The sequence below is a fragment of the Burkholderia sp. 4NA327C6 genome (assembly GCF_005502655.1).
GTDB lineage: Bacteria > Pseudomonadota > Gammaproteobacteria > Burkholderiales > Burkholderiaceae > Burkholderia > Burkholderia contaminans.
Genome location: NZ_SCNZ01000046.1, coordinates 1 through 53,328, shown reverse-complemented (window position 1 = coordinate 53,328; position 53,328 = coordinate 1). Strand labels below are relative to the sequence as shown.

The window sequence follows — 53,328 nt, the reverse complement described above, 5'->3', positions numbered from 1 at the left end:
CTGTCTGAACCGGGGCATCGCGCTTGGAACGCTTGTGTTCTAGATACGCGTCACCAAAGCGCTTCGCAAAAATCGCGACGCTAACCGCGATCACGATCACGATCACAACGATCACGAAGATGATCCCGACGCCGCGCACGCTCGTGTTTCGCTTGCCTCGTGCCAGCCCCGGAATGCCGCGTGGGTCCATACCGGCCGGCGGCACGACTTCTGGCTCCGGCCTCTTCCGGGTGCTGGCCGTCTCCGGCGCCGATGACGTGCTCACGTCGCTCATCGCATTGACATCCGGGTCCATGCCAGAGTCTTCGTGCGCGTCAACCATGATTGCCATCCTTCGTAATACGCACCCAGCCGGGCACCGTCGTGCCTGTCCGGTTGAACGACCCATCAGGCGAATACGCGTTGTTGCGGACAGCCATCACCGTCTTGCCCAGACGCAGCACGAACCCGGTCGCCATACCCTCGATCACGATCGTGTCGCCATCAACATGCCGCTTGGGTGCCGCTTCCGTGCCGTCTGCCTGGATCTCGTAGATCTCCGGCACCCTGCGCGACGTGTCGTACTGGAAATACGTAAATCGGCCGTCGTCCCAAACCGCTGTTGGCGCGATGGCCACATCGCCCTTCATGTCGTAATCGTCGTTGCGCCGTTCGGATGTGTCCGCACCCGCCTGCTCGATCGCCAGCGCCTTATCGGCCTTTGCCTTCGCGGCCTGCTCCGCCTTCGCGCGCGTGTCCGGGTAATCGAATGACAACGACCAGATCGCCGCCTCGTTGCGGGCAGCGGCATCGAACTGGAATACGTAGCGCCGCTTGTTGGTTACGATCAGCACGTTCGTGTTCGGCTTCTTCTTGCTCGGCTTGAACATGAACCAATTCGCCTTACCGCCAACCGACCACCCCTCCGATTCCCCGGAACCGAGCCCTCCGCTCTTGTCGTCGACGATCTCGTCCGCCTCGAACTGGACCACAAAGGCCTCACCAATCCGGTAAGGAATCCGGTACGCGGTCGTCGCGTCGTACTCGGCGCAGCGCACGTGTTCGTCCGATGCACAAGGGCCCGGCGTGATGGCGGACCAGGCCGACGAGCTCACGAATGCAGCCGCGAGCGTCGCCACCACAAGCAGGGGGCTGCGCGCCGACCGACATGCGGCATGTCTCCCGCCGAGAATTTGGCCGCTCATCATGCACCTCCCTTCTGACCCGGCAGCGGCGGTATCGCCGGCGTCGAGTCCGTGCGCGTCCAGTCCCGATCGACCGTGTAGCTCGTGACGCGAAAGCCGGTCGGATCCCGCTCGAGCTCCTCGCCCGATTCAGGCAAGTTGTCGTGGCGGTATGAAATCGTCGCCACCCAGTACTCGCTCTTCGGCTCGTTCAACGCGTTCCTCGGGTTCTGAACGGTCGCCAGCGGGATTAGCGTTTTCGAGAAAAACACCTGAGCAGTCGACCCGACGAACGTGATCGCCCCCACCTTCGCGACGATCCGAAACTGGTTCTTCAGCACTTTCTGTGGTGAGTCGGGGCGGTCGTAGAAAGCGACGTAGATCTCCTTTTCCTTGTCCGCCGACATCAACTTGACGGTGTCGTACATATCCTGAAGCGTTTCCCAGTCGTAACCCTCGCGCATCGTCACGTACCGGCGCAGATCCGCACGGTCCTGGATTTGCCCGAACGGCATTTCGCCGTCGCGCACGACTCCGATCACGTTCGTCGTTCCGTTCGTGTCATTGGTACGGATCAACGCCGGTGGACTTGGCCTCTTTAGTTGTACTAAGGTGGCACCACCTAAAAAACCCGCCAAACCGAGCACACCTCCACCAATCGCAACCCGAATCGCGAACTGCGTCAGCTTCGCGCGTTCTTCCTGTTTCGATTGCTCGAATTCCAGCGCTCGATCCAGATACCAGCGCGCCTCGGCCGACAAGCTGGATTGCGCCTGCTTAGCCTCTTCTTCGCTAGTACGCGCCGGCGCGCCGACAGGCGCGGTTGCCTGTCGCGCCGGCGACGGCTTGCGCACCCCGCCACCCACGATTCGCGCGAGTCCGCGAGGTGTCGCACCGGTGCCAGCCGATGAACGTTTCAATCCAAACATTAACTTTCTCCTTCCACGGCCGGCACGCAGTTCACCGGCTCCCACGCACCTTTTGGCGACGGCAGCTCGTGCGACGACGCACAGCCACCCAGTACGCCGGCAGACACGACAATCAGCAGACGGGCTATCCATTGACGCATGACCGACTCCGTATCACTTAGCTTCCACCCGAACGTTCTCGTCACGCCGGAATTGCACATGCTGCGTTTTCGGGTCATAGCTGATACTGATAGCGCCAATACCCATATTGATCTGCAGCATGCCGCTCACGAGCGTCGCCGGAACGCGACTCGAAGCAGCAGTCAAGTCACACTGATTTTTTGTGTCGAACCGGCAGCTGGTGACGATGAATCCATCTTGACCGCGTTCGATCACGAGATCGGCGCCGTATCGTTCATCCGGATGCAACTGCTTCCACCGACCGACGAATTCCTCTCCCTGTCGGGGCTGACAGCCCGTCACCGCGGCCGCTGCGGCCAACACCACGACCAATCCGAAAACGTGTTGTTTCATCTTGCCCTCCAGTTGTTCTATGCTTTTGCCGCGCCGATTGAGCCACCCGAGCGGCCACCGCCACCCAGGCCGCCCAATTTCTTCGCCGCAGCCGCCACGCCGCGCGCGGCGCCACTCAAATTCCCGACCATCGATGAGATGCCGACGCCCCCAGCCAGCTGCGAGGCAAGCGACGGCAGATTCAGCGACACGATGATGAACACGATGCCGCTCGCCCAGATCTTCGCGATCGTCACCCAAGTCAGCATGTAATCGCTCGCGGTGAAGCTCTTGGGAAGATGGCTTGTCGCGTAGTTGACCTCGACGGCGCCGGCCGCAGCGAACAACGCAACCAAAATGCCGTAGTTCACACACTGCCCGACCCACGCATCAAAGAATCGACGCGTCGGCGGAAACAGTGCGCACGCGATGAACATCGGCCCAAGCGCGAGCAGCAGGCCCAGCGCAAACTTCGCGAGAATGATGAACGCGCACGCGATACCCAGGAAAATCGTTCCAACAAACAACAGCGCGAACGAAAGCGAGATGAGTTCGATCCACACCCCGACCTCGAAGATGCCCGGATTCATCTGCTTGAAGCCGTTCTGTATCGCCGTTACATATAGATTCAACAGGTTGTCGAGTGCCGACATGCCGGAGTTACCGTGCGTGATAGCCTTCGCGATATCGTCCCCGAATCCATTGAAGAACGGCACGACATACTGGCTGTAGTACTGGATGTTCATCCCACATACGAGCACGACCAGCCAGCCGCAGGCTTTCAGGAGGAAATCGACGATCGGCATCTCCTCCTGCCCGCGCATGTACGAAACCATCACAAGCAGCACGTAGATGCCAAAGCCGGCCGAGACAAGAGGCGAGATCATCGAGATGATCTGCGACGAGCCGCTGTTGATGGTTTGCAGGATGGATTCGTCGAACCCCTGCTCCATCGTAGTAAAAACGTCGATTGCCATGATCGCCACCTATAGAAGTTAGCCGCCGCTCATTCGTCCGCGGTCATCTTGCTCATGACCGCCTGATTCGCCTGACGTGCAGCAAGCTTCTCTTCGACAGCCTGCAGCTGCTGAACGAGATTCAAGCGCGTCTGTTCGGACTGGATCTGCGCGTTCTCGGCGGCAAATCGGTTCGCGAGATCGGCCTTCGCCGCGGGATCCTGCGTCGTATCCGACTGCTGCATCAGGGACTGAATGTTCTGCAGGCGCTCGATCACAGCGTCGTACGCCTTCTGCGTAATCGCCTTGTTGGTCGCAAGCGTCGTGATGTAGCGCGAGACGCCCGGCGCCATCGATGCGTTCACCGTCATACCTTCCTGCCGCATGATTTCGTCGGCCACGCCCGAAATGCCGTTCAGCCGCCCGGCGTTCGCCAGGTCGTAAATCGACTTCCAGTTATCAGGCAAATAGTTGCGCAGCGCCGGGTTGTTGAAAATCAGCCCGAGGCCGCGATTGCCCTTGATCATGTTGATCTGATTCACAACCTGGTCATACTGCATTTTCAGTTGTTTGACGGTGGCGATCGCCTGCGCGACGCCCGCTAGGTCAAACGTCGGAATTCCGGGCCCTGTCTGCGCCAGCGCAATCGACGGCGCAGCGCCGAGCAATGCACCGACCATCACAACCGCCCTGGCTACCTTCGTAATTCGCATCGTGTTCATGCTGGTTCTCCTCGCCGACCCCGTGTCGGCCTATCCCGCATCATCAAAAGCCCGGCATCGACAGCCGATCGATCTGTTGAATCCATTGTTGAACCCGTCGAAGTGCATCCTCGCACCTCAACCGGCGCAGCGATCCGACGACTTGCATACACGACTGATGATCAACGCCGGTCGGTGAAGCGGCCGTACAAGACACGGCCAATCTCACCTCGTGTGACGTTCGAACACGTTCCCGCTCCAGCGAAATAAGGTTCAACAGATGGTTGTCAGCAAGGACCTGCCGTGCGTAGATATCCACCAGTGTCGGAACAGAAACATGCCGACAGCTTTTCAGACCAGTCGCCCCAATGATCGACGACGAAGTCGTCGAATCAATCCCGCTCCCGTGCGCTGCGCCCACCCAACATGCGCCGATAACCGGCAACATCCACACAGCCGCACGAAAGGGTCGAATACGATCGATTTTCATACCGTGACTCCTGCCGGAGACGTTCGCCCGATATCCGCTGACATGGGTTTGCGATCACGCTTACCCTTCCGGCGTGCTTGGAAGAGCTCCATTCGCAGTTCGGGATCGCCGTCAGCCTCCAGGCTCGCCTCCTCCCAGATGGCGACGTTCTCGAGGTTCGCCGACAGCACGGACAGTTCGTCGGAGAAACCGCGCAGATCGAGCGTCGCGAACGCCGACTGGTTGCCCTGCTTGATCAGGAAGGTATGCGAGCCCTTCGTGCAGATACGCTTGAATTCGGTGAATTCACGGTCGGTCATAAGTTCACCGTAGCTCGCACGCGTCGCGCTCGGGTTCGGCAGGAAGATTTTCGTCGCCGTGAGCTGCATGATGGCGCCGCAAATCGGGCTCTTGAGCACTTCGTCAGGCGTCTGCGATACGAGAATCACGAACTCGTCGGCGCGCCGGCCGACGCGCAGGCTGCGCTCGATCATCTTCTGGGTCGTCGGGTACGACAGCGGCAACCAAAACTCCTCGATGATCGTCGCAAGCAAGCCGCCGCGCACCTGCATCAGGCTCTTCAAATACAGCAGGAACGCAAGCACCGGCTCGGTCGGGGCGTAATCCTTCCTCAGGAAGTCCGTGACGTCGAACCCGATCCGATGGAACTGCGCCATGTCGATCTCAGTGTCCGACGCGTTGTCGAGTGCCCAGGCAAAGCGCCCGCCTTCCGATTCGCACCAGATACCGAGCCGACGACGCAGACAACCCTCGCCCATGTCCGGAATGCTTTCGAGCAGGCGCGAGAAGCGGCGATCGCGAACGTTCGTGAGCGAATAGACTGCGTCGACGCCCAGCTTGATCGCGCGGGTGTCCTCGACACTCAGCCGACCGTGTTCGTCGCGACCGCACGCGCCAACCAGGTCGTACAGGAATTCGAGGTTGCGTGCCGTCTTCGGCAACGCGAACGGGGCAAGGCCAGTACGCTCGCCCGCACGCAGCGGGAAATAAACACCACCGAGCTCCTCGATAAAGATCTGCATGCTGCGATCCATGTCGAGGGCAAACATCTTCGTGTTGAAGCGCTCCAGGAAGCCAACCAGCATCTCCTGCAGCGTGGTCTTGCCTTCCCCGGTGTCGCCAATTGCCACCGTGTGGCCAGCGATCTTTTCGCCGGTGTTGTTCTCGTCGTTTTTCGTGACGTGGAAGTTGAAGCTATACAGCCCCTTCGATTCGGTCTGCAGCGGAATCACGGCCGTTCCGTCGCCGATCGGATTGCCGCGCGCCTTGCCCGTCGAATAGTTGTGCAGGCTGAACGTCGATGCGAGATTGCGTGTCGATTTCGGCATCGGCCGCGGCTTGTGCTTCGCGCCCGGCAGCTGGCTCATGAACGTAATCGGCGCCGACAGCGTCGCCTTGATCCAACGCAGGCCACACTCGTTCAACGACTTGCTGGACGCGAACGCGCCGTTGTCGATTGCCTTCTTGGCGGTGTCCCCATACACGACGAGTGCTGCATGGTATTCACCAAACGCAAGATCGCGCCCGGCGATCAACGCCTGCGCATGCTCCAGCTCCTCACGCTGGTGCACTGCCTTGTCCTCCACCGAACTGAGTTTGTTCGCCTGGTCGGCAATTTTTGACAGCGCTTCGTAGTTCCCCATCCCGATAAACGAGATCGTGAGCGTGAATTCAACCGGAAGCGTCAACATCGGGTTCAGATGGCCCCATCCCATCTGCGGCAGATCCTTCAGGTCGTAGCACATGCAATATCGCGTCTTGTGCGCGGCCCGAATCTCCAGCACGTCGTAGTGGAAGTGGTGCATCGCCGACGGGATGATTTCGCGTCCTGTCGACGCCGTCACCGGAATCGGCTCCTCGACACCGTTCATCAGTTCGGCAAAGAACGCGAGCGGTTCGCTGAACATAACGCCGTGCCGCTCGACCACGCGCAGGAAGGTCGGATCGTAGATCGCCAACGCCTTGTCGATCGTCTCGGCCATCTCGTGCATTTCCGGGATCAGCTCGTGCAGGTCTTCGCCCTTCAGGATGAAGGTGATATAGAACGCGTTCTCGAAATAGTTGCCGTTCTGAAATCGCTTCAGATATTTGTCGGAGAGGCGCTGCATGAAGCGCGACGTGAATCCGTATTCGTCGTCGAACGTCACGCGTCGGCGCGTGAACGTGCACCACATGCCCAGACGATTTCCCTTGTCCATCACCAGCGCCGCCAGAAAGCGGTTCAGCGCTTCGAAATGCGATTCGATCTCGGCGGTCGGCACCGACTCGAACGGGATACCCGGCAGGCGCACGACGATCGCCGCGCGATCGTCTTCGTAGCTCGTGACAATCTCCGAGATCGGCCGGCCGATCTTCGGCATCAGATCCTCGATAGCCGGCTGATTTTTCATCAGTTCGCTCGTCAGCACGATTCCCCCTCTGGTCTTATGCTCAAGCCGCCCCAATTCATCGACGTTTTCATCACAGCACACCCTCCGCTTCCGTCGCCAGACGTTCTTCCTCGAGCTCGGCCTTGAAGCGCGCGATGAATCGCTCTTGCAACTCAAGCGAAAGCGGTCGCGCTAGCTGCTCGCGGATCTGCCGGTACGAACGCCCGTAACGCATCGGCGCGAGCGTGTACGTCTTGCCAAACAGCGACGCATTCTTGCGACGTAGCACACACATGAGTTCGAACCACGTGATCCGCAGTGCCTGGTCATCAGTCGCGCAGACGTGCTTGAAATACATGATGATCGGCACGCCCGGCAGACCGAGCACGAATCCGCCCGGCCCCATGAAGGCCGCGCCCGCGAGCGAAAAGAACATGCTCGCGACGAACACGGCCAGTCCGGGCAGCAGCGGGATACCCCACTGCATCGCGGTCCGGTTCAACCCCGCGTAAGACGGATACAAGGTCTTCTCGGTGCTCATCGCCGATCAGCTCCCACCGGCCGAGAAGAGCCAACCAGCCAGCACCACGGCTCCGCCGCAGACAAACACCTTGACACACGACATCCCGAAATCGTGCACCCAGTCGCCGCCTGCTTTAAACGCTGCGATCCCTTCCTTGATCAGGTAGAGGGCAGCGACGATCGCAGCGCACGCGTACAACCAGATCTGCAAGGTCGACAGCCCCTGCTTCCCCGTGTCGAGGCCACCCGCCTGGGCGCTGACAGCAACGCCGGTCAAAGCGATCGCAACCAGCGTTTCGCGCACGCACCGCTGGTCGAGCGGCGCAAACAATTTCTTCAGATAGTTCATTCCCGGTTCTCCTTTGTCGCTCCAAAATCCCCAAATACATCCCAACCTGAACCTTTCGAAGGTGCGCCGGCTGCCGCATCGCCCTTCGTCACACGCTTTACGCGCCGCGCGGGCGCCCCGTCCGGTACAACCGCGATCGCCGGCACCGCAGCGGCCGGCGCATCGGCCGACGTTGCCGTGTTACCCGATGTAGGTTCCCGCGTCAGCTTCCCGGCGTCGCTCTGCTGCGTCTGCGGCGACGCCTGCGCGACCACGCGCTGCACGTAGCTCGTGCCATCCTTCTCGATCTTGAATCCGCGCTGAATGTTGCCGCTGTAGTAGCAGGACAACGCGTGGCGCAACGCCCGTTGCCCGGGACCTGCCGCGATCGACGCGCGCCGGTAACAGTCGGCCAGGATCTCGCTGCCTGCACGCAGGTTTGCGCATGGATCGAATGCAGCGCCGCCAACCAGCCCATAGCGAGCAAAGTTCGCGCGATTCACCTGCGCCAGGCCGACGCTGTAATTCCAGCCAGCTCGCTCGAGTGCTGCGGCCGTCGCTTCGGCTTCGGCCTGCGTGCGCGGCTGGCGCACGAGACGTCCGCCAACCACACCGATCGCAAACGGATTCGCGCCGGATTCGTTGCGTACGACAGCTGAGAGCGTCACCGGGTGAACGGCTGGCGCACACGTCGACGCGAGTACAGGAAGATCGATCGCAATCATCGTCAGTGCCTCCCACCGCCGCCAAAAAATCCCTGGTCGTTGCGTTGCTGGTATTCCTTCAGGAACTCGGCACCGGCCTTTGTCGGGTCATACGCCGGATACGGCGTCGGGCCCACGTAGTTTTCCGTGATGGTGTGCGGGCCGCCCTGGATGTTCCCGATCAGCCCACCGCCATTTACGCCCCACCACACTCGCGTATGCAGCTGGCCGTTGATCATCACGTTGATCGCACCAGAAGCCTTACATACGAGTTCGCTCTGCTCGTGGCCCCCCCAACCCACCAGATCCTTTCGGCAATAGCCACCGCTTGCCCACGTATTCGACGCCGACGACCCTTTGCCATAGCTTTCGAGTGTTCCCGGTTCAAACGCGTCGACGAGTTCCGCCGGCAGGCTCGCGAGTGACGCCACCAGGTCGCAGGTCGGAAACGGGTTGCCATGGCGCAGTGCGTCCCACAGCTTCTCGATCGGCGGCACGCACTCTTTCTCCGATTCCGGCCCGCGCGGATCCGACAGGCAAATCAACACCTGACACCCCCAGCCATCTGCGAGCGCCACGCGCGCTGGCACCAGCGTGACGACCGCGATCGCAGCAAGCAGGACCACACGCTTCAGTCGAAATTTCTTCATGTCCGCGCTCCGGCGTCCGAGGCATCAGGCCATGCATGGAAGAAACCTCGCGCCGATGCCGGCACCTGCATGAGCGGCACCACATGACGGCGAGTCGAGATCATGTCCCGGTACAGTTCCTCGAGCTGCTTGCGCTGATGCTCATGCAGGTCGAAGGCGTGACCGGCTGTGCTGACCTCGAGCGGGCGTCGACGCAGCCGATTGATCGCAGCTTCGACTTGCAGCAGCGTAATCGGGGTATCGGCCGATGCTTCTTTGGCATGAGCCGGAGCTCGTGCCTGATCGGATCGAGAGGGCCGTGGCATCACATCGCTCCTTATTGCGCGCCGGTAGTGAACGACCAGGACGTCGAGATCGGCGAGCCGTCGCGTGCGCCGGCAAACGTCACCGTGTACTTCGTATTGGCCTTCAGCTGCGCAAGCGGCAGCAGAAAAGCAACGCCGGGCGAAAGTCCATTGTTCGGGTCAGCCGTAACAGAAGCGGTCGACCCCGCCACCGCGCCTTGCGGAACGAGGATGCGAGCAGACACTGCTGCGCCGGTGTTGTCGACAAGCTGGAAGTTCGAAACCGTCAGCGTGTTCCCGGCGGCCGCGTTCACGCGGACCATGATGGGTCGGCCAGGCGCCCCCAGATCCGGTGCCGGATTCGGGACTTCCCCAAGCGTCAGTGCCGTCGCCACACCGGCCTCGTCAATGTACGGCGCGTGAACGATCAGGTTCGTCGCGAATTGCTGTCCACCGCTCGAAGGAATCGAGTTCGTTTGCGTCGGCACACTGAGATTCGGTGCGGCCGGAACACCCGTCGTCGTCCCCATGTCGAGAACGCAAAATGACCACATCGCCGGTTGCTGCCCGGCCGGCGGCGTCGTTACCGTCGTAGCGACACCGACACCCATGCTTTCCGAGTTTGCGGTCACGCCTTGCAGGTGATAGACGCTGTTAAGCCAGGTATTCGCGCAATCTGCGCCAGTCGTTTGCACGACCGGCCCATAGCCGCTGAAGGCCACTTCGCCGACCCATTCAGTCGACGGCGCGCCGGCCACCTGCGCACGCTGAACCGGCGACGCACCGGTATAGCCCGGAAGCGACGCGTTTTCGTCGTGACCCAGCGCAGAAATCGCGCGGCTCGGAACGTTTTGCAAACCATAGTTGGCGTGAGCGATCGCCGCCTTATCCAGATCCGCGTCCTGTTTCATCAAGCCAACACCCAATGCCTGACGATAGGCGTTCAACTTCGAAAAAATCGTCGCGCTGGGCGAATCGCTGGCATACGTCGGGGCAGGCACGCTGGTTTGAGGCGGCACGGACGTCGAGCTTCCAGGTGTCGGCGGCACTGCCGGCGTCGACGGTTGCGTGGCTCCTGCGTTCGAACCATTGCTTCCACCGTCACCACCACCGCCCCCGCATGCGGACAACGCAATGGCTACAGCAACAGAGATCACGGCCAGCTTGATGACGTTCTTTTCGGTATTCATGAATGCCCCTCGGATAAATGTTTTACACAACGATTAAGATGCTCTGCCTTGCCTTAAACGCGTCGAGCGCGCTGCACTTCCCATTCGCTTAATGCCCCCCACTACACGGGCCGGACCAGCTCTCGGGTGTTTTCCCGCCACACCGTGCAAAACCTATCGCCTCGTGGACGCCGATGACAGCCCCTGTATTCGGATCGGCTTCGCAGACAGCAGCCACAAAGTTCTGCACTTCCATACCGGAACCCGAGTCGAGCCCATAATCGAGACGTGCCCCCTTCACCACGACGAACTGTCCGTTCGTCGTGAACGAGAACAGATTCCCGTTTTGCTTCGGCGGCGCATACACGCCGTTCCATGTGATTTTCCAATCGCTGTAGTTATTGGCAGTCCAGTAATGCCAGCGAAGGGTGTTGTTTGCCTCGAGCACCGGTGCGTCCGTCGCAGCGTTCGCATCAGTGATGCCGTACCCACCTTGCCGCTGCGCGATGGCTTGCGCGCATTGGGCGATCGGATCGACAGCAGGCGGCGGAACAGACTGGCAACCGGGCTGCGTCCATTGCGACCCCGTCCAGGTCGGCGCTGCCGTCTGCAACATGCCAGCCGGACAGCTCGGCGGCGCCTGATAGCTGCACTGCGGCTGACTCCAGTGCGAACCCTGCCAAACCGCACTCCCCGTTGTGACCCATCCAGGTCCCTGCGCACATTGCGGCGCAGGGATCGGATCGTGATAGATCGGTGTCAGGCACGTGTTGTCCTGGTAGCCGGGCGAGCAGGTTACGGGCGTAGCACGAGCGTTTTGAATCGACAGCGTCGCTGCGATCGAGATCGTGAACAGCGCGAGCAACGGCCATCCGAACCGCCCAAATCCGCGATTCACTTCGCGGCAAGCTGCGTTGCTGTTGTTGCGTGACATGGTTCAATTCCTCGATCGTCAGTACGCGCAGTACGTTGCGGCAATCCCCTGCGCTCCGGGAATCCCATTTCCGACACCATCAGTCAGGTGAACCTGCCACCCATTGCCTGTCCACGTCGCAGGTCCTGCATTCACGACGCTGGTCTCATTCACCCTGAAGTTTTGCGGGGTGACTTGAATCTGCATTGATCCGCCGTTCGGACACGTCGGTTGGGGCACCCACGTGGCATCCCACACCGTGTAATACCCATACCGCAGCCAGCGGCCGCCGATCGGCATCCACGTTCCGAACTGGCAAGAGAGAATCTGCCCCGACCCATCGCTATTCGCGGCGATCGCTCCGTTCGGAGAGCACGCTGTCGACGCGACGGCGATATTTCCGGCCTGCAACGTGCCCTGCACGCCCAGCGACCCTTTACCGTTGGCGCCACTGACCATCAAGTGGTTGTCGCCGTCATTCATCAGGCGCATGTTGAAATCCTGCGCACCCTTACCGCCGTAATGGAAATCGACATAGGGCACCTGACCTGGATGGGTGCCGCTCATGTCACCCAGCTCGAGCGAACCGCCTTGGTCCCCGTTCATCCCTGCGCCATTTGCGAGCCGAAATGTGTTTGCGTTGACGACGTCGGCACCATTGATGCTGTGCTGCGCTCCGGTCGTATCTGTCATGCTCAGGTCCGTCTGCATCGCATTGAGATCCGGCCGACCCGGCTTCATGTCGACCCGATACAGGTAGCCGTTGTCGCTCGGCGCATCGCCCACTCCGACCATCATCGCGAGATGGCCACTGCCCGGATTCGCGTACCCCGTGAGCGACTGGCGGAATGACCCGCCTGCGCCGATCGCAACGGTTGGCTGCATCGTCGCGTCGCCGGCCTGATTCGCGTACGGCACAAAGCCACCGAGATTGCCGCGACCGCTCGATTGCGACGCGAGCGGCACCAGCTTCTGCGGCGGGATCGCCGTGCCACCCGTCGTGAACAGCATCGTCTGCAGCTTGCCCGGTTGCGGCTGCAGCACCTGCGCCGCCCACTGCTGTCGAAACACGTTCGCCGTGCTCATGCCGGACGGCAGATAGCCGCCAGCCTGCAGGTCGGAAACCGTCACGTTGGCCGGCTGCGTCGGCGTCGCGACCGCAGCCAAGTCCGCACCGTGATCCTTCACGTAGCGGCCCAGCGCCGCACCCATGACCTGCGCCTGGTTCGCCGCGCCGGCGACCTGAATTGAATCCGCAGACCGCTGCAGCCACGCGAACAGCACCGAAGCCATCATGAGCCACATCAACGTACCGGCCAGACTGCCGAGCATTTCGCCCATCGCTTACTCCTGTTGCCCGCCGCGCGCGCGAAGCGCGGCGTAGCACTCGAATGCACCGTAGATCAGCCATCCAATCACCTCGAACAGCTGAACCGCACCAAACACGGCCACCATCGCCAGGCCGAGCGCAGCGGCGATGCGCGACCCGACCGCATCGGCGGGCATCTTCAGAATCTCCGCTATCGCCGGTTCAAACGCCCATTGATAGACGAAGATCATCACGATCACGCCAACCACCAGCCGCGCAATGACCATGACAACCTGTTCGACCCGCGTCGGTACCGGTTCGGCAGACTCCCTATCCAGATTCCCGGTCACGGCGTCACCCTCCCTTGATAGAGCAGCGTGCCGGCCACGAACGTCGTCGGTACGTTGATCGTCTGCCCACCGATCAGCGCCTTCGCTGTACCGCTCGCCGGCACCGCATACCAGAACGCCGGATTGTTGAGGCGCTCCATTAGCACGCCCGCCGCACCCGGCAACGTCGGTACGCCCGCGAACACCAACCGCCCCGCACCGTCCGCGCGCGTCACGCAGTTCGCGCCAGGCAGCGCGGTCAATCCGGACGGCCATGTCACGACCAGCGCGTCGCTCACCAAACCAGGCTGCGCCTGCGCGCTTGCTACACACGCTGCCGCAAATACTTCTGCCTGCAGCGCACGCGTCTCGGCCCTGCTGTCCGCGCGCGCGTCCGCTCCGGCAACACGCCCGACCGCGCGCTGCTCGCCTGCGATCAGGCTCAACGCCAACATCAACACCACGAGCGGGAGCAGCGCGTAGCCCATTTAGAACTCCACATCCAGCGATGCGTTATTCAACAGGCGCGTATGCCGATCAATCTCCGTTGACAGCTGACGGAAATCCGTTCCGTGCAGTTGCGATCGAATGCCCTTTTCGTTGCGCGACCCTGCCACGATCAGCGGCGTCACATGCAACTTCCGCTGCATTGCGCCGTCGCGCTCCGTCAAAAGCAGGCTCTGGTGAATCACCGCGCCAATCCCTTGCGCAAACAAACCCGCATCTGCGCCGGCGTCGCGCACCATGCTCGCGAGACGCTGCAGCCCGGTAATCTGATCGGCAGCGTGATACGTCGCAATCACCAGCACGCCGGACGCCGCCGCGAGCAATGCCTGTACAACGGCATCGGCCGTACGTAGCTCGCCAACCATGATCAAGTTCGGCGCGCCACGCTGACGCCTACGGATTTCCGGACCGAACTCAGTGTCCTCATCCACTTCCTTCTGATACAGCGTGCCGGTTGCGTCTTCACCGCGGTACACGCCCTCGATTTCCACTTCGATCGGGTTCTCGATCGTGTAGCCCACCCCGCCGTACCGTTTCATCCATTCGACGGTCAGCGACGTCGCACCAACCGTCTTGCCACTCGACGTACCGCCCGAGATCAGGACGACACGACCGCGCATCGAGGGCGACAACAACGCGCGTTCAATTCGATCACCGTAGCCAAGCGTGTCGAACGCGAGTGCAGCCGGCGCATGGCGGCGCAGCACGTACAGCGGTCCTGCGATCGTCTCGAACCGCGCGCCTCGCATCGACAGCCCGTCCCACTTCAGACGGAAATCGTTCTTCGTGACCGTCGTCTCGATGTGCTGTTTCAGCACTGCGATCGCATCGCGTTGCTCGAAGCCGATTTCATGCCGAACCGGGTCATTTGCGTAGGTCTTGAACCACGCGCTGTCGCCCGCTTCGAGATACAGGTCCGAAAAACTCAGCGCCGCGAGCGAGCCGTCTCCAGCCCCTTCGGTCCACTCGCGCGGCTCAGCTTTCCCAAACGCATATTCATTCGACAGCATCGTTACTCTCCTATGACATCTATCGACAGGCCTTGCGCCGCTCGCACCGCGCAAGGCCGCCGTGCTTCCATCAGCTGAACGTGATCTGGATCGTGGTGTTGTTGCTGCACACCTGAGCAGCATTAACGCCATCCGGCAAAGCATTTCGTGTAAACGTCGTCCCGCCGATCACGAGCGTGTCGTAGTCGCGCAACGTCGTCACCAGTTGCGAGCAGTCCTTCTGATTGTTGATGCCTGCCAAGGTGATCACGCCTTGACCGTTGTTGTTCGTAGGTGCCAGCGTGATGGCGCCGGCCCATTTGTTAACCAGGTTCCCGTTGCGTACCATCCCAGGCGGCACGATGCTGTTCTGAATCAGGTACGCGGCATTCCCCGTAGTGAAATTCGCGTATCCATTGGGCGTTTCGCCCAGCTGCTGCCTTGCCGCCCCTTGCAGCAACGTGATGTCGCTCACCTGCGACGAAACCTTGTTGCCACCCGACGCGGCATAGATCACGCCAGCGGCGGCCGCCATACTCAACAGCACCAACAGCTTGCCGTACCAGGTTGCCAGTAAGTCACCCATGTCCTTTCTCCTACGCTACGCTTGCGATACCCAAAATTGATGACCGCCGTGCCTACATTCCGATCGAGCCGGCCATGTTCCCGATCAAACCGTTACTGGCGAGCTGCACAAGGCCGATCACCACGAAAATCACGAACAAACAAATTCCACCGATCGTCTTCGAGATCCGGCGCATGCGCTTTTCCAGGACCTCAGCATGCGTATGCGCGAGGCTCTCCAATGCGTCGGCGCCACCTTCCGCGCCGTCCAGCGTCGCGATCCGCTCGATCAAATCGAGGGATGGAAAGCCGAGTCCCGAGCGCCGCAGGGAATCGCCCAACGGATGCCCTTCGACCAGCGCCCGGTACACCGGCCGCAGCCGTGATGCAAGCCAGGGCGACGCACGACGAATCTGCTGCGCGATCGCATCGGCCTGCGGCACGCCACCCTTGACCTGCGTGACCAAATTCAGCAACCACCGCGTGCCCTCGAACTCGCGGTACACCGTAAAAACAAAGTACGCTTCCTCGACCCAAACACGCATGCGTGCAATCCAGCGTGGCAACGCCTGGACGGTCGCCGTGGCGAACACCGTCGCCAGCACTGCCGCGATCACCGGCGCGTAGCCTTGTCCGAGATCACCAAACCAGCCGAGCAAGGCCGTCCATCCCGTCCACTTCTCTCGCGGCAAAATCAGTTCGATCGACGGCATCACTTGCTCACCGACGACATAGAAAAATCCGTACATACAAACCATGTACACAATCGGATCGATGATGCTCGACCACGCGACCGACTGAATTCGGAGAATCCGCGCGCGCGTGTCGATGATTTGCTGCATGGCCTTCGGGAGGCCGCCCGCGCTCGACCGCTCACCGATCTCCAATACGCTGCGCTCCATATCAGGCAAACCATGGCCCAGCGCCTGCGCGAACGACGCCCCGTCCTCGAGCGCCAGATACACGCGGTGGATCTGCTGGGCCGCTGCCCGCTTCTTGCGACGCAAAAGGCTCTGGCGAATCAACATCAGCACCTGTGTGGGCGTCCGTCCTTGTGGCAGCAACTGGATCGCGTCCTCATAAATCCGAAGCCGCAGCGCCCACGACAGTGCCTTTTCACGCTGACGGCGGCGGTTGAACAACGAGCCGAACAACGGCAGCGAAAATCCGTTCACGGTGCAAGCTCCTCGAAGGTCGGCAGGCGTTCGTCGTTTCGGGCATCAACGCTAAGCTGAGACTGCGCCGCATTCGGATCGACGCGACCGGCCAGCACGTTCGCGACCGCATACGCCAGCATCGAGTAATCCGTATCCGGTCGAGCGCGGTGCCGGCGCTTCACCTCATCGAGCGGCAACGTCCGCAGGTCCGACATCAACGCGACATCCGTTTCGATGATTTCAGCGGCGACCACCCGCCCGACTGTCCCCAGTCCATCGCAGTGCTCGCAACCGGGCCCGCGCACATGGACGTTCAGCGTGTCGCCCCAGGTATTGAGCGCGCGCAGCACTTCGTCGGGCACGGCATCGTCCGCGGCGTCGACGAGCGGCACGCGGCAGTGTTCGCACAGCCGCGGCAGCAGCCGCATGCCGATCACGGCGATCACCTTCTCCGGGTTGCACGTATTGCGGCGCGACAACCGTTCCGGGTCCATGTCCTCGAGGCGCTCGAAGAAGTAGTACGGGTCGATGACGTGCAGCGTGGTCAGCACAAGACGGCCTGTCAGCGCTGCCTCAAGTGCCGTATGTGCTTCCTCCGGCGCACGCAGCTCGCTAACCAGCAGCATGTTCGGATCCATGCGCAGCGTCTCGCGCAGCAGATCCATGAAGGAGTGCACCCCAACGACCAACTGAACGTCCCATTCCTTCTCGAACTCGGGCGGATCTTCCATCGCGATCTGACGACGTTCCGGAAAGCGCTGGGCGATATAGCGCTCCATATGGAAAATCGCCTGCGTCTTGCCGCTACCCACCGGCCCCGTCAATCCCACCAGTCCGTTAGGGCGGTGCGAGATGCGCCGCATCCGTTCGACCTGCGCGGGCGCGAACCCTTTCCACGCGGGATCGTTCTCCGGTTGTTCGGGACGAGTCGGCGCTCTGAGCCGCAACTCCCGGATCGCATCCCGACGCGACTTGTTCGGCACCGCGTCCGGACGACGTTGCAACCGGGCCACGAGGAATCCGCCGCCGTGTGTAATCGGCACGGACGGCCCGCGAATAATCCGAACTGTCGACAGCGCCGTACCCACGAGCGTCTCACCATCGATCTGTGCGTCCTGGAAGTCCAGCGGCTTCAGCTCGGGCGGCTTGTTCGTCGCGAGCCCCTGATAAATCGCGCCGATCAGCCGCCGACCTTCGTCAGCGTGCATCGAGAACGCGTCTGACGTGTGCAGATCGCCGTGGATCCGCACCTGCACGTCCGTATGCCGACGACGCACCAAAATATGTATGTCGCTGGCGCCAGCGGCTGCGGCCAGTGACAACAGCAACAGCGCCCTAGCCTGCGTGGCCTGCATCGGATCGTCGCGCCGCGCAATCGCATGCTGACCACGCAGCCGCTCAAGTGCATCGACCGTGACCGAGTCGACGGCGTAACCGATCTTCAGCTCATCGAGGCGCTTCAACCACGTCCTCACGGCCGCCGAACTCTTGACGCGATGGTCGATGTAGATCATCGCCTTGACGTCAGCATCACCTGCGTTGTCCGACATCGCAACAACGACACTCGACTGCAGATGCTCCGGCACGTCGATTCGATCGGGGCGCGCGCCGATCACCGGCACCATGCTTACTGGAGACGACGCAGAGGCGTCAGGCGCAACCAGCGCCATCGCATCCGAAACGATCAGCGTCCGCGGCGACTTCATGCCTTCGCTCCCGCCGGTACCGGCAATGGTCGCGCGACTGCGGGAGCGGCCGGCAACTTCGTCCACGCATACAGCGTGCCCTGTGCACTCCACTCGCCCTTGATAACGTCGTACACGACCGCGGCAAGCCGCAAGCCGGGTGTCGCATCGAGATCTGCGCTGTATCGCATCCAAGGCGGTGCCACGAAAGTAAAAGCGACACCACGTGTTTGCCACGGCAGCACATCGACGTCGCGCGTGTTGCCATTCGCGTCGGGCTTCGGCGGCGGATCCAGCGTGAGCGGGACGGCACGCGTTTGCGAAAACGTCAGAATCGTGCGGCGTGCGAGATCGGCAAGTACGGCTGGCGCCGACGACGGCGACCAGGTCATCGCTTGCGTCAGCGACTCCTGCGAATGATCGGGATCCGTCAGCACACCTGGCGCGTCAAGTGCAGTACCGCCAGCACGCGTCCAGCTCACCGTCAGCGCGAGCATCTCGCCCTGCTGCTCGCAGCGCCAGTTCGCGATCGTCCACCCGTCGCGTGCGAGTGCTTGAGCATGCCACGCGCTCGCGCAGGCACTCAGCAGTGCCGAAGGCGCCGGCAGCTTCGTCCACGGCGGAATCGCCGCGTCGGCCTCGCGCTTCGCACGTCGGGCGTCTGCTTGCCGCTGCAATTCGGCGAGACGCTGCTCCTCCTGTTGATGCGCCAACCACAAAGCGCCCCCGACGCCAACCACTGCGATTGCCAACACCGCAGATAGCACCCAGACGATCTGCGGCACCGATGCCTGCAGGTCGCGTAATCCGCGCTCAGGCGTCGCGAGCCCGACGATTTCCGCGAGGTGCGCGACCGTCCCATCGTGTTCGTGCCAGCTTTCTTGCGCCCGCAGCGCATCGCGCGCGGCGATTACATCGCCGCGATCGCCGAAATGATCGCCACCAGGAACGATTTCGCCGTCGCGAACGGCAATCAACCAGTAGGCGTCGTCGGTCAGCTTGAACACACCCATCCACGGCGACGGATACTGCTCGGCCGCAAGGCTTGCGAGTGCCCGGATGCGGCCCACTCCCTTTGTGCCTGGCGGCAGTTCGCCGTAGCCGGCCTGGTAGACGCCGGTCGCCGTGTGACGCACGACGCCAAAGCGGCCGAGCCGTCGAGCGCGTTCACGCAGCGCGGCAGGTTTCGGTTTGACAGGCTCGTGCTCCCATGTGAGGCCGAGCGCGTAGCGCGCGGTCGATTCGGGGAGCGTCACGATCGTGAGCATGGTCAGAACCTCACCCACCGCACACGGCCACCGCGCGCCAGCTGAACGCCGTTGCCCTCGATGCGTGCAACTTTCCAGCCATCATCGAGCGTGTCGCCGACTCGCACATCACGCGCAACACCACTGATCACCAGCGTCGCCATCGAGCGGCCGTCATACGAACCCGTGCCGGCCAACGTCATGTCGCTGATTGCCGACGTCCGAATGCCGATCGGCGGCGTACCAGGAATGGGCGAGGCCGTGGCCGGTAGCGGGTTGTTCAGCGCGAGAGGCATGCCGCTCGACGCCGGATTTTTCGCCTTGTCGATCGCCGCCTCGACCTCGGCGATCTCTTTTTTGACGCGCAGCACTGAAAGGCGCGACTGGAGCGCAGCGAGCTCGTCGCTGTCGGTCGTGCTCGCCACGGCTGCAGGTGCCGATGCAGGAATTGCGACAGCTACAGTGCTGCTGGCTTGCGACGCCGGTGCCGCGCCCGCGGGAACTGGGAGCGCCGGCGCACCGTTCGCGCGCGGATGGACTGCGAGCAGCAACGCGAACGCAAGCAGTGAGCCCGCCAGCACGGGCACGCGCACGGGTGACGGATGGGTACGCAGTCGGATATTCATTCGAGGCCTCACAGCAGTCGCGCGGTGATCACGATCGCCAGCAGCGTGCGCTGCTGGCGCGCGTCGACGCCGCCGCCCAGGATGGGATTGAAGGGCGAACCCACGCCGTTGTCCTGCGTGCTGTTGTCCGAACGCTGCATGCCAACCAGCACGAGCGATTCGCCGGGTTTCAGCGGCACGATCTGCTGCAGGTCGTAATTCTTCAGATGGGGCATCTGCAAGCACGACTGCGTGCTGTTCGAATTGCAGCCGGCCGGCAACGACACCATCTCGATCAAGCGACTCAACGTGAGCGAAAAATCCATCACGATCGTGCCGTTGACGAGTTTGGGCAGAAACTGACCGGTAAACCCGACCGGCTGGAACTGGCCAGTCGCGGACGACGATGACCCGACGTTTGCGGCGAGCGTGCTTTGCGTCTGCGGCAGATACGGGATCTGCTCGCCGTCCTGCAGCGTGACCTTCTTGCCGTTTTGCGTGACGCCCGCGTTCGACAGCAGCGTGGTGACGTTACCGAGACTCGACAGCGCCTTGACTGCCCCCTTGGTGCCCGAGAACGGGCCAGACAGGATGTTTGCGCCGAAGCTCATGCCCGAGCCGCCACCGCTGATCGCGGGGACCGCCGCGCCGGTGATACCGACCGACGTGTGGCCGGTCGCGCTCTTGTAGCCGAGCGCGAGATCCAGGCCATAGTTCTCGTCATGGTCCGTCTGAACCGAATACAGGTGGATGTCCACCGCGATCGTCTTGCTGTACATCGCGGTCAGCGATTTCATCCAGCCGTCGACCGCGTCGCATTGCGCGGGCGTGCCCGTCACGACCAGCACCCCGAGGTCGGGATCCGCCGTCACCGTCGCGCCGCTACCGGCGATCGCCGAGGCAGTCGTCTGCAATTGCTTCCACGGTGCGATCGTGACTTTCAGCGTAGAGAGCTGCGAATTCCCGCCAGACGTACCGCCCGAATTACCGCTTCCGCTCGATCCGCTCGCGCCGTTCGACGAATTCGAGCTGGTCGTGATCGAGCTTTCCATTCCCGACGTTTCCGAGAGTGCCGGCAACGGGAACACGCGAGTTTCGCGCTTGAAGAATGTGATCACGCCATCGCGATAGCGATGCCAGACACCGAAGCGAGCCTGCTGCTGATCGAGGAACCCCTTGAACGTGCCCTTGTAGGTCAGCACGCGCGCCGAGTCGAGGTTAACCGCGCCCACTGCTGTCGGCAGGATCGGTTGGCCAGCGGGGATGCCAGGCACGCCCGGCGGCAGCGGCGACGACATCGCACCGCCAGTCGGCGCCGAAAACGACGTTGGCACCGACGCCGAGCTGGTGGCAGACGAATCGATCTCGGTGCGCACGCCCGTCGTGCGCGTGATCCACTGAGCAACCTCCGCAAGCGAACCGGCCGGATACGTATAGGACACCGCCTTGTCGTAAATTGCCGGCTGCGGCTTTCCTGCTACGATCTGTTCACCCATCAGCCACGCGCGCTTATGCATCTTGACGACGGGGCGACTCGTCGGCGCTTGAGCGATCTGAGCACGAGCCTGATCGGTCACTGCTTGCTGTTCGTTACGAATGTCGCGAATCGCGCATGCGGTCAGCGTCAAGGCCAGTGCCGGCGCCAAGGCGAATGCGGGATGCAGGAAGGAAGCTCGCATTTAGTCGTTCCCCGCTTCGTGGACCACGAATGTCCGGTTATCCAAATAGCCATCGCCTCGAACGTCAGCGCCATTGGCTGCCAAGTCCTCGAGGACCTTCGTCGCGGCCTCCGGAAAATCACCGGCGTAATCCGCGTCGTTCGGCACGATCCAGTCAGGGCCCACGTTCCAGGACAGCGACCACCCGTCCGATTTCGCCCACTCACGCAGTTGAGATTCGAGCGACACTCCGCCGGTCAGGTGGTGGAGCGGCTTGGGCGGCGCATCGACGACTGGCGCCTCCACAACCGTTTCGGACGGCGACAGCGAAGCGGCTGGCGCGACATTGCTCGCCGCGTTCTGCGCGATAAGCGTGGCAGGCGAACCAGACGACAGCGGCGGAACCGCAGCAACCGTCAATGAGGGACTGGCCGACGCCGCGGGTGCCGGTGGGTTGTAGCGCGGCAGGTACGGTGCGAGATGTATTGCCGGCGAGTTCGACGTTGCCAGTTGGTCACCCGCGATCGCCGTCGCACTCGTCGCGAGTGCGGCACCGATCACGAGCATGCCTCGCAACGTGCCATTAATGTGCGCGTGCATCGCTCGCCCCCTTCGGCACCTGGGCCAGATTCGTCGACGCGGCTCCGAACAGCGGCTTGCCGTTCAGATCGTTCGCGTCTGTGACGATCCAGGTCTTGCCGTCAGCCACCTGCAAAATCGTGAGTGGATAGCCCGCATCGGAAACGGCGGCCAAGATCGACTTCATCGCGGCTGCCAGATCACCCGCGACATGACTGTCGGCGGTCACCGGCACCTGCAGCGACGTCATCCAGCGCATCGTCACGCCAGTCATACTGGCCCAGCGGGCGAGCGAAACAGACAACGTCTTGTCGTCCGAGCGCAGATCGAAGCCCGGCGCGTTCGGAGCGATGGCGGCAGCAAGCGCGGTAGAAGTCGGCGCGCGCGGCTGCGTTGTGGCCGGCGGAAGCGTGCACACTCGTTGATAGCGCCCGGTGGTCTGACGCGCAACCGGCGCCCAATCTGCCGAACCATCAACTCCAGCAGCACAGCCGGACAGGACAATCATGGCGAACGCGGCAACACCGCCAGCGAACGGCATGCGCGAAAATCGTGGCCGTTTCATCGAATCTCCGGGATATCGGTAACGACTGGCGATCGCAACCTTCAGAAAGCGCAAGTAGCGCGCGGTGTAGAAAACGCCTGACGCAAAACCACCGCGTCCGGCAAAGCCGCCGCCATGCCCTAAAGTGAGGGGAGTCGGGATAGCGCGGCACGAGGTACGGTAATTACGCCGGCTGGCGCCTGCCAAATGCGTCGTGGCATCGCGCGACGCGCCCATGTGTTTAGCAATACTAATAAACACACAATGACCGGCCGACGTGAGTGATTTCATCGGATGTCCCTATTCCGCCCCGGCTACCGCCAAGCGGCTCGTTTCATAGACCGCTGCCATCGCTTCCGGTATCGAAACAGGAACGACCGGCTGCGTTGCCGTCACGCCAGGTGTGATTCGGAAGAGTTCGCGATAGACGCGTCGGGCGTACTGGACGCGCTTGTGCGGCGACGCCGCGTTGTATGCACCAACAGCGTTCCAGGTCAGCCCGAGGCGGGAGATGTTTTGCGAGAGGATCCACGCGCCAACGTAAGCGTTCGTGCACGCGTCGAGCAACGCCGTACGATCGATGCCGTAGCGAGCGAGCGTCGGCAGCCAACTAGAGTTGATCTGCATGAGCCCGATATCTTCGGACCCGTTGCGATTAACGTTGCGCGCGGACGGATTGAAACCCGACTCGACAGAGGCAATCGCTCTGACAAGATGCGGGTTCAGATGCTGGTAAGCAGCAGCGGCGTCAATACAATCGGCGCGCGCCGTTACTATCAGTAACGAATTCAGGGCAAACACGCAGCCCCAAAGGATGGCAGCACGCGACCGATCACGTACAATACCGAAAGCCATGGTTATTCCTCATCTCGGCAAGCTCTATCAAAGCCCCGTGGTTGGATCGCAACTAACCTGGTTAGGTCGGTAACGGTGTTGACGCACCCTTACCGACCGTTACTACTCTGCCTCCAGCGCTACTTCCCCTCTTCTCCCTGGTGTCCGCCGTCCTGAGCCGATTCGGCCTCAGCTGCAAACTTCACCTTTATTTCGGACAACTTGGGACAGGCTTCTTTTAAAACTCCCATCACTCGGTCAAAGTCACGCCATGTGCGTTGCTTACCGCGTTGCCCCTGAAGGGTGAACAGTTTCTCTTGCTCGAAGAGGAAGACCTGCACTATCCACAGCGGCCGGCCCTCTTCAACGATTTCAACAACCCAGATTTCACATTTCTCCCCTGTGCGGTATGCGAAAGCCAGTTCTTGCAGTGATATGCCTGGCATCCTTCCCCTCTTCCTTCTGAGGTGTAAAAGGGAAAGTATCGCCATGACTCCGCTAGAAGATCGCCACTCGTTGTAAAGTATACAAACTTGCAGGAAAGTTTATAACTTTTATCCTACTCGCATTCATCTGACATAGCAACAACGATTCGACCTTCAAGCAACAAAACTCCGTGCGCCGCCTGTATCTTGAGCATGTTGAGATGTGTCACCCCGACCACCAAGTCAGTTGCGACAACGATCTACAATCTTGATTACAGATCGCTCAACAATAGTCATAAAAATACCTCATAAAAGGTTGCTGATCAACCATAATTGGGGTATTTCGATGGGCTATCTTACGCCGATGGATAATTCTAATCAGGGCCAGGGCCGGACTCCCTTCGGAGAACGCCTTCTCGCTGCACGGCGGAGAAAGGGCTTTTCGCAGAAGCAGGTCGAGGCACGTGTCGGCATCTCGCAAAGCAACCTGGGAGCCTTGGAGACAAAGGGCACCGGCTCGGCCTTCACTGTCGCGCTTGCGTTGCTCTACGGAGTTAGCCCCGTATGGCTTGCGATGGGCAAGGGCTCCATGGAAGGGACGTCCCCTATACCCGACTGGCTTGCCGAGCTCAATGAGCGCGAGCTTGACGCAGTACGACACTTTGCTGCTGGCTTGGTCGCAGCGCGCCAGATCCATGGGGGGAAATCACGCACCACGCACGTTAAGCCTCTGCCGCCGCCATCCCCTGACGCGCCCGCTGACCAAACCGACTGAAGTAGATTCCGATTACCGAAAGCCCGTTCGGTCATCCATGGCGAACCCGCCACTGATCGCATCGTGCAACTCATACGCATCTTGGACTGCACGAGCAGCGAGCCGCTGTGCCTGCAATACAATCCGTGGATCAATTGCGCCTCCCTCCATTGAGGCCAGCAACATTGACGCACCGTTTGTCAAAGCAGCCCAGTCCACAATCCGGGCTGTTAAAGCGCGCAAGTAAGCACCGTTGGCCACTGCGGCTTCATGACCAGCATCTCCGGCCACGTCCGTCCCAGTTTCTTCGATAAGTTCTGCGCCCGAGCATAGAATTAACTCCGGCTCGCCGCTTTGCAGCGACGGAACAAATCGATTTCGAAACAAGAACGGCCGCGCCCCGCCAACCGTGTTGATCATTCGACGAACATCGTGGATGCTGCCCTGCTCAAAGAAGCGGGATATGTTGGTCCGCGACTCATGAGCGGCGGACGCAGACATGAAGAGATCGTGCGCGCTCTCGCCCATCACGTCCTCCTCTCGATACCCCGTGTACTCCTCTGCCCGCCGGTTAAATCGCTGAATCATGCCGCTCTTGTCCAACACGACCACAATCGCATTGGTCTCTGATACCAGCCCCTCCGAAAAGGCCATTGCGCGCATCGTGATATTTGCGACCGACTCGGGATCCCATAGCGAAGCGGCGACCCCCGCCCATTCACCAGTGTGGATTTTTTTCCCGATGAGGTATAAGTCGACGTGCTCACCATAGATCTGAACGTTCAGCGTCACCATCGAGGTTGCGCCCGTCAAGCCGCGAATCCGCTCGGCTTCGCGACCAATCACCTGGATAGGGATCGTCGGACCGAACTCGTCACCGGCCGCGGACAGCGTCAACACACGATCATGATTGGAATATCGCCAAATTGGCGTTGGGGTCCCAAAGTGATTCTTGAGCCCCGCAAATATGGTCTTCTCACTCATTGCACACCCACAGCTTGTCACCACCTACATTGCCAGACCGAGATCACCCCTAGCTTGCGCGACGTACCGGGAACCTCACGACGTTACTGGCCTCTCGCTCTTCCCATGCAGAGATCATCGATCCATTCGGGACAAGGCCCGGGTCAACAGAAGCGACCCCTCGCCAGATTCGATCAGTAATCCTCTTCCCCACCAGGTAGAACACCAGCGGTTCCCCTGAGATCGTGATCCTGCATGATGTTTTCGTAACTTCACCGCCGAAGGCGCGCACCTGCGCAGCTTGCTCGCGATCAAGCTCTGCGGCAATACTCGTCACACGAGGATTACCACCGAGACCAATGATGTTACTGTCGTCAGTTAACGTCCAGACAGGGCACGCTGTCCCCGTACGCAACAAAAAGAAGTCCTCAACCCCGAAGCCAGTCATCTAACACCTTTATTGATTAATTATTCAAACTTGATAAGACGCTCACCCCGCACACCTTAGCCGCATAACATGCAAATCGCATAACGGCGCAAAGGTACGCGAACTTTAGGCCGGACGCTGCATTGCTCCGAATAAGTCGTCGTTCGTTGACGCCTGGCACGCGCCGAATCCGCCCCATCGTGCCGAGCCACGCCAATCTTAGCCGACCGCGAGCGGCCTTATCGGACCACATCAGCTGTCGGCACAATTTGGCGGCGGATTTGCGCGCACATGCCCGCCGTCATACACTGTATATTTATACAGGTGTTTTGGCCGGCACACGACGACAAACGTCGATCGGTAGCCGTCAACGACTAGCACAACGGAGCGGCTTACTCGATGACTTCACGGACCCACAAAGACGGCGACGTCTTGCTCGACGACGGCACTTACTTCATCGAAAGCGATGCAGCCGCCGGCCAGGACGGCAGGACCGGTCGCCTGATGCGTCGGTGCGATCGCGCATCGCCCGACGCTAGCGCAGTTGAATGTGTCGGCATCTACGAATTGACGATGGGCGGCAAATGGCGTGTGACCATAACGTCATACTATGACGCTCGGACTGATTCGGAAACGCACGAGATCGGCGCCTTCGAGAACAGACTGGACGCAATCTGCACGCTCTGGAAAAGTCGGCACGATGCAATCGGTAGGTATGCAAACTGAACTGGCCAGCCGACAAACGCCGATTGCTCTCAAGCACTTCCTACCTCTCCGTGATCCAGCATGCAGAACTACAGTCGCCCGGAACGCACGCCGCTTACGGCTGCTGAATTACGGCAGATCTATGATGAGAACCCCACACCAGCGGTCCGCACGCTGCTGTGGGAAATCCATCGATTACGCCTTACTCTGATACACGTGAACGATGTGCGGCGCTGTTTTCGCAGTCAGCCAACGAGTGTTCCCACGCCGCTTTGGGATCTGTTCCTCAAGCGCCTAAACGCAGAGCCTTGCCTGCGTGACGGTAACGGATCGTCTCGTAGAAATTATTCCTAGGTATCGGCCAATCACAGCGCACCATTCAATTTCTCGCATGCGAGAAACGAAGCGAACGCTTCGCGACTACACTAGCCCTCTTTCTGCGAAAAATACTTGATCCGCTCTTGCTCGACCTCGACCATGAACTTCTCGAGCAAGTCTTGCGGGGCACATACTGTCGCCCTAACCCACTTTGGGGGAAACATTGACGACTGTAGATATTCGGCGAAAAAGCGGTTCCGAATAGCCAGCACTTGCTGTCGCTTCATTCCGTGCCGCTCTCCGACCTCGGACAGTCCTCGGCCCTCCACCAAAACCTCACGCGCGACCTGTAGGCTGCGCTCCTTCATCCGAGTTTGATCCGCCACTCTTATAAAATCCTCTTCGGGTAAGCGGTACATATCGGCCAACGGTTGCATGTAGATCCCTTATGCAATATCTACGATCTACCTGCCGATCGTAGATATTAGGTTTATTTGGATGCGGCCAATTTCGTCAGCGCGTGATGCGTGCGATCAAGCTCAGCCCGCGCCTGGAAGATACTTTTCTCGACATCAGGGGGCATCACGCCAAAAACATCGCGTCGCTCCTGGAATACTTTCGCCAACACGCCAATTTGATCGCGCAATGCCTGCACCTGCGACACCGCATCAGCCACGATCACAACAGCATCTGTTGCCGCTTTAGGCTTCTTCGCCTTCTCTTTCGCGTCATCGGCACTCGAGGATTCTCGCATGCGAGAATTAACCTCGCTTCCCGCCTTCGTGCTTGGCTTCGCGTCTTTCAGCTTGCCTCGAATCGCTTTCCGCACATTCGCGCCCGAATCGGTTTTCGCCTGTTCAACCACCGCTTGTGCGGCTGCCGGGTCGACCTTTTCAAGGCGATGCAGGTCATTGATCGTGGTGATGTCGGCAGTGACCCCCTCTGCGACAGCTTGGCTCGCATGCCCACCCGCCTCCACGACCTCAAGAAACTTGATGCGCTCGGCTACCCAGTTCAGCCCCTTGTTCCACTCCGCCGCAACTTTCTCTAGCGTGCCAAGTCGGGCTTTATCATCTCGCAGTGCAACAGCTATTTCGAGTTGGGTCAGATTCTCGCGCTGGATGTTCTCCGCGCGCTGCACTCGGCGCGCCTGCTCATCATCCATGTCCCGCACGACGGCCTTGAGCTTGATGCCTGCGATCTTGCACCCGCGCCAACGTCGCTCACCCGCCACCATGAGGTAGCGCCCGGCCTGCTTGGGGTTCTTACGCAGCACCGCCGGCTCATGCTGACCATCACGCTTCATGTCATTGCCAAGTTCAGTCAACGACTCCACCGTGAAGCCCGGATTGTCCATACTGCGGATCTGCTTCTCGCAATCGACCAACTCCGGATCGACCTCTTCGATCCGCTCGCCTGGCAAAGCGGCCGCAGCGCCCTGCTTCTGAATGTCTGATAACTTACTGATCTTGTTTCCGAATGCGCTCACGACATTCCCCTTAATTCAATCCAAGGCGCGACAGTACTGCGTCGCATGCTTGCCGCATTTCCTTCCCCGCGGCACGTTGGTTCCCGCTACGAGCCTGATGCCATACCGCACGCCCCTGCGCCAGCGCAGTAGCAACGCACGCGCGAGCAATAATCGCTTCATCAAAGATAAGATCGCCGTATGCCTCGCGTAGCTCCGGTAACGCCTCTACTTCATTCACCGACTTGCTGTTGACCATGTTTGGCAGAAAGCCGAGGTGGCGTAGTTCCGGGTTGTACTGCGCCTTTACGCCGGCGATCGTGGCTTGCAGCTTCGGCATGCGCGCGAATGAAAATGGCGAAATGTTGAACGGCGATACGATCGCATCCGACGCTGCAAGTGCGCCAAGCATGCGGCGCTGCAAATTCGGAGGAGTATCGATAATGCACAGATCGTAGTCGGCGGCCAGCTTTGCGAGTGATGCGCGCGGCTGCTCGATAACTTCGAGCGGCATGTCATCTACGTCCAGAACGTCAACATCGGCCTCGATCAGAGCGATCCGCTCGTGCACTTGCCTCGGACGGCGACCGTCGATCGCGCCAGTGAAAAGATGGCTCGCTTTCAAATAGTCGGTGTCGTCACCTTCCTCTATCTCCGCGAACACTTCGGAAATGTCGCCCTCATCGATGTCTATCAGCAGAACGCGATAGCCAAGTTCGGCCGCGCGAAATGCCAGATGGACACTGAACGTGCTTTTACCGACACCGCCTTTCTGATTGCCAACGGTCACGGTCTGCATGAGAGCTTGCACCAGCTTCTTGATTGCGTGATTTGCTCGCATAGGGATCAGCCTTACGAAATCAGGTTGAACAGAATCGGCCTTCGCCGAACTGTTGTCATCTTATTTTCCGGTAAACACTTTGTCAACACATATATTTCTCGCACGCGAGAAATCACTCCGTTCGGCGTTACACGAGCACCGCACATCGAGCCTCACCGACCGCACGTCCGTAACCAGCGATTGTTATGTCCCTTCTATTGGGGTACGCTTCTCGCATGCGAGAAATCTCCAACAGGCGGGAGCAACTTACCGGGAATCACCAGCTCATTTCAGGCGATTCTCGCATGCGAGAAACCTGAAGCCGATACACCACCCGCAACTCATCGACATTGACCAGCCAGGCAAATCGGCATTCTTCGCGTTGCCGCCCACGTTCCCGCCAGAACTGGTGCCGGAAGCTTGCGCGCAATTTGTGCGCGACTGCGTGCCGGGGCTGACGACGCGCGAGCTTCTTGCACTCACTCAGGCGCACGGTTGGCGGCCGACTTGGAAGCCGCTGCAGCACTTGACGCGGGACGATCTCGAAGCGTTCGGTCTTGGCCTGACGGTCGATGGCTGCGGCGTGCCGTTGATCGCGCGAATGCGACGGGTGGGGCAGGGCGTGCGGCCGACACCACCGCAAGAACGCAACTCACGGCAGATGAATCTGTTTTGAAACGCAAGGAAGGGTAATGACAGGCACCGACAAGAAGCGGATCCCGCAGCTGCTGCGTGTTGAGCTCACTGAACTTACCGGCCCGATCGAGCAGCCTTACGCGCCCGATGCACGTCATTCTTTCGGGCCACGCGTGCAGATCGAGCACCCCTGTGATCGCTTTGCGCTCGCCGCAGGCTTTACGTCATGGGTCGCAGCTCGAACGGCCATCCTGGCCGGTGCGATCGTCACGGCACCTGGCCCGCGCGTTGGCAAAACGACGCCCGAATATGAATTATTCATCAAGCAGATTCGAGCGGATGGCCTGGTGATGGTGACTCCTCGGCAGGAGTGGTTTGGGTTGGTTTCCGTTGGCATACTCGAGCGCTTTCCAAAGGACGCGCAGGCGAGGGCAGCTGACGACCAGCAGATTGATGATGAGCCGCGAAATTGAGCGCGCGAGAACAGGGAGGGGGAGTATGCAAAATGATTTAAGTCTTGGGCTGACGATCCTGTCGTCGCTGTAGGATCCCCCACATCAACGATGAGGATCTCGATCATGAACTTGGCAACGATGCAGCTTAAAGCAGGCGGGTGGGGCAGGGGCCTGGTGGCCGCGGCGCTGCTGATTGCTCTGGCAGCTGTCGACCGGGGGCTGTCGGCCCTCTGGCCGGCCGGCTACGGACTGGTGCATCCGCTGGCGGCGATCGCCGCGCTGGCCAGCCTGCCGCTGGTCGCGTACCTGATCACGCGGTCCTGAACGACGCCGAACCCGGCTGCGGCCGGGTTTTTGGGGCACGCCCTCAATGCCGATAACTCCCCTTAGCGGCATTGCGTTTAATGCTCGAAAACCCCGTCGGGCCGGAATCCACTTGTTTTTAGATGCGGAAAATACGTATAATATGTATTCATTGCTCCCGGAGGTCATCATGCCCACCATTACCGCCACCGATCTGGCCCGCCACACCCGCCAGATCCTCGACCAGGTCGCGCAGCGCCGCGAGACCGTCGTGGTCGAACGCAACCAGACCGTGATCGCACGCCTGGTGCCCGCCGACCCCGTCATGAATGCCGCGCAGGCGCTCGAGGGGCTGCCGACGAGTCTCGGCGCCGAAGATGCTGCCCGCTGGCTGCGCGACAGTCGCGCCGGCTTCGAAGACGGGGTGCGTGATCCGTGGGCGTGATCATCGACAGTTGCGTGTGGGTCGGCCTCGCCGGCGGCACCGTCGATTCGCGTGCCGTGATCGACGCCGCCGGCGACGCGCCGGTGTTCATCTCGACGATCTCGCTGGGCGAACTGGCATTCGGCGTACAGGCGTGCGCGGATGCGGCTGAGCGCGCGCGCCGGGCCGCCCATCTGCGTCAGCTCGAGCGGCGCCCGGTGCTCGACGTCACGCGTCACACCGCGGCCGCGTTCGGTGTACTGGCCGCCGCAGTCAAACAGGCAGGCCGCTCGCCGCGCCCGCGCTACAACGACCTGTGGATCGCCGCACAGGCGATTGAGCACGGCTACGCGCTGATGACGCTGAACGTGGCCGATTTCGCGGACTTGCCAGGGTTGACCGTGCGAATCCCGACATCAGGAGAGCAGTAATGGCAACGAGCTGGTTGATGGTTTTGATGGTGAGCGGATCGATGGCGATCGGCGACGGCGGGTATAAGTCCGAAGCGCTGTGTCAGCGCACGGGCACCGAGGCCGTGGCGCGCCTGGATCGCCACGAGGCGGAAGTGGAAAAGGCCAACACCAAGGTTTCGCCCGGTATCACGGTGCAGTCGTATCGGGCGCGAAATTGGTCGTATCAGTGTCTGCCGACCGACAAGGGATAGAGCGCGATGAGCAAGACCCTGAGCTATACCGCCCTGACCGCTCGCGCCGAGCGGACGATACGGCAACTGACATCCAAAAGTCATGACGAAGCGCGCGGCGCCCTTGCGATGTGGGACGACCTCGTCACGGAATTGCTCGCGTTCAACCGCGCTGACTACCAGGCCGATCGCGCCCGGCTCGAGGCGCTGATCGACGGCGATCGCGCGCCTACCTCTCAACCTTGAACGGAGCCACCATGCCGGAAGTCAACCGCTACAACTCGGGTCTCGCCATTCGGGGCGAGCGCTACTGCGTCACGATCCAACCGTGTTCCACCCATCTCGAACTCCGGGAACCCGATGCCACGCTACTCATCACCGTCGATGCGCGCTCGTCGTCATGGGGCGACGAGTGGGCCCGGGTAAGTGGCGACAACGCGATCGCGGCGGGTCCGCAGAATGTCTACGTGACGCAGACGGCCGGGATTCTGGACGTGCTGCAGGTGCTGCCCCCGAAGCACGCGGATCTGCGGGAGTTTCGGGTGGGCTTCGCCTTGACGCTCGAGCCGGGCATGCGCGAGCCGATCCTTGCCGCGCTGCCACGCGTCGAACGGGTCACCGAGCTGACCACGGCCGTCGGCCAGGTCGTCGAGCCGCTGCTCGGCCGCGCGCGCGAGCCCTACGCGCACACTGCCCTCCAGCCCCATGAAATCGCCGCCATCCAGTCGATCGCGGCCAATATCGTGCTCGGCGAGAAAAGTGTCGACGACGCGATCCGGTGGTCCGTGCTGCTGCCGCCGCAATACACGACCTGGGCTTTTAGCGAGGCGGGCGATCACCCGCATTACGCGGAGCTCGGTGCCGCACTGCGTCAGCCCGCCGTACAAGCGATCCTGGCCGACGCCGGCCGCAACCTTCACGCGTGACGGCCGGCCGACGCGCACGCCATTTCCACTCTTTCGAGGTGCAACGATGAGTCTGCAAGCAGTCGACCGACCGATCCTGACCACGGGCCTCACGACCGGTACGCTGTACCGCGCGTTCGTCGTGCTGCCGGACGCACTGTGCCGATCGCGCGGCACATTCGACGAGCGCACCGTGTTCTTCGAAGCGCCACGCGGCAAAGACGAGGCCGCCCACCTTGAACAATTGCTGGCGCACGCGTGGTGCGTCGACACACAAGGCTGGGCCGAGGATGGCGCCATCTACAACATCTACAGCGCCGCCGAGCTCTATGCAGACAAAACGGATCCAGCCGTCGATCTGCGGCTGCTCGATATCGGTGGTGGCCCGGATGGTGTCGGACCGACCAAGGCGTATTACGCGCGCACACCCGACGTGGATCTGTTCGTGACGCCGCGCGTCGCTGCACGTCTGCGAGAGCTGCTCGCGATCGTCGACGCGTTCTACGCGAAGGCCGGCCAGACCACGGCGAAGTGATCAAGGAAGGGCAGATGACGCGCGTGCTCGAGACGGCCGAAGCCGGGTTGATCGTGCTGCCCGAGCACGACTATCAGGTGTTACGGCGCAGGGGCGACGATCAATACGGATTTTGATCCACGGGGAGGAAAGGTCGATGTCGATATTCGAGATTGCGAGTTGGATTGCCTTGGGGACAGTGCCGATTACGGCGCTGGTTACGGTCGTGCGGTCGATCTACACCGGGAACTGGATATGGACGCGATTCCTGTTGCTGCCCGTCATCCTGACGGCATTGCTTCTATGTTTTGACATGACGCGCCCACAACCCGTGACAATAGTCAACCTGATCGCTGCACTCCCGTTCCTTCTTGCCGCATTTTGCTTAGTCAACATGTTGGCGGGTTTGTGCACGGGTGGCTTGCCGGAGACGGAGACGATCAAATGAAAACGACTGCCCGCTACACCAAAGGCCGCGGCGACGCGTCGGTCCACGCCCGCACGCGCGTGTTCGCGTGGGAGGACCACCAGGTGATCGAGCTCGACGTTGTCGGCATGCTCGACAGCGAACAGCACTTCCGCATTCTCGCGACGGCCGATGAGGCGGAGCGTCTTGCGCAGCAACTGCTCGACGCGGCCGCAAAGATCCGGGTCTCGGCGACCGCCGATTCCACTAACCTCAACACCTGAAATTCCACCGTGCACGACTACACCGTCTCGTACCCTGAACTGACCGGATCCGCCGAAAGGCACATCCGCGACTATATGATGCTCGCCGCGGCCGCCGGCGACGAAGCAGAGCGCGCGTCATTGCGTGCGTCTGCCGTTAGCGTGTTCGCGTACTGGCTTGGCTTCGTGAATGCGGCCCGGAAAACCGTCGATGACGCGGGACGGCAAGCGCTGCAGCGCGACGAGCATCGGCTGCTGGGGCTGGTCAACGCCGCGGCCGCACCGTCCGGGGGTAACACACAGGAGCGCCGGGCATCATGACCGCTGCCTTCGACCGTAACGCCGCGCTGGCCGCCGTGAAGCTGGCGCTCGCCGACACGATCGCGCGCGACTATGCGAATGCCCTGTCGATCGATCGTTACGCGGGCGCCGGCGCGCTGGCGCACTGGCCGCCCAATCCTCATCACTGCCACGAGCAGGTTGCGCGATGGCTGCAATTGCACCCTGGCGATACCCCGGTACGCGGCTGGCTCGCGGACGGGGGCGACGGGGCGCAACAACGCTTCGTCTCCCACTCGTTGATCCGCAGCGCGTCCGGTGCGCTACTGGATGTCGCGTTCGCGCGGCCGCCGTACGTGCAGCGTTTCATCGAACACCCGACGGCGGCCGGCGATTTCCTCGCGTTGGTCCTCGGCGAGCCGCCGGTGCCGGAACTCTATGTGTCGATTCCCTGCAGGAGTTAAATTCATGGCTCGCTCCTCCTCCAAAAAGCCGCCCGCCAGGCCGGCACCGAAGTACGTCGACGGTGTGGTGTTTACGCTCGCCATGCGGACGGGCGATGTCGAGGTGATCGGCATACCGTTCGAGCACCGCGGACGGACCAGGGCCGTTCATGCCGTCGTCGGTCTTGATGACGTTCAGTGTTACGCAGTGTCCGACGTGCTGTTGGGAATGCACGTGCCGAAGAGTGAGGCGTCGACCATCGAAGCGTCGCGCGCGGCGGCGATTGCCACGCTCGACAACATTACGGACGAGAGCTGGGCCGATGCCTTCGAGTCCGCTCGAGCCGCCACGGCCCAGTGAAAAACCGTCACCTCAGGCATCCGGAGGGATTACCGTCGCGGGCGGCTCCGGTCTCCGTTCAGCCCTGAATTAAGCGCCGCACCAGCGGCATGCACCAACCGGTCCGGAGGACATCATGTTTCGCAATTGGATGGCGCGGTTCGCGTGTTTGATGGGAGTGCATCGCTGGGTGCAGCATTCCCATTACCACTACATCCTGAACGACAGCGGGCTCCACGCGTACCAATGCGAGCGCTGTGACAAGGTGCGGTCGTCGAATTTCCCGAGCCAATGAGAAAAGCGACCTCCCGCAGCCACCGGCCGCTGACCCGGGCACAGCTGCTGCCGATCCCGGCAGCCGAACTACGCCGGATCCAGCTGAAGCATCACGTGGCGCTGGCGGCATTGCGCGACGCGAACGACGACGTCGCGCAGCTGGCCACGCTCTTGAATGCGATCTACCTCGCATACTTCCTCGACCCGACAGAGCCGACCCCCTATCGACGGGCCGAGACGGCGCTACAAGACTACGCCGACCGCGCCGCGCAGGGTCAGCCGGGCGCGCTGACCGACCTCGAGCGCGCCGCAGTCGAGCACGTTCTCGCACGGCTGGACGCGCAACTGGCCGCGGTACCGATGCACCGCTATGTCGCCGCGTTCGAGCGGCTTCAGCGTGTCACCACTGCCGACACGGTTGTATCACCCATTCCTGCAGGCTGAACCATGGCAAATCGCCCCCAGGAGCTGGCCCAAATGCCGTTGCGCAGCTACAGCCGCACCGAATTCACGGCGCTGCGCGCGCGCGTGAAAGGCCTCCCGCTCGAGACGATCGAGCGGCTGTACTTCGATCGCGACGCCGACGACCCGGTCGACGTCGCGCAGCTGCTGCGCACGATGCGCGACGATCTGGTCGCGGCCGCGCTGCGCGATGGTTCTCCGGTATTGAAGTCGCACCTGCAGGCGGCGATCGAAAAATACGGCGAGCCGCGCCTCACGCCCGTCTCACTGCAGCTGATCGAGCAGGTCGCCGCGCAGTGGGCCGTTGCCACGCCGCAGGCCGAGCACCCGGTCGGCCGCTGGTTCCGGCCGCTCGTCGCGGCACGCCTGGCGGGCGAGGAGATCCACACGCTCGGCGAGCTCGTCGCGCTGGTGAATCGCCGCGGCGGGCAGTGGTGGCGCTCGGTGCCGCGCATCGGCGCCGGCCGGGCGCGCGTGCTGGTCGCCTGGTTGCGGCGCCACGCCGCGTCGATCGGCACGGCCGTCGGGCCGGACGTCGACGCCGGCGACGCGCTGGCGCCGACCTCGGCCAGCATCACGGCCGGCGCGGGACAACTGGCGCCGCTCGAGCGCCTGGCGCTACCGGAGGCCCTGTCCGGCGCGCACGGGGCGAACCGGGCGTCGGTGTTTGCGTATCTGGGCGCTGCGCACGACCTGGACGCGGTACGGGCGTATCTGCACCGCTACGACGATCGGCCGGCCACGCAGCGCGCGTACACACGCGAGCTCGAGCGCCTGGTGCTCTGGTGCGTGGCCGAGCGCGGCGTCGCGCTGTCGTCGATGCGGGTCGAGGACTGCAACGCGTATAAGGCGTTTCTCGCCGCGCCATCTGAGCGTTTTACGGGCTCGCCCGTCGCCCGCAGGAGCGGCCAGTGGCGACCGTTCGCGCCAGGCGGCCTGGCACTGGAAAGCCAGCGCTACGCAGTGCGCCGGATTCGCGCGGCGTTCGCCTGGCTGGTCGCCGTGCGGTATCTGGCCGGCAACCCGTGGGCGGCCGTCACCGATCCGAACGTCGTCACGCGTGCGCGCAAGCTGCAGGTCGAGCGCTCGTTGCCGCTCGACCTGTGGACCCGCGTGCGCGCGACGCTGGCCGAACGCAGCGAGCTGCAGGGCCCGAGCGGGCCGCGCTGGCGCGCCGCGCGCGCGTTGTTGCTGGTGATGGGCGACGGCGGGTTGCGGATTGCCGAGGCGGCCGGCGTGGCGCGCGCGGCCCTCGCTTGGCTGCCGGCCGACGACGACACGCCGGCCAGCTGGTTGCTCGAGGTGATCGGCAAGGGCAACAAGCAACGCTTCGTGCCGATCAGCGACGAGTGCGTCGACGCGCTGCGTGCGCACTGGCGCGATCGCGGCCAGGATCTCGACGCGGTGGCCGCGACGGAACCACCCGGGTTGCCGCTGGTGGCGCCGCTGGTCATCCCGCCTACGCCGCGGGCCCGCGAGAAATTTGGCGAGCCCGATGAGGCCGGCGACCAGCTCAAGCCCCGCGCCCGGGGCTACTCGGTGCGCGGGGCGCGCGGGCTGACGCAGTGGGCGATCGCGCAGCTGCTCGAGGTGATGCCGGATCTGAGCGATGCCGATCGGCGCAAGCTGTCCGACACGTCGCCGCACGCTTTCCGGCACACGGTCGGCACGCAGATGCTGGCGGCTGGCGTCGCGCTCGAAGTCGTGCAGCGCACGCTCGGGCATGCATCGCTTGGCACGACGTCCATCTACGTGTCGCCGGAAGAGGCGCGGATGCGTCGCGAGGCGGCGAAGTACCACGCGCGGCTCACTCGCGAATCCTGAATCGTGGGTGGTGCTGCTTCAACGCGGCGACCGCCCGGCAGCGAGACCGTTCTCAGCGCAGCCAAATCGGAGTTCTCGCGGCGATCCAATCGATCGTGGTGGGTGGCATCGAAATCGACCGCATGCTGTCGTACGTATCCGACGCGTCGAAGTAGATCAACTTGCCGTCGCGGATCTCGATCGGCTCGGCGCCCGGGCGGCCACCCCAGAAGACGAAAAATAGCCGGGTGGCAAGGGTCGACCCGTGCGAATCGGCCACGACGATTTTGACCTGCTCGTTTTGGTTAGCAAAAAAGCCATTGCCGTGGCCGCCGCCGCTTCCGCAGATGTTGACGATGTAGGTCGTGCCGTCGACCCGCTTGGTGCCGCCGTTCAGCTTCGCGTTGTAGTTGTAGCGCTGACAATTGGTGTCGTCGGTCGCGATCCCGCGAAAATTGACGAGATAGAAGAATGCCAAAAAGCCCAGCGTGACGATCGCCAGTCCCACGCGCTTTGCACGACTGAAATGGTCGATATTTCTGACAAGCCGATAGAAGTAGAGCACGAAGATGATCGACGTGACGGCGAAGATCACGCTCTTCGCGTTCTTAAGCGAGAAAAGCGTGATCGCGTTCCTGACGTCGGCCGGCACGAACATCCACGCGATGGCGACAACCAGGCATGCGGCGACAACGGCCAAGGCCGCTTTGAGGATGACGGTGAGCGCCTTCATTGCTCGGCCGGGAGGGTTCTGCATATGGTGTCAATTTTCAGAATGATCGGCTTGTCCAGCTTGATAAGTCTGGGCTTACTGTAGACCATGAAGTCGCCGCCGCGATTATGCACCGATCGCCAGTCGCGGTACGTCTTGTTATGGACTGGCCAGTAGACATCCTTTGCCAGGAATTTCCGAAAGCGGCTGGTGCGTTTGTCGACCGGCTTGTTGACCTCTTCGCCCTCGGGGAGATAACGCCACTCCTCGATGGTCGAGTTCCCGACATTCAAGTTGCTGCTTTTGAAGAAATCGTTGACGGCCGCGACGTAGGACAGAACCATACCGGTCTTGTTCCAGTGGCCGAGGTATTGGCTCTTGGAAGGCGAATCGTCGTTGAACGAGTAGCTGTCTTTGATGTAGACGTAGATGTGGGTGATCTGGGCGACCGGCTCGAGACAGAAAATCTTGCGCTTGCCTTCGTACTTGTAATAGCGATCCCCGGTGACGGTCGCCTTCCCGATGGCGGCGTAGAAGTTGAAGTTTGCCAGGGCCCCGGTCAGATCGGTCATCGCGGTACCGTCGAGCGTATCGAGCGACGACACGGGCTGGTACTGGAATCCCCAGGCGATGTGAAACTGGAGCGGATCCCTCAGAAACGGCGAAGTGTCGATCACGATACCGGCCGCGTTTAACTGCCCGCCCGAGAAACTCTTCTCGATCACAGGTGCCATGACTTTTGAGGCGGCTCGCACGGCATTCGGCGTGTAAATCGCTTGCCGCACGAGCTGATTGAAGCGCTCGGATGCGCCGCTAAATTTCAATGCCCAATCCAGGGTAACCGTTGTGTCGTCGAGCGGCTGTACCGAGTTGAGATCGTTGTTGTAGACGTGCTTGGGGCTCGCAAGCCATTCTCGCGCGAGCTTGGCCGAAATTGGCCAGCCCATCTTGTCCATTGCTTTGGGGATGTCCTGCAGGTCGAACTCGGGCAGCTTGTCGGCTTGCTCCGCGTCTTGCGGTTTATCGCTCAGTTGTGGCTTGGCGGGCGGCTTCGCAGGTGCTGGAGCAGGGGCGGGCGGCTTTTGCGGCGCGACTGGAGCGGCTGCCTTGGGCGGGGGTGGCGGTGGAGGCTCGTTCGGCGCGAGCCTGTCGAACGAGATTCTCTGCTGCGTATCGATGGGAACGCATCCGACTACGCCAGAGTAGCATTTCCACCGTTTGCTGGAATATAAAACACCGGATTCCAGCTGATAATACGGGACTTTTCTGACGTCTGGCATAAGTGCGTGAACAGCGATTATTGAGAAGAGTTCGTCATGCTCGTGAGCAGTATCAGAGTAATCGATATCCCGCCAAAACCAACGACGCCAATGTGATCTACTGTTAAATCAGATCGAATTCACTCAGAATGAAAGATCGGGGGCAGTTCCCGGCACATAAACTTGGTGAAAGAGCACAAGCATATTGCCAGTTTCGTCCTGCAGCGATGCCACTACCATCCAAATGCACGATAATGGCCCGGCTCGTATTGACCTGGTCCCTTGTTCCGACTAGCCTAAGCGCTCTTTGCTCAACTGAAGAATCTTAATCCATGACGACTTACCTCGAACTCAAAAAGCAGGCTGATGCGTTGGCACAGCAGGCAGAAGAAGCACGTCTCTCAGAACTGGAGAGCATCATTACGGCGATGCGTGAGCAAATCGCCGAATACGGCATTACGTCCGAGCAGCTGTTCGGGCGCCGGCGCGCTGCCGTATCCGGTGCACGCACACCCATCGCTCCGAAATATCAAGACCCGAAGTCGGGCGCAACCTGGAGCGGACGCGGCAAAGCGCCGGGCTGGATTGCAGGGAAGAAGCGCGAGCGCTTTCTGATTCCCGTTACGGAGTAACGTGACACGTTCGCGGCTCAGATCGCGAACCATGCGGGCGTAGCTCAATGGTAGAGCAACAGCCTTCCAAGCTGATGACGAGGGTTCGATTCCCTTCGCCCGCTCCAGAAGATGTGATCAAGCGATTTAAGACACCTTCCTTGAAAACCAGCGGCAGCGACTGTCCGCGAGTGTGAATCGCGTCCGATAGGTCTTCAGTAACAGATCTGCCGCGGGACCATCGCCCAGCCGTAACCGACCCATTCCTGCACGTTTCGCCAGTAACAGCGTGGCCCCGCATAGTCATAGGGCGGAGGCGCATAGACCGGAACGGGCGCCCCATACATCGGAGGCGGCCCCGCATATGCCGGCGGTGCAGCGATCGCCGAGCCCAACAGAAACCCGCCGACCAGACCCGCGACAATGCCGCCGACAACTGATCCGGAAGGACGCTCATAGCCGTATCCGTAGGCATAAGCCGATTGAGTAAATCCGGCAATCGACAACATCATCAGCATTACTACACATTGCTTTCTCATCACGTGTCACTCCAAGACAAACCACGTTTGATATTGCAGACGGTATGATCGTCGAACCCAACCCGCTCACACCGTCCTCATACCCATGACCGCGTCTACCCGCCCGACGAAGCCTGGCCAGTCACAACCGTCCCGCTCGAATGCTGCTCAACCTTCCGCCACTCCAGACCCGGTCATCCATGCTCGCGCCGTGAAGGTCAGCGTTGTGGTCGACGTCGAGCGATTTCCATTCGACGCCGTACCGCCTGTCGGCACGCCTGGCGCGAAGAACGCTCAGCTGCCGTTCTCGATCTGTACGCCGGCGGGCCGCATCGTCAAAACCACGCTTAAGGGCGGCACCCTGCAGCGCTTCGTCCAGGCCGTGCGCGACAACCCTGCCGGCGGCGCCGCCGTGATAGCCGGTCGAATCAGCGACGACGGCAAGTCGATCCTCGACGCAGGCATCACGTTTCAGCCCAAAGCGATCGAGGCGACTGCCACCGAGTAATGCTCCGGTACCGCCGGGCAAACGATCCAGATCCTCCTGCTGGTGCCCCTTCGACAGCAGTCGCCTGAGCATCACGGGATAACGCCATCCTCGGTCGCCGTGACAGCAATCGCTGGCCCCTCAAGCGCGTCGATCAGATCCAGCTGGCCAGGCAACGGTGCGGGTTGCGCCGGCACTCGCCTTGGACGAGGATGACCGCCGCGCCGCAAGCCGCGTGCGATCATCTGCAGCTTGCGCCACAACACATCCGCCTCGGCCGGCGCCAACAATCCAGCAGCTGCATCCAGCGCAGCGACCAGTTCGTCCAGATGTGCGGGCGCACTGGCAAACACCTCGCGAGCACGCGCCATCGCCTGACTGTCACGCCAGGCCACCAGCCATGACGACAGCTCACGCCGCTCATTGCGATCCAGGCGCTCGAGCAGATCAGCCGGCACGTCTTCATCCGCACGGAACGTGCCGATCACAATCTGACGGTGCCGACGCGTATCCCCGCTACGCGTGACGCGCAGCAGCTTGATCGATCGGCCTTGCTCGCGAATCAACATGTCCATCCTCAGGCGTCGTCACGTCATCCACTTCATCCGGCTACAGCACTTCCTGCACAACCAGACGACTACTGATCTTCATCTGAGCGCACTGGCTTTGTCGACCGTGCGCGATCGATCAGCTTTCTGAGCCAAGCCATTCCATGCGCATCAATCTTCGCCCATTGCGCAGCGGTCAAACGGATCGAGCGGCCGATCAACCGATCTTCTTCAGGAATAGGCGGTCTACCCATCCGCGGTTTCGTGGATTTCATTGAGTTTAAGATAGCACTTTTCGTTACACAAAAACAGGCCGTTTTCGTTACTTTCTGTACTACACTAAGTAGTAGCGTGCGATGCTGTCCGAGCTGCGTATTTGATGTGGATAACCGTTTGTGGCAAGGCGCGTCCGATCTCAACCCTGATCATGGTGAACAACATGACCAAGTATGTGGTGATGGTGCGGCAAATAACCTGGTACGACCGGCTGGCTGCGGTGCCGGGCAAGATCCTCAAGTGGGCCATCCTGATCCAGCTCGGCCTGCTGTTTGCTGCCGGCGTCTTCGGCGTGATCGCGCACGTCGGCAAGGTTGTGATGACTGCGGTGACCGGCGCGCACTGAAGCACGCCGATCGGCTCGATCACGGCGTGAAACGCGTCGGCGGCCGCTCGAACGATTTTCCGTCGATAAGTCGGTCCATCCGCTCGATCGCTTCCAACAGCACCGCGAGTGGCGCCGTGCGCAGCTGATCGTCGTGCCACGCCAGCAGCATCGAAACGAGCTCGTCGGTCTGCTCGTCAAACGTCCATAGATCCTCGCGCTCGCCGCGATCGAAGGCAGCCTGGATCCCGCGCTCCGCCGCCACCAGCACTTCAACCCGGATCTCCTGTCGACGGGCTTCATCGATGAACCCCGTCAGCATGATCATCTGCAGCAGGATCCGCATGCCGAAGGCGCTGCCCTGACGCATCCTGATCGCCTCGAGCGCCGAGTGGTACTGCAGCGACATCTTCTCGATCTCGTCCCGCGGCATAGGCAACAGCAAGCGCTTGGCGAGCTGGCCGCGCGGCCGTCGACGTGTGCTCGCGCGACGCGTCACGGAAACCTCGCCGGCGAGTACGTCGCCCCGATGCCGGTGTCGCACATGAGCCTCATCGCGGCCGCGTGCTCGTGGTCATGCATGGAGATCCTACTGTCCTGGTCGGTTGAATCATCCGCAGCATAGCGGAATTTCTTGTACCTCAAAAACTCGTGATCGAGGCGAGCTGCGCTGCACTCGCGATCGAACCGTGCACGCGCGCTGCGCGCCCGTGCACGGTTCTCATGTCCAACAGCAACGAAACACCATCCCTTCCTTCCACGTCGCCGTGCTTGCCAAGGTCCACTCAACCAAGGCCTCTGCGGTTCTTACCGGGGTGGTGGCTACCCGTCGCCAACGATCGCCTCCAGGGTGCCGGGAGCCGGTCGTTCACCGCGCGCGCCGGGATGGTCGCGCACGGTGAACGACCTTCAAGAACTTTCGCGGCATAAACGGCCGGCTCTCCCTGGCCGGGAGGCCCACCATTTATTCCACGTTTCTTGACTCCCGACACCCTTCCGGCGCTCGCCAGCGCCGGGTAGCCACCACCGTGCAGCCGCAAACGCTGCCGCGCTATCCATCGCCCCGCCCGTCATCTGCCGGGCGGCACAGGGTTCACCTTATCGATGGAGCACCACCATGGACTTTTTCTATCACGGCGACTGTCTCGATGTTCTCCCCACCATCCCCGATGCAGTGATCGACTTCGCGCTGACCGACCCGCCGTATCTGGTCAACTACCAGGACCGCAACGGCCGCTCGATCGCGAACGATGTGCGCGGCGACTGGCTCGAACCGGCGTTCGCACAGGTGTTCCGCGTACTGAAGGATGACGCGCTGTGCGTGAGCTTCTACGGCTGGACTAAGACCGATGAATTCTTCCGAGCGTGGAAGAAGGCGGGTTTTCGCATCGTCGGTCACATCGTATTTGCGAAAACCTACGCGTCCAAGGCGCGCTTCGTGAAGTACCAGCACGAATCGGCCTACGTGCTCGCCAAGGGCTCGCCGGCGCTGCCATCAAAGCCCCTGCCGGACGTACAGCCGTGGCAGTACTCCGGCAACCGCCTGCACCCCACTGAAAAGCCGCTGTCCGCCATGCGCGCCGTCGTCGAGGCGTTCACGCGGCCGGGGGACCTCGTGCTCGATCCGTTCGCCGGCAGCGGCACCACGTGCGCGGCGGCCAAGCAGCTTGGGCGTCGCTATGTCGGCATCGAACTGGACGCGACTTATCACGCCGCGGCTGTCGCCCGGCTGGGCCGGCGCGAAGCGATCGCGGCTTAACCTCCAACGAAGCGAGAGAACCATCATGGGACTGACCATCACAGCCTATTGCGGCCTGGAAGCGATCGACGCGCCGCGACTCGACGGCAACCGCGAGCCGATTGACGTATTCACGGTGCGTTTCTATTGGGCGCCGCGCTTTCCGCAACGCGCAGACGGCCTCGATATCGCCCGCGTGTTTCGCTACCGCAATGCGTTTGAGTTCAACGTCGGTACGTACATCACGCATGAGATTTTCCGCGAGCAGCTCGCCGAACTGGCGAACTATCCGGCGATTCCCCTCGGCAGCGAGAAGATCTGCCACACGAACGGCGCGATCGTCGAAACGGAAGGCATGTTCAAGGAACTGATCGACTTCTCAACCACGATGGGCACGATCGGGCCACGTACTTCGCGCAAGCTGGCCAACGACTTTTCGCGATTCATGCACCTGGTCGATGGCGAAAGCAATCCCTTGTTCGCCGAGCTCTATCGCAACTGGTATGTCGCGTTCGCACTTGCGCAGCATGACGGCGCCGTGCGATTCCACTGACCCGATTGAACGGCCGGCCGCTCACCGCGGCCGGCATCCGAACAAGGCAAACACCATGCAACTTTTCTATATCCAGCACCTGATGTGTGCCGTACTCGATCATCACTTCGCGTCGCGCCTGGACAGCCCGGCGCCTCGCTCCGATGACACGCTTACCGTGAGCGTCGCCGAGCTATTGAACGCGCTGCGCGAGGCGTTCGAACTCGGTCAAGATGTACGGAGGACCGCGCGATGACCCACGCAGAATTCGAAACGCTACTCGAGGCGATCGCGCGCGAGCATCTTTTTATCTCGACCCTGCAGGAGCAGAAATCCGATCGCCTTGACTTCCATAGCGTCGCGGTTTGGACCGTGCGCGAGGCGTTAGCGGCAGCATACGAGGCAGGGAGAAAAATCCGCCTCAAGCCGCGCGATTAATCAACTACTGCGCCGGCGTCGCCGGTGCCCGCAAAGTGATAGACGGCCGCATCGAGCGGCCGTCTATCACTTGTCTGGATCCGCACGCCAAAATGGGTCGATGCCAGCCGCATCGCACAGGAGCGCCCAGGCCGAATACGGAATCGGTGCTTCTTCGGACATCCACTTGCGCACAGTGCGTCCATTGCTGTTAGTGGATATTCCCAAGTATTCCGAAGCATCTTGCGGTGTCATACCCGTTCGCCGGAGTATCTCCTTTACTTCGATTCCTTTTGGCTGGGCCCAGAATCGCGCCGGCTGCAAGCATTCACGCCGAATTTCAATAGTGTAGGTCGTCATAGGTTTCTCTGCATGTCAAACGCGTTGGATCGGATGCCACTGAGCATCCAGCCCCCAGCGCTTCGCGCCGGAGGAATCACGCCAGGTATGCGATCGCACTGCGATCGCACTGCGATCGCATACCTGGCTTGACAACCCCGCCATCGGTCCGTCAACGCCTCACCGGATTGACCCTTCGCTTCGCTACGGGTCGGGCCTCTCCCCACGCCGGACAATGCCGGCGCGGGTCCCCGTGTCCCTCAATCCGGGCGCGCGGCGCGCGCGAAGCGTGCTCGTGCCTGACGCCCCTAGCTTGCAAGAAGGGAGGTCCGGCCGACCATCGCGGCAAGCGCACAGCACAGCGAGAGATAAGGGGCGGCTATGCCCCTATTATCCCATCGGCATTACCGCAGCGCGGCCAATGCGCCGCGCACCGCGTCGATCTGATCGGCCGTCAATTCGGACGCCGCGACCCGTTCGCGTTTCTCCAGAAACATCAACGTGTACGGTGCGACCAGAATGCGGGCCTGTCGGCACACCGTCATGCCGTCGTCGGACGGGTAACGCTCGCGCCAATGGTTGATCGCGGATTCCAAATCATTCAGGGTGAATTCCATACGTGCTCGCCCCGGCCTTGCAGCCGGAGCGCCTTGTCGTTAGAGCGTCACGTTATCAGTTCACGTCGGCGCGCGGCTGTTCGTCGCGCTGGACATCGATCACCTCGACGCCGGACAGCCCGTGACGCGTGGCGCATTCATCGGCCACCACGCCCGCGTGCGTAACCGACAGGGCAGGCACGAAACAATCAACCGTGACAGGAAATTCACGGCACTTTACGACGACCTTGAAACGTTGCTGTTGCATGGCGCGGTCCCCTTAGTCGATTGCGCGGAAGATTTCGCGCTGTTCGGGATGCTGCACGGCGAAGCGGCGCAGCGCATGATAGGCATTCGTGAATCGCCCAGTGCGGTCGTCGTGCGACAGTCGGCACAGCACGTACAACGTGACGACGATCCCGAATGCTTCCGCCCCCATGTGCCCCTCGTAGCTGTTCTCATTGAAGCAGACGTACAGCTCACCTTCATTCGCAGGCGCGGCATAAAACCCGCCGTTATCCAGCTCGAAGAACAGCCAGTGACCGCCCGAGTATTCCGGCGACAGTCGGCGCGCCCACGCATAGAGCAGGTTTTCGCCACGCAGGTACGACGGGCCGAAATGCTTCGGCAAGAACCGCAGACGGTGCTCCTCGATGACGAGCGAGGATTGAATCGGTGCGTCGGTTTGCAGTGCTTCAGCTTGAGACATGGATAACTCCCGGATTCGGCCAAGCGGGATGCCCGGCCACAAAAATAGTATATGCCTTAAAGGCATTATATTCAAGATTTTTTTGTTGACTATAATGCCTTTAAGGCATATATTTAAACCATGGCCGAGCATCCCGCTTGGCCGAATTCGGGAGTAACGACAGTGAGTGCAAAGCAGAAACAGCAAGCCGTAGTCGACCTGATCGTCGGTAGCCGTGCAGCAACCACCGTGCCGTTTTCGGCGCTGATCGATTCACCGTTCAACGTGCGGCGCGGCGAGCCGCAGAACATCGAAGGCATGGCCCAGTCGATCAAGAGCGCGGGCGGCATCATGCAGAACCTCATCGTTCACGAAGTGAAGGCCAAGCAAGGTAATAAGGTGAGCTACGGCGTTTGTGCGGGCCGTCGCCGCAAGGCCGGTTATGGGCTGCTGGTCGAGCGCCGCGAAGCGTCGGCCGACGCGCCGATCAACGTCGTGATCGTGACGGATGCTGAGGCGCGGCTTATGTCGCTGATGGAGAACACGGCGCGCGAAGACATGCACCTTGCGGACGTGTGCGAAGGCATCCGTGACTTGCACGCAGACGGGCGCACGCCCGAACACATTGCCGAGGTGTTTTCTGTTTCCGTGCTGACGGTGCAACGGCGGTTGAAACTGGCGCACGTGTCGCCGAAGCTTTTCGAAGCGTTCCGCCAGGACGAGATTGAACTCGGCCAGTTGCAAGCGCTCGCGCTCTGCCCCGATCCAGCCGAACAAGAGCGCATCTGGGCCGAAGTACAGGATGGCCCGGCATGGATGCAGGCACCGGCGAAGCTGCGCGAAATCATCACGCGCGAGGAAGTGTCGAGCGAAAACGCGCTGGCCCGGTTTGTCGGCGTCGAGGCATACGAGGCAGCGGGTGGCGAGGTGCGCCGTGACCTGTTTTCGGACACGGGCGGCGGCTATCTGGTAAGCCCGGACATCCTGAACGGTCTGGTTCGCGCGAAGCTGGATGAGGCGGCCGATGCGCTGCGCGCCGAGGGTTGGTCATGGGTGGAAGCCGACCTGAAAACCAACTACGAAACCATCTATGCGTGTACGCGCCTGAGCGCTGGAACGCGTGCTTTGAGCGCCGACGAGCAAGCGGAACGTGACGCACTCGATGCGCGCGTGACCCGCGCGAGCGAAGCGCTCGAAGCCGCCTACGACAGCGACGACGAGTCGATCGACGCCGACGCACTCGAAGCCGAACATCAAGCGGCCGAGGAAGCGCTCGAAGCGTTCGATGAACGTGCCAGCGAATGGACGGCCGAACAGAAAGCCGTGTCCGGCGTGTACATCGCGGTATCGCAAAGTGGCGATTTGTTCGTTCAGGTCGGCTTGGTGAAGCATGCCGACATGAAGGCAGCCGGTCAGGCGCTCGGCGCACAAGCGCCCGGCGCACTGCGACGGGCGGCGCAGGCCCCCGAACAGGTCAAGCCGCTGCACAGCGAAAGCCTGTGCGCTCGCTTAACGGCGCACCGCACCGCCATCGTGCGACTTGAACTGAGCCGCCGCCCGGAAATCGCGCTGGTCACGCTGCTGGCCCGGATGGTGCCGGACGTTTTGCCCGGTCATTTCGGACGCGGTACGCTCGGCATGCTCAGCATCCAATCTGAATCGTCATCGAAGAAGCTGGTGAACGTTGCGGATGACATGACGAATAGCCCGGCATGGATCGCCTACGACGAGCGCTCCGAATTCTGGCGTGCACGTATCACGAAGGAAGCGAACGGCGACCTGTTCGGCTGGTTGATGGCACAGACCGGCGACACGTTGCGCGACCTGTTCGCGTTCTGCGTCGCGGCCACGGTGGACGGCGTGAGCCACGGCGACGCCCCGCACGTCGTCAACCGCTTGGCTGATGTGCTGAACGTCGATTACCGGTCGTACTGGAAGGCGACCGGGGCGAGCTACTTCCAGCACGTGCCGAAGGCACGCATTCTTGACGTGGTGAAGGAAGCCACCACGACGGAAACGGCCGCGTCGCTCGAAAAGCTGAAAAAGGCCGAACTGGTCGGCGCGGCCGAACGCGCGGTATCGGAAACCGGATGGTTGCCCGAGGTGCTGCGCAACCGCGAGCATCCGGAAATCTGGCAAGCAACCGACGATGACGACGACGTAGAAGGCGACGACGATGAAATGCCGCCGGAAGATGAAGAAGCCGAAACCGCGTAAGTAGCGCTGCCGCCCGGACACGATCCGGGCGAAGCCTCACCACGACCGAGCCGCCCGCGCCATCATGGCCGGTGCGGCTTTTTTGCGCTACCTACTGCCCGACGCCTACGCCGTACCTGTTTCGGAATCGTCAGGCGTGGCGCTCCCCACTTCCCCATCACGCGCGGCGCTTGGATCCGGCGTCAGCGGCGGAAGCGGTTGACCCGGTTTCCATCCCGCCAATGGGTTTGCCAAGAACCTTGCCTGCATGGCGCGTTCGCGTTCCTGGCGCTGCACTGGCGTCAACGTTTTGCGCTGTTCGTAGGTCAGCGCTCCGGTGCGCCAGTCGTCCGGTAGCGACACCTTCGGCTTGAGGTGGGCGACGGCCATCTCCTCAAGCGTTTGAGGTGGCGGCACCGACCGCGCAGGCTCGACCACGCCCGTTTGCGCCGGGGCGGTCGATTCCATTTCCACGGTTGCTGGCGTCGCAGAGGCGGCAGGCGGTGTCGGTGCTGGCCCCGACGATGTGGGCCGGGCCGCGCCCTGCCGTGCATCGCGCGGCAGCGGAATCGCCCGTTCACGGCGCACCCGCGAAATCATCACATCGAGCGTCGTCACACTCAGTTCGAGGCCATGCCTCGCCAGCACATCGCGGATAGCGAGATGACGCACGCCCGCATCGAGCGCGACGCGGACCTGATCGAACATCTCGCGAAATCGCGCCATCTTGGAGCGGTGATCTGTTCCGGTGGCAAGGCCGAGCAGGTCTTGAGAAAGCGTGAGGGTGGTCATGTGAATCAACCGTGAGGGGTGATCCTCAGATCGTAGAACCACAGCAAAACGTTAGTCAACGTTTGAAAAGCTTCGTATTCCGGAGGGTGTCGGCGGAATGAGTAGCAAATCGACAGTGTGGGACGGGGGATGTTAGGTTTTGAAACCACCCCAACCGAAGGGCGGCGTCCGCAGGCACGATAGATATGTAGACGGAAACTAACGTTTCCGCCCACATATCCGTGCCCAAAGGGGCAAAGCCCCTTTGGAAACCCGGCGGGCTTCGCCCGCGGGACAGCGGACGCGCCGTGGTAACGGCGCGACAGTGAACCAGGACGCGCGGATCGCCCCCCTCTCTGTAGACAATGGGGCGGTGGTGGTACGAGAAGATGTGCGGGCAATCAGGCGCTCACAGCGCGCGCTGATTTCGGGGTGCGGCCTTGGACGCGGCCCGAAATCTTTTGTCGCGCACTTAGCCGGTGGCGGCCTTAGGCCGTCAGCGGCTTAGTGCCTGCCGGAGGGTGTAGGTTGTGGTTCGAGGGGTTGATCCATGCAAGCGGGCGAAGCCCGCGTGACGCGGCGGCATAGCCGCCGGTCGATATGGGGTAGTCAGAGAAAGCTTCTGGTTAAGTCCCGACACTTAAATGCGATTCGACCCGACAATTAATATGAGTTATCCACACACACCTGCACGCGCGGCCGCAGCGGTGCGGCAAAACCGGGCGCGGCGAGGGAAAATCGCGCGCGACCACGGCGGAAATCGCTCGAAATTCTGTGCGCGGACGAGCGCCACCCTCGCTTGCGCGATAGGTGACTGTCTATGGGTGGAGGTTTGCCTAGTCGCCGGGTGGCGCCAACTGCTGTCGCGCGACCCGGTAGCAGCGATCGCGATCCCAATCCGGGTGCTGCATCTTCAGCTCGCCCATGCGCAGATGAATCGCGCGCTCGAGCTCGGCCTGGCGGCCGACATCGGTGGCCAGCGCACGCTGCTTGACGCGTGACTGGATATTCTTGAGTTGTTCTGCCAGCTGCTCGCCGTGCTGTACGGCCGCGACGCTGGCCTTGCGATCGCGTTTGCGTTGCGCGTCCCGCCGGCGCTGCGCGCGCAGGTGCGCGCGCGTGCGCTCGTGCGTCAACCACTTGCCGAGGCCGAACTGCTCGAAGATCGCCGGCGTCAGGTATTTGATTGCGGCGAAGCCGCGGTAGCGCACGCCCTGCTCGCTTTCCTGCACCTCACACTGCGGACGGCTCTTGACCAGCCGGGCGCGGATCAGATCATGCAGTGCGCGCTCGGTACGGCGCAGCGACAGGCCCGCTTGCTCGGCCAGGTACGGCAGCGTGAAGTCGATCCAACCGTCCTTGCCGGGCACCGCCACGCGTAGCGTCACGAGATCGCAGAACTTGATCAGCGCGCGCATCAGCTGCACACACGCGATGCGCCGCTCGCTGCGCTGCTGGCGCGCACTGCCGTTCGCGATGTTCAAGCGCGGCAACCACGCCTGCGGCGTGTCGAGGTAGCGGCCGAGCCGCATCTTCAGTTCGCGCAGCAACTTCGGCGCGCTCGCCGGCGCCGGGTGCGGGATGTCTTCCGGCCAGACCCGCTCCGGCAACGCCGCCGCCGGCTTCGGTGCACCCTTCAGGCCGGCGCCCTGCGCTCGCAACCCTGCGTGCGCGCCACGCGCGGCCGCGAGGATGCCACCGAACAGATCCTGTTCGGACGTGGCGTCGACGGACGCGGCCACGCCAGCCTGATCGGATGGATCAGGCGGCAGCGATGCGGCGAAGGAGAAATCCACGGCGCGGCCTTAAGCGGATCCGCGCTCCAGTCCGGCCGGCGGCCGGTGCATCCCGCCGGTGGGCGGGAAGGTTCGACGGCTCGGGATTATCGCCACGAACCGCGAGGAAAGCTTATTTGGGGTCGCACCGAAAGGTGCGGGCGCGAGGGATCTCGCGGCGCCCCGCGCATAGCGGGGCCATGCCCCGCGCTCGGTCAATCGCATCATCTGGTTCTCATTTTAAAAAGACGAGTTTGCACAGATGACGCTTGACAGCCGACCGGTTCTGGGTAGAATCTGGTCATCCTTCCTACGGGATGGCCTCTTCTCCGGTTGGCTGTAAGAGCGTCATCAAGACAAGCCCCCTGTTTCCAGCAGGGGGTTTTCTTTTGTGCGGCCGTTTTTTCGTGCGCTAAGCGCTCCTCTACGACGGTTCGTGACAAAAATTTTTCCGATTCTACCGTTTCACCGACCGCACCGGAAGGTATTCCGGTGAGTATTTCGCGGTTGCACGCGTTCACCATCGCGTTTTGCCAGACTTGGCGCATCCATACTCCCTTGTTGTACTGATTTTGCATCGTCATACCCGTGGCCCTCGCGGCTTCGGGTCGGTCGCCGGACCAGGTTGCGGCGCTGTCGCAGGTGCCGGCTGCGCTGGCGCCGCCGGACGCGACACGTCATCGCGCACGCCGAGCGATTCACGCACGTCGGCCAGTTGCCGATCGACCCGCGACGAGCGCGCGTCCGCCAACGCACGATTCAGCTGCGTGTCGCCGAACTGCACCGACAAGCCGGCTGCGGCCGCCACCTCGATCGCCGCTTGCCGAAAAACTTCATTGCCGTCGAGCTCGAGCGTGCGGCCGAACTTCATCTGCGCGAGCCGCAGGCCTGTCTCGATCGCCGCGCGATCGACCTGCAGCACGTCGACGGCGTCACCACGATCCACAACGAGCGTCTGACCATCGCGGCGATAGCTGACGCTGCCGCCCTCGTCGACCGACAACGACAGCTCCGGTCCATGAAACAGGATTGCGTTGTCCTCATGCACAGCCGGCGTGCCAGGCCGAATCGTATTGACCGGCGTATTGGTCGACGTCGGGTCCGCATGGCTGGGCTTGCCCGTGCGGCGCAGCTCGGCGAGCGCGCGCTCGTCGCCACCCTGCGCGCGCTGCTGCAGCCAGCCGGTGAACGTCGGTGCGGTCGCAGCGCCGTACCGCGCCTTCAAGACGTCGCGCTCGAGGCGGATCTGCGCGGCAAGCGCCGTATCGGCCGCGGCACGCGTTAGGCGCGCGGCCGCGAGTGCCTGGCGCCGCTCGGGCTGGCGCATCTGCGACGCGTATCGAATCTGCGTGCGGCGCTCGGCGAGCTCGCCGGCGATCGCCGCACGTCGTGCGTGCTCGTGATCCTTCTGGGCCGCCCAAGCCGCGCGACGAGCCCGTGCGTGCGCGTCGCGCTCCGCCGCGAACTCGCGCCATAGCACGGTGCGCGGCAATTCGCGCGTGCGCGGAATCGGCTCGCCCGCTCGCTGACGTGCGTAGCTTTCTCGCAGCAGCGGCGCGGCCTCGTTCCACGACAGATTCAACTCTTTCGTGAGGAAGTCGGACACGTTCAGATTGCGCCGGCCGGCACGGATCCGGGCACCGCCGTCGCTGCCGACCGTGACCACGTATTTCTGCGGCAACACGCCGTGCGAGTGCGACAGCTCGGCCAGAAGTCGCTCGGCATTCAGCTGCTGCCGTATCTCCGCGAATTCGCCCTTACCCGCGCGCTGCCGGCGTGCTTCACGCGCGTCGCGCGCGGCCTGCGAGATCGCACTGTCCGCTACCCGGCC

The 53,328-nt window shown here is 61.9% G+C and carries 69 protein-coding genes, 1 tRNA gene and 1 pseudogene (1 of these 71 only partly in view); 27 read left to right on the top strand and 44 right to left on the bottom strand.

The window, feature by feature from the left end:
- From virB10 to FFS49_RS32980, 29 genes and pseudogenes are all read right to left on the bottom strand, one after another.
- A protein-coding gene (virB10, locus tag FFS49_RS33120) for a type IV secretion system protein VirB10 (protein WP_224755970.1) crosses the window boundary here: on the bottom strand, positions 1–322 show its 5' end (the start). It extends 977 nt beyond the left edge of the window; the window shows 322 of its 1,299 coding nt (coding positions 1–322); it begins with the start codon at positions 320–322; its stop codon lies beyond the left edge, outside the window.
- Positions 315–1,187, bottom strand: coding sequence for a TrbG/VirB9 family P-type conjugative transfer protein (locus FFS49_RS33115; protein ID WP_224755969.1), 873 nt, complete (start codon positions 1,185–1,187; stop codon positions 315–317). Before FFS49_RS33115 ends, virB10 begins: the two co-directional genes overlap by 8 nt.
- Positions 1,184–2,092 (bottom strand): type IV secretion system protein, encoded by a 909-nt coding sequence (locus tag FFS49_RS33110; RefSeq protein WP_163013130.1) that lies wholly within the window; start codon positions 2,090–2,092, stop codon positions 1,184–1,186. The genes FFS49_RS33115 and FFS49_RS33110 overlap by 4 nt, the downstream gene beginning before the upstream one ends.
- Before the next feature lie 153 nt (positions 2,093–2,245).
- On the bottom strand, positions 2,246–2,605 hold the full coding sequence (locus FFS49_RS33105) for a hypothetical protein (RefSeq protein ID WP_122174086.1): 360 nt from the start codon (positions 2,603–2,605) through the stop codon (positions 2,246–2,248).
- Between the two features lie 17 nt (positions 2,606–2,622).
- The gene (locus FFS49_RS33100) at positions 2,623–3,561 is read right to left on the bottom strand and encodes a type IV secretion system protein (protein ID WP_122174083.1); all 939 of its coding nucleotides are present in this window, start codon (positions 3,559–3,561) and stop codon (positions 2,623–2,625) included.
- A 29-nt stretch (positions 3,562–3,590) separates the two neighbouring features.
- Positions 3,591–4,262 (bottom strand): type IV secretion system protein, encoded by a 672-nt coding sequence (locus FFS49_RS33095; protein ID WP_224755968.1) that lies wholly within the window; start codon positions 4,260–4,262, stop codon positions 3,591–3,593.
- A gap of 43 nt (positions 4,263–4,305) precedes the next feature.
- On the bottom strand, positions 4,306–4,731 hold the full coding sequence (locus FFS49_RS33090) for a hypothetical protein (RefSeq protein WP_137910202.1): 426 nt from the start codon (positions 4,729–4,731) through the stop codon (positions 4,306–4,308).
- Positions 4,728–7,121, bottom strand: a complete 2,394-nt coding sequence (locus FFS49_RS33085) for a transporter (RefSeq protein ID WP_220497709.1) — start codon at positions 7,119–7,121, stop codon at positions 4,728–4,730. The genes FFS49_RS33090 and FFS49_RS33085 overlap by 4 nt, the downstream gene beginning before the upstream one ends.
- 70 nt (positions 7,122–7,191) lie before the next feature.
- A complete protein-coding gene (locus tag FFS49_RS33080) occupies positions 7,192–7,641 on the bottom strand; it encodes a VirB3 family type IV secretion system protein (RefSeq protein WP_122174146.1) in 450 nt (149 codons plus the stop codon).
- Between the two features lie 6 nt (positions 7,642–7,647).
- The gene (locus FFS49_RS33075) at positions 7,648–7,971 is read right to left on the bottom strand and encodes a hypothetical protein (RefSeq protein WP_122174144.1); all 324 of its coding nucleotides are present in this window, start codon (positions 7,969–7,971) and stop codon (positions 7,648–7,650) included.
- Entirely contained in the window at positions 7,968–8,675 is a 708-nt protein-coding gene (locus tag FFS49_RS33070; RefSeq protein ID WP_122174142.1) for a lytic transglycosylase domain-containing protein, read from the bottom strand. Before FFS49_RS33070 ends, FFS49_RS33075 begins: the two co-directional genes overlap by 4 nt.
- Positions 8,676–8,677: 2 nt before the next feature.
- A complete protein-coding gene (locus FFS49_RS33065) occupies positions 8,678–9,304 on the bottom strand; it encodes a hypothetical protein (RefSeq protein ID WP_137910201.1) in 627 nt (208 codons plus the stop codon).
- Complete coding sequence (locus FFS49_RS33060) at positions 9,301–9,609, bottom strand: DUF3717 domain-containing protein (RefSeq protein WP_137910200.1); 309 nt, start codon at positions 9,607–9,609, stop codon at positions 9,301–9,303. The genes FFS49_RS33065 and FFS49_RS33060 overlap by 4 nt, the downstream gene beginning before the upstream one ends.
- Positions 9,610–9,620: 11 nt before the next feature.
- Positions 9,621–10,778: a CAP domain-containing protein gene (locus FFS49_RS33055; RefSeq protein WP_122174136.1), complete on the bottom strand. Its 1,158-nt coding sequence runs from the start codon at positions 10,776–10,778 to the stop codon at positions 9,621–9,623.
- Positions 10,779–10,866: 88 nt separating this feature from the next.
- The gene (locus FFS49_RS33050) at positions 10,867–11,691 is read right to left on the bottom strand and encodes a hypothetical protein (RefSeq protein WP_137910199.1); all 825 of its coding nucleotides are present in this window, start codon (positions 11,689–11,691) and stop codon (positions 10,867–10,869) included.
- An 18-nt stretch (positions 11,692–11,709) separates the two neighbouring features.
- Complete coding sequence (pilV, locus tag FFS49_RS33045) at positions 11,710–13,011, bottom strand: shufflon system plasmid conjugative transfer pilus tip adhesin PilV (protein ID WP_122174134.1); 1,302 nt, start codon at positions 13,009–13,011, stop codon at positions 11,710–11,712.
- A 3-nt stretch (positions 13,012–13,014) separates the two neighbouring features.
- Complete coding sequence (locus tag FFS49_RS33040; RefSeq protein WP_137910198.1) at positions 13,015–13,329, bottom strand: hypothetical protein; 315 nt, start codon at positions 13,327–13,329, stop codon at positions 13,015–13,017.
- Positions 13,326–13,796, bottom strand: coding sequence for a hypothetical protein (locus tag FFS49_RS33035; RefSeq protein WP_122174130.1), 471 nt, complete (start codon positions 13,794–13,796; stop codon positions 13,326–13,328). Before FFS49_RS33035 ends, FFS49_RS33040 begins: the two co-directional genes overlap by 4 nt.
- A complete protein-coding gene (locus FFS49_RS33030) occupies positions 13,797–14,825 on the bottom strand; it encodes an ATPase, T2SS/T4P/T4SS family (protein WP_163013132.1) in 1,029 nt (342 codons plus the stop codon).
- 70 nt (positions 14,826–14,895) lie between these two features.
- Positions 14,896–15,390 (bottom strand): type 4 pilus major pilin, encoded by a 495-nt coding sequence (locus FFS49_RS33025; RefSeq protein ID WP_122174156.1) that lies wholly within the window; start codon positions 15,388–15,390, stop codon positions 14,896–14,898.
- A 52-nt stretch (positions 15,391–15,442) separates the two neighbouring features.
- Positions 15,443–16,543, bottom strand: coding sequence for a type II secretion system F family protein (locus FFS49_RS33020; protein WP_122174125.1), 1,101 nt, complete (start codon positions 16,541–16,543; stop codon positions 15,443–15,445).
- The gene (locus tag FFS49_RS33015) at positions 16,540–18,297 is read right to left on the bottom strand and encodes an ATPase, T2SS/T4P/T4SS family (RefSeq protein ID WP_137910197.1); all 1,758 of its coding nucleotides are present in this window, start codon (positions 18,295–18,297) and stop codon (positions 16,540–16,542) included. The genes FFS49_RS33020 and FFS49_RS33015 overlap by 4 nt, the downstream gene beginning before the upstream one ends.
- Positions 18,228–19,478 (bottom strand): type 4b pilus protein PilO2, encoded by a 1,251-nt coding sequence (pilO2, locus tag FFS49_RS33010; RefSeq protein WP_122174121.1) that lies wholly within the window; start codon positions 19,476–19,478, stop codon positions 18,228–18,230. Before pilO2 ends, FFS49_RS33015 begins: the two co-directional genes overlap by 70 nt.
- 2 nt (positions 19,479–19,480) lie before the next feature.
- On the bottom strand, positions 19,481–20,083 hold the full coding sequence (gene pilP / locus FFS49_RS33005) for a type IV pilus biogenesis protein PilP (RefSeq protein WP_122174119.1): 603 nt from the start codon (positions 20,081–20,083) through the stop codon (positions 19,481–19,483).
- Positions 20,084–20,091: 8 nt separating this feature from the next.
- Positions 20,092–21,741, bottom strand: a complete 1,650-nt coding sequence (locus FFS49_RS33000; RefSeq protein WP_122174117.1) for a secretin N-terminal domain-containing protein — start codon at positions 21,739–21,741, stop codon at positions 20,092–20,094.
- Complete coding sequence (locus FFS49_RS32995) at positions 21,742–22,320, bottom strand: toxin co-regulated pilus biosynthesis Q family protein (protein ID WP_137910196.1); 579 nt, start codon at positions 22,318–22,320, stop codon at positions 21,742–21,744. It abuts the gene before it with no gap.
- Complete coding sequence (locus tag FFS49_RS32990) at positions 22,304–23,134, bottom strand: TcpQ domain-containing protein (protein WP_122174113.1); 831 nt, start codon at positions 23,132–23,134, stop codon at positions 22,304–22,306. The genes FFS49_RS32995 and FFS49_RS32990 overlap by 17 nt, the downstream gene beginning before the upstream one ends.
- A gap of 132 nt (positions 23,135–23,266) precedes the next feature.
- Positions 23,267–23,611: pseudogene (locus FFS49_RS42740) on the bottom strand (lytic transglycosylase domain-containing protein); the annotation flags it as partial.
- 206 nt (positions 23,612–23,817) lie between these two features.
- Positions 23,818–24,168, bottom strand: coding sequence for a hypothetical protein (locus FFS49_RS32980; protein WP_137962472.1), 351 nt, complete (start codon positions 24,166–24,168; stop codon positions 23,818–23,820).
- 202 nt (positions 24,169–24,370) lie between these two features.
- Here FFS49_RS32980 and FFS49_RS32975 point away from each other — a divergent pair, with 202 nt between their 5' ends.
- Positions 24,371–24,877 (top strand): helix-turn-helix transcriptional regulator, encoded by a 507-nt coding sequence (locus FFS49_RS32975; RefSeq protein ID WP_224755967.1) that lies wholly within the window; start codon positions 24,371–24,373, stop codon positions 24,875–24,877.
- A 12-nt stretch (positions 24,878–24,889) separates the two neighbouring features.
- Here the strand turns inward: FFS49_RS32975 and FFS49_RS32970 are convergent, their stop codons facing one another.
- Positions 24,890–25,840, bottom strand: a complete 951-nt coding sequence (locus FFS49_RS32970) for a PAS domain S-box protein (protein WP_122174104.1) — start codon at positions 25,838–25,840, stop codon at positions 24,890–24,892.
- Between the two features lie 805 nt (positions 25,841–26,645).
- Between FFS49_RS32970 and FFS49_RS32965 the strand changes: the two genes are divergently transcribed.
- Entirely contained in the window at positions 26,646–26,972 is a 327-nt protein-coding gene (locus tag FFS49_RS32965; protein ID WP_049036298.1) for a hypothetical protein, read from the top strand.
- Between the two features lie 787 nt (positions 26,973–27,759).
- Here the strand turns inward: FFS49_RS32965 and FFS49_RS32955 are convergent.
- On the bottom strand, positions 27,760–28,758 hold the full coding sequence (locus FFS49_RS32955) for a ParB/RepB/Spo0J family partition protein (protein ID WP_049036300.1): 999 nt from the start codon (positions 28,756–28,758) through the stop codon (positions 27,760–27,762).
- A 10-nt stretch (positions 28,759–28,768) separates the two neighbouring features.
- Positions 28,769–29,536 (bottom strand): ParA family protein, encoded by a 768-nt coding sequence (locus tag FFS49_RS32950; protein WP_049036311.1) that lies wholly within the window; start codon positions 29,534–29,536, stop codon positions 28,769–28,771.
- Between the two features lie 94 nt (positions 29,537–29,630).
- Here FFS49_RS32950 and FFS49_RS42735 point away from each other — a divergent pair, with 94 nt between their 5' ends.
- From FFS49_RS42735 to FFS49_RS32870, 16 genes are all read left to right on the top strand, one after another.
- Positions 29,631–30,233 (top strand): hypothetical protein, encoded by a 603-nt coding sequence (locus FFS49_RS42735; RefSeq protein WP_224755974.1) that lies wholly within the window; start codon positions 29,631–29,633, stop codon positions 30,231–30,233.
- A 16-nt stretch (positions 30,234–30,249) separates the two neighbouring features.
- Complete coding sequence (locus FFS49_RS32940) at positions 30,250–30,666, top strand: hypothetical protein (protein WP_049036302.1); 417 nt, start codon at positions 30,250–30,252, stop codon at positions 30,664–30,666.
- A 105-nt stretch (positions 30,667–30,771) separates the two neighbouring features.
- A complete protein-coding gene (locus tag FFS49_RS32935) occupies positions 30,772–30,972 on the top strand; it encodes a hypothetical protein (protein WP_049036313.1) in 201 nt (66 codons plus the stop codon).
- Between the two features lie 169 nt (positions 30,973–31,141).
- The gene (locus FFS49_RS32930; protein WP_049036304.1) at positions 31,142–31,396 is read left to right on the top strand and encodes a type II toxin-antitoxin system Phd/YefM family antitoxin; all 255 of its coding nucleotides are present in this window, start codon (positions 31,142–31,144) and stop codon (positions 31,394–31,396) included.
- Positions 31,387–31,806 carry a type II toxin-antitoxin system VapC family toxin gene (locus tag FFS49_RS32925; protein ID WP_049036305.1) on the top strand — a complete coding sequence of 140 codons (420 nt, stop codon included), beginning with the start codon at positions 31,387–31,389 and terminating at the stop codon, positions 31,804–31,806. The genes FFS49_RS32930 and FFS49_RS32925 overlap by 10 nt, the downstream gene beginning before the upstream one ends.
- Positions 31,806–32,039: a hypothetical protein gene (locus tag FFS49_RS32920; protein WP_049036306.1), complete on the top strand. Its 234-nt coding sequence runs from the start codon at positions 31,806–31,808 to the stop codon at positions 32,037–32,039. Before FFS49_RS32925 ends, FFS49_RS32920 begins: the two co-directional genes overlap by 1 nt.
- 6 nt (positions 32,040–32,045) lie before the next feature.
- Positions 32,046–32,264 (top strand): hypothetical protein, encoded by a 219-nt coding sequence (locus tag FFS49_RS32915; RefSeq protein ID WP_049036307.1) that lies wholly within the window; start codon positions 32,046–32,048, stop codon positions 32,262–32,264.
- 11 nt (positions 32,265–32,275) lie between these two features.
- Complete coding sequence (locus FFS49_RS32910; protein WP_049036308.1) at positions 32,276–32,944, top strand: hypothetical protein; 669 nt, start codon at positions 32,276–32,278, stop codon at positions 32,942–32,944.
- 46 nt (positions 32,945–32,990) lie between these two features.
- Positions 32,991–33,458 carry a hypothetical protein gene (locus FFS49_RS42190; protein WP_163013129.1) on the top strand — a complete coding sequence of 156 codons (468 nt, stop codon included), beginning with the start codon at positions 32,991–32,993 and terminating at the stop codon, positions 33,456–33,458.
- A gap of 136 nt (positions 33,459–33,594) precedes the next feature.
- Positions 33,595–33,885: a hypothetical protein gene (locus FFS49_RS32900; RefSeq protein WP_049035950.1), complete on the top strand. Its 291-nt coding sequence runs from the start codon at positions 33,595–33,597 to the stop codon at positions 33,883–33,885.
- Positions 33,882–34,127 carry a hypothetical protein gene (locus tag FFS49_RS32895; RefSeq protein ID WP_049035947.1) on the top strand — a complete coding sequence of 82 codons (246 nt, stop codon included), beginning with the start codon at positions 33,882–33,884 and terminating at the stop codon, positions 34,125–34,127. The genes FFS49_RS32900 and FFS49_RS32895 overlap by 4 nt, the downstream gene beginning before the upstream one ends.
- A 9-nt stretch (positions 34,128–34,136) precedes the next feature.
- Positions 34,137–34,427: a hypothetical protein gene (locus tag FFS49_RS32890; RefSeq protein WP_089464347.1), complete on the top strand. Its 291-nt coding sequence runs from the start codon at positions 34,137–34,139 to the stop codon at positions 34,425–34,427.
- On the top strand, positions 34,424–34,849 hold the full coding sequence (locus FFS49_RS32885) for a hypothetical protein (protein WP_089464346.1): 426 nt from the start codon (positions 34,424–34,426) through the stop codon (positions 34,847–34,849). The genes FFS49_RS32890 and FFS49_RS32885 overlap by 4 nt, the downstream gene beginning before the upstream one ends.
- 4 nt (positions 34,850–34,853) lie before the next feature.
- Positions 34,854–35,189, top strand: coding sequence for a hypothetical protein (locus FFS49_RS32880; RefSeq protein WP_049035738.1), 336 nt, complete (start codon positions 34,854–34,856; stop codon positions 35,187–35,189).
- A 270-nt stretch (positions 35,190–35,459) separates the two neighbouring features.
- Positions 35,460–35,888, top strand: a complete 429-nt coding sequence (locus FFS49_RS32875; protein ID WP_049035741.1) for a hypothetical protein — start codon at positions 35,460–35,462, stop codon at positions 35,886–35,888.
- A 3-nt stretch (positions 35,889–35,891) separates the two neighbouring features.
- A complete protein-coding gene (locus tag FFS49_RS32870; RefSeq protein WP_089464345.1) occupies positions 35,892–37,730 on the top strand; it encodes a phage integrase family protein in 1,839 nt (612 codons plus the stop codon).
- Between the two features lie 52 nt (positions 37,731–37,782).
- On the opposite strand, the gene FFS49_RS32865 is transcribed toward FFS49_RS32870, so the two are convergent.
- Complete coding sequence (locus FFS49_RS32865; protein WP_224755973.1) at positions 37,783–38,442, bottom strand: hypothetical protein; 660 nt, start codon at positions 38,440–38,442, stop codon at positions 37,783–37,785.
- The gene (locus FFS49_RS32860) at positions 38,439–39,701 is read right to left on the bottom strand and encodes a DUF6402 family protein (RefSeq protein ID WP_049036502.1); all 1,263 of its coding nucleotides are present in this window, start codon (positions 39,699–39,701) and stop codon (positions 38,439–38,441) included. Before FFS49_RS32860 ends, FFS49_RS32865 begins: the two co-directional genes overlap by 4 nt.
- Positions 39,702–40,012: 311 nt before the next feature.
- Between FFS49_RS32860 and FFS49_RS32855 the strand changes: the two genes are divergently transcribed.
- Positions 40,013–40,312: an H-NS histone family protein gene (locus FFS49_RS32855; protein WP_049036503.1), complete on the top strand. Its 300-nt coding sequence runs from the start codon at positions 40,013–40,015 to the stop codon at positions 40,310–40,312.
- 33 nt (positions 40,313–40,345) lie between these two features.
- Positions 40,346–40,419 (top strand) — tRNA-Gly (locus FFS49_RS32850).
- Between the two features lie 87 nt (positions 40,420–40,506).
- Here FFS49_RS32850 and FFS49_RS32845 read toward each other — a convergent pair.
- Positions 40,507–40,809: a hypothetical protein gene (locus tag FFS49_RS32845; RefSeq protein WP_137910208.1), complete on the bottom strand. Its 303-nt coding sequence runs from the start codon at positions 40,807–40,809 to the stop codon at positions 40,507–40,509.
- A 106-nt stretch (positions 40,810–40,915) separates the two neighbouring features.
- On the opposite strand from FFS49_RS32845, the gene FFS49_RS32840 reads away from it, so the two are divergent.
- Complete coding sequence (locus tag FFS49_RS32840) at positions 40,916–41,317, top strand: hypothetical protein (protein WP_137910207.1); 402 nt, start codon at positions 40,916–40,918, stop codon at positions 41,315–41,317.
- 71 nt (positions 41,318–41,388) lie between these two features.
- On the opposite strand, the gene FFS49_RS32835 is transcribed toward FFS49_RS32840, so the two are convergent.
- Positions 41,389–41,871: a hypothetical protein gene (locus FFS49_RS32835; protein WP_224755972.1), complete on the bottom strand. Its 483-nt coding sequence runs from the start codon at positions 41,869–41,871 to the stop codon at positions 41,389–41,391.
- 412 nt (positions 41,872–42,283) lie between these two features.
- Between FFS49_RS32835 and FFS49_RS32830 the strand changes: the two genes are divergently transcribed.
- Positions 42,284–42,466 carry a hypothetical protein gene (locus tag FFS49_RS32830; RefSeq protein ID WP_137910206.1) on the top strand — a complete coding sequence of 61 codons (183 nt, stop codon included), beginning with the start codon at positions 42,284–42,286 and terminating at the stop codon, positions 42,464–42,466.
- Positions 42,467–42,485: 19 nt separating this feature from the next.
- On the opposite strand, the gene FFS49_RS32825 is transcribed toward FFS49_RS32830, so the two are convergent.
- Positions 42,486–42,854 (bottom strand): hypothetical protein, encoded by a 369-nt coding sequence (locus FFS49_RS32825; protein WP_220497710.1) that lies wholly within the window; start codon positions 42,852–42,854, stop codon positions 42,486–42,488.
- A 708-nt stretch (positions 42,855–43,562) separates the two neighbouring features.
- Here FFS49_RS32825 and FFS49_RS32820 point away from each other — a divergent pair.
- From FFS49_RS32820 to FFS49_RS32805, 4 genes are read left to right on the top strand one after another with little or no spacing between them, the layout of a single operon-like run.
- Positions 43,563–44,204: a DNA methyltransferase gene (locus FFS49_RS32820; protein ID WP_049036510.1), complete on the top strand. Its 642-nt coding sequence runs from the start codon at positions 43,563–43,565 to the stop codon at positions 44,202–44,204.
- A 25-nt stretch (positions 44,205–44,229) separates the two neighbouring features.
- The gene (locus FFS49_RS32815; RefSeq protein ID WP_049036512.1) at positions 44,230–44,736 is read left to right on the top strand and encodes a hypothetical protein; all 507 of its coding nucleotides are present in this window, start codon (positions 44,230–44,232) and stop codon (positions 44,734–44,736) included.
- A gap of 55 nt (positions 44,737–44,791) precedes the next feature.
- Positions 44,792–44,971, top strand: coding sequence for a hypothetical protein (locus tag FFS49_RS32810; protein ID WP_049036514.1), 180 nt, complete (start codon positions 44,792–44,794; stop codon positions 44,969–44,971).
- The gene (locus tag FFS49_RS32805; protein ID WP_049036515.1) at positions 44,968–45,153 is read left to right on the top strand and encodes a hypothetical protein; all 186 of its coding nucleotides are present in this window, start codon (positions 44,968–44,970) and stop codon (positions 45,151–45,153) included. The genes FFS49_RS32810 and FFS49_RS32805 overlap by 4 nt, the downstream gene beginning before the upstream one ends.
- Positions 45,154–45,219: 66 nt before the next feature.
- Here the strand turns inward: FFS49_RS32805 and FFS49_RS32800 are convergent, their stop codons facing one another.
- The 4 genes from FFS49_RS32800 to FFS49_RS32785 form a co-directional block, all read right to left on the bottom strand.
- The gene (locus FFS49_RS32800) at positions 45,220–45,492 is read right to left on the bottom strand and encodes a helix-turn-helix domain-containing protein (RefSeq protein ID WP_089464343.1); all 273 of its coding nucleotides are present in this window, start codon (positions 45,490–45,492) and stop codon (positions 45,220–45,222) included.
- Positions 45,493–45,875: 383 nt separating this feature from the next.
- Positions 45,876–46,088 carry a DUF3717 domain-containing protein gene (locus tag FFS49_RS32795; protein ID WP_049036517.1) on the bottom strand — a complete coding sequence of 71 codons (213 nt, stop codon included), beginning with the start codon at positions 46,086–46,088 and terminating at the stop codon, positions 45,876–45,878.
- Positions 46,089–46,143: 55 nt separating this feature from the next.
- Positions 46,144–46,335: a hypothetical protein gene (locus tag FFS49_RS32790; RefSeq protein WP_089464342.1), complete on the bottom strand. Its 192-nt coding sequence runs from the start codon at positions 46,333–46,335 to the stop codon at positions 46,144–46,146.
- A 12-nt stretch (positions 46,336–46,347) separates the two neighbouring features.
- Positions 46,348–46,776: an antirestriction protein gene (locus tag FFS49_RS32785; RefSeq protein ID WP_049036520.1), complete on the bottom strand. Its 429-nt coding sequence runs from the start codon at positions 46,774–46,776 to the stop codon at positions 46,348–46,350.
- A gap of 120 nt (positions 46,777–46,896) precedes the next feature.
- Between FFS49_RS32785 and FFS49_RS32780 the strand changes: the two genes are divergently transcribed.
- Positions 46,897–48,972, top strand: coding sequence for a ParB/RepB/Spo0J family partition protein (locus tag FFS49_RS32780; RefSeq protein ID WP_122174100.1), 2,076 nt, complete (start codon positions 46,897–46,899; stop codon positions 48,970–48,972).
- Positions 48,973–49,077: 105 nt separating this feature from the next.
- Here the strand turns inward: FFS49_RS32780 and FFS49_RS32775 are convergent, their stop codons facing one another.
- The 3 genes from FFS49_RS32775 to FFS49_RS42185 form a co-directional block, all read right to left on the bottom strand.
- On the bottom strand, positions 49,078–49,743 hold the full coding sequence (locus FFS49_RS32775; protein WP_122174098.1) for a hypothetical protein: 666 nt from the start codon (positions 49,741–49,743) through the stop codon (positions 49,078–49,080).
- A gap of 815 nt (positions 49,744–50,558) precedes the next feature.
- Positions 50,559–51,518, bottom strand: a complete 960-nt coding sequence (locus tag FFS49_RS32770; protein ID WP_049036521.1) for a hypothetical protein — start codon at positions 51,516–51,518, stop codon at positions 50,559–50,561.
- 559 nt (positions 51,519–52,077) lie between these two features.
- Positions 52,078–53,328 (bottom strand): LPD7 domain-containing protein (locus FFS49_RS42185; protein ID WP_349291132.1); only part of this gene is annotated, 1,251 nt, incomplete at its 5' end.

What these genes read in the sequence shown, in the direction of transcription:
- FFS49_RS33115 (WP_224755969.1), bottom strand. Translation starts at nt 1,187, where the DNA reads ATGATGAGCGGCCAAATTCTCGGCGGGAGACATGCCGCATGTCGGTCG.
- FFS49_RS33110 (WP_163013130.1), bottom strand. Translation starts at nt 2,092, where the DNA reads ATGTTTGGATTGAAACGTTCATCGGCTGGCACCGGTGCGACACCTCGC.
- FFS49_RS33105 (WP_122174086.1), bottom strand. Translation starts at nt 2,605, where the DNA reads ATGAAACAACACGTTTTCGGATTGGTCGTGGTGTTGGCCGCAGCGGCC.
- FFS49_RS33100 (WP_122174083.1), bottom strand. Translation starts at nt 3,561, where the DNA reads ATGGCAATCGACGTTTTTACTACGATGGAGCAGGGGTTCGACGAATCC.
- FFS49_RS33095 (WP_224755968.1), bottom strand. Translation starts at nt 4,262, where the DNA reads ATGAACACGATGCGAATTACGAAGGTAGCCAGGGCGGTTGTGATGGTC.
- FFS49_RS33090 (WP_137910202.1), bottom strand. Translation starts at nt 4,731, where the DNA reads ATGAAAATCGATCGTATTCGACCCTTTCGTGCGGCTGTGTGGATGTTG.
- FFS49_RS33085 (WP_220497709.1), bottom strand. Translation starts at nt 7,121, where the DNA reads ATGAAAAATCAGCCGGCTATCGAGGATCTGATGCCGAAGATCGGCCGG.
- FFS49_RS33080 (WP_122174146.1), bottom strand. Translation starts at nt 7,641, where the DNA reads ATGAGCACCGAGAAGACCTTGTATCCGTCTTACGCGGGGTTGAACCGG.
- FFS49_RS33075 (WP_122174144.1), bottom strand. Translation starts at nt 7,971, where the DNA reads ATGAACTATCTGAAGAAATTGTTTGCGCCGCTCGACCAGCGGTGCGTG.
- FFS49_RS33070 (WP_122174142.1), bottom strand. Translation starts at nt 8,675, where the DNA reads ATGATTGCGATCGATCTTCCTGTACTCGCGTCGACGTGTGCGCCAGCC.
- FFS49_RS33065 (WP_137910201.1), bottom strand. Translation starts at nt 9,304, where the DNA reads ATGAAGAAATTTCGACTGAAGCGTGTGGTCCTGCTTGCTGCGATCGCG.
- FFS49_RS33060 (WP_137910200.1), bottom strand. Translation starts at nt 9,609, where the DNA reads ATGCCACGGCCCTCTCGATCCGATCAGGCACGAGCTCCGGCTCATGCC.
- FFS49_RS33055 (WP_122174136.1), bottom strand. Translation starts at nt 10,778, where the DNA reads ATGAATACCGAAAAGAACGTCATCAAGCTGGCCGTGATCTCTGTTGCT.
- FFS49_RS33050 (WP_137910199.1), bottom strand. Translation starts at nt 11,691, where the DNA reads ATGTCACGCAACAACAGCAACGCAGCTTGCCGCGAAGTGAATCGCGGA.
- pilV (WP_122174134.1), bottom strand. Translation starts at nt 13,011, where the DNA reads ATGGGCGAAATGCTCGGCAGTCTGGCCGGTACGTTGATGTGGCTCATG.
- FFS49_RS33035 (WP_122174130.1), bottom strand. Translation starts at nt 13,796, where the DNA reads ATGGGCTACGCGCTGCTCCCGCTCGTGGTGTTGATGTTGGCGTTGAGC.
- FFS49_RS33030 (WP_163013132.1), bottom strand. Translation starts at nt 14,825, where the DNA reads ATGCTGTCGAATGAATATGCGTTTGGGAAAGCTGAGCCGCGCGAGTGG.
- FFS49_RS33025 (WP_122174156.1), bottom strand. Translation starts at nt 15,390, where the DNA reads ATGGGTGACTTACTGGCAACCTGGTACGGCAAGCTGTTGGTGCTGTTG.
- pilO2 (WP_122174121.1), bottom strand. Translation starts at nt 19,478, where the DNA reads ATGCTCACGATCGTGACGCTCCCCGAATCGACCGCGCGCTACGCGCTC.
- pilP (WP_122174119.1), bottom strand. Translation starts at nt 20,083, where the DNA reads ATGAATATCCGACTGCGTACCCATCCGTCACCCGTGCGCGTGCCCGTG.
- FFS49_RS33000 (WP_122174117.1), bottom strand. Translation starts at nt 21,741, where the DNA reads ATGCGAGCTTCCTTCCTGCATCCCGCATTCGCCTTGGCGCCGGCACTG.
- FFS49_RS32995 (WP_137910196.1), bottom strand. Translation starts at nt 22,320, where the DNA reads ATGCACGCGCACATTAATGGCACGTTGCGAGGCATGCTCGTGATCGGT.
- FFS49_RS32990 (WP_122174113.1), bottom strand. Translation starts at nt 23,134, where the DNA reads ATGAAATCACTCACGTCGGCCGGTCATTGTGTGTTTATTAGTATTGCT.
- FFS49_RS32980 (WP_137962472.1), bottom strand. Translation starts at nt 24,168, where the DNA reads ATGGCGATACTTTCCCTTTTACACCTCAGAAGGAAGAGGGGAAGGATG.
- FFS49_RS32970 (WP_122174104.1), bottom strand. Translation starts at nt 25,840, where the DNA reads ATGAGTGAGAAGACCATATTTGCGGGGCTCAAGAATCACTTTGGGACC.
- FFS49_RS32965 (WP_049036298.1), top strand. Translation starts at nt 26,646, where the DNA reads ATGACTTCACGGACCCACAAAGACGGCGACGTCTTGCTCGACGACGGC.
- FFS49_RS32950 (WP_049036311.1), bottom strand. Translation starts at nt 29,536, where the DNA reads ATGCAGACCGTGACCGTTGGCAATCAGAAAGGCGGTGTCGGTAAAAGC.
- FFS49_RS32940 (WP_049036302.1), top strand. Translation starts at nt 30,250, where the DNA reads ATGACAGGCACCGACAAGAAGCGGATCCCGCAGCTGCTGCGTGTTGAG.
- FFS49_RS32935 (WP_049036313.1), top strand. Translation starts at nt 30,772, where the DNA reads ATGAACTTGGCAACGATGCAGCTTAAAGCAGGCGGGTGGGGCAGGGGC.
- FFS49_RS32930 (WP_049036304.1), top strand. Translation starts at nt 31,142, where the DNA reads ATGCCCACCATTACCGCCACCGATCTGGCCCGCCACACCCGCCAGATC.
- FFS49_RS32920 (WP_049036306.1), top strand. Translation starts at nt 31,806, where the DNA reads ATGGCAACGAGCTGGTTGATGGTTTTGATGGTGAGCGGATCGATGGCG.
- FFS49_RS32915 (WP_049036307.1), top strand. Translation starts at nt 32,046, where the DNA reads ATGAGCAAGACCCTGAGCTATACCGCCCTGACCGCTCGCGCCGAGCGG.
- FFS49_RS32910 (WP_049036308.1), top strand. Translation starts at nt 32,276, where the DNA reads ATGCCGGAAGTCAACCGCTACAACTCGGGTCTCGCCATTCGGGGCGAG.
- FFS49_RS42190 (WP_163013129.1), top strand. Translation starts at nt 32,991, where the DNA reads ATGAGTCTGCAAGCAGTCGACCGACCGATCCTGACCACGGGCCTCACG.
- FFS49_RS32900 (WP_049035950.1), top strand. Translation starts at nt 33,595, where the DNA reads ATGTCGATATTCGAGATTGCGAGTTGGATTGCCTTGGGGACAGTGCCG.
- FFS49_RS32895 (WP_049035947.1), top strand. Translation starts at nt 33,882, where the DNA reads ATGAAAACGACTGCCCGCTACACCAAAGGCCGCGGCGACGCGTCGGTC.
- FFS49_RS32885 (WP_089464346.1), top strand. Translation starts at nt 34,424, where the DNA reads ATGACCGCTGCCTTCGACCGTAACGCCGCGCTGGCCGCCGTGAAGCTG.
- FFS49_RS32880 (WP_049035738.1), top strand. Translation starts at nt 34,854, where the DNA reads ATGGCTCGCTCCTCCTCCAAAAAGCCGCCCGCCAGGCCGGCACCGAAG.
- FFS49_RS32875 (WP_049035741.1), top strand. Translation starts at nt 35,460, where the DNA reads ATGAGAAAAGCGACCTCCCGCAGCCACCGGCCGCTGACCCGGGCACAG.
- FFS49_RS32870 (WP_089464345.1), top strand. Translation starts at nt 35,892, where the DNA reads ATGGCAAATCGCCCCCAGGAGCTGGCCCAAATGCCGTTGCGCAGCTAC.
- FFS49_RS32865 (WP_224755973.1), bottom strand. Translation starts at nt 38,442, where the DNA reads ATGAAGGCGCTCACCGTCATCCTCAAAGCGGCCTTGGCCGTTGTCGCC.
- FFS49_RS32860 (WP_049036502.1), bottom strand. Translation starts at nt 39,701, where the DNA reads ATGCCAGACGTCAGAAAAGTCCCGTATTATCAGCTGGAATCCGGTGTT.
- FFS49_RS32855 (WP_049036503.1), top strand. Translation starts at nt 40,013, where the DNA reads ATGACGACTTACCTCGAACTCAAAAAGCAGGCTGATGCGTTGGCACAG.
- FFS49_RS32845 (WP_137910208.1), bottom strand. Translation starts at nt 40,809, where the DNA reads ATGCTGATGATGTTGTCGATTGCCGGATTTACTCAATCGGCTTATGCC.
- FFS49_RS32840 (WP_137910207.1), top strand. Translation starts at nt 40,916, where the DNA reads ATGACCGCGTCTACCCGCCCGACGAAGCCTGGCCAGTCACAACCGTCC.
- FFS49_RS32835 (WP_224755972.1), bottom strand. Translation starts at nt 41,871, where the DNA reads ATGGACATGTTGATTCGCGAGCAAGGCCGATCGATCAAGCTGCTGCGC.
- FFS49_RS32830 (WP_137910206.1), top strand. Translation starts at nt 42,284, where the DNA reads ATGACCAAGTATGTGGTGATGGTGCGGCAAATAACCTGGTACGACCGG.
- FFS49_RS32825 (WP_220497710.1), bottom strand. Translation starts at nt 42,854, where the DNA reads ATGTCGCTGCAGTACCACTCGGCGCTCGAGGCGATCAGGATGCGTCAG.
- FFS49_RS32820 (WP_049036510.1), top strand. Translation starts at nt 43,563, where the DNA reads ATGGACTTTTTCTATCACGGCGACTGTCTCGATGTTCTCCCCACCATC.
- FFS49_RS32815 (WP_049036512.1), top strand. Translation starts at nt 44,230, where the DNA reads ATGGGACTGACCATCACAGCCTATTGCGGCCTGGAAGCGATCGACGCG.
- FFS49_RS32810 (WP_049036514.1), top strand. Translation starts at nt 44,792, where the DNA reads ATGCAACTTTTCTATATCCAGCACCTGATGTGTGCCGTACTCGATCAT.
- FFS49_RS32805 (WP_049036515.1), top strand. Translation starts at nt 44,968, where the DNA reads ATGACCCACGCAGAATTCGAAACGCTACTCGAGGCGATCGCGCGCGAG.
- FFS49_RS32800 (WP_089464343.1), bottom strand. Translation starts at nt 45,492, where the DNA reads ATGACGACCTACACTATTGAAATTCGGCGTGAATGCTTGCAGCCGGCG.
- FFS49_RS32795 (WP_049036517.1), bottom strand. Translation starts at nt 46,088, where the DNA reads ATGGAATTCACCCTGAATGATTTGGAATCCGCGATCAACCATTGGCGC.
- FFS49_RS32790 (WP_089464342.1), bottom strand. Translation starts at nt 46,335, where the DNA reads ATGCAACAGCAACGTTTCAAGGTCGTCGTAAAGTGCCGTGAATTTCCT.
- FFS49_RS32785 (WP_049036520.1), bottom strand. Translation starts at nt 46,776, where the DNA reads ATGTCTCAAGCTGAAGCACTGCAAACCGACGCACCGATTCAATCCTCG.
- FFS49_RS32780 (WP_122174100.1), top strand. Translation starts at nt 46,897, where the DNA reads ATGGCCGAGCATCCCGCTTGGCCGAATTCGGGAGTAACGACAGTGAGT.
- FFS49_RS32775 (WP_122174098.1), bottom strand. Translation starts at nt 49,743, where the DNA reads ATGACCACCCTCACGCTTTCTCAAGACCTGCTCGGCCTTGCCACCGGA.